The organism is Nostoc sp. TCL26-01 (assembly GCF_013393945.1).
GTDB lineage: Bacteria > Cyanobacteriota > Cyanobacteriia > Cyanobacteriales > Nostocaceae > Trichormus.
This window is the reverse complement of the sequence record NZ_CP040297.1, coordinates 173,015-230,685: the sequence shown is the minus strand read 5'-3', so window position 1 is coordinate 230,685 and position 57,671 is coordinate 173,015. Positions and strand designations below refer to the sequence as shown.

Sequence of the window (57,671 nt, the reverse complement as noted above, 5' to 3'; positions counted from 1 at the left end):
ATCAGCCAAAATTTCTGAGAATTTGGGTAAAGGTGCTACTCGCCGCTAAGGTATACAAGGTTTTTTGAGAAAAGCTTTATATAATATATAAGAATAAACCGAAAAACTAATGTTTGATAGATAACAAATCGTCATTTCTTTAAAATTACTCACAGTGGTCTTTTTTACTACCATCAATTTTTAATATAAGAACATAGCTGATAACTCACAAATTCCAATTCCGTCGCCAATGGAAGAAACCTTCTAGCCAATCTTGCAAAGCTGGGTTGCTATTGAGCTTTTGTTGGCTCCATTCTCGTGCTGTCTGTTCTAAAATTTCTGAAAAACTGGGATAGACAGTGGATAAGTTGGCTAATTGCTTGACAGGGATTTTTTGAGCCATAGCTAAAGCAATGATATTAATTAACTCTCTAGCTTCTGCACCCAATATAGTAGCGCCTAAAATCTCTCCGTTGTTGAGGACAACTAGTTGACAAATACCTGTAGTTGCATTCCTTAATTGAGCTGCGGCGACTGATTTGTAATAATGCTGTAGAACAAAAATTTCTTTTCTGGCAAATCTACGTCTTGCTTGTGCTTGTGTCAAACCAACTTGGGCGAGATTGGGGTAAGATAAGATTGCCCAAGGAAGGCATCGGTAATCGACTGAAAACTGCGGCACAAATAGAGCATTTTTTAAGGCAATTCTGGCTTCGTAATGGGCAATGTGCAGGAAGTCATAACCACCAATCACATCACCACAAGCGTAAATACGGCGATTAGTGGTTTGTAGCTTGTTATTGACTATTAAACGATGCTGATGCCATTTCACTCCAGCTTCTGCCAAATTCAGCACTTCTAGATTTGGTTGCTGTCCTATCGCTATTAATATTTCATCTACTTCTATGGCTCTATCTCCCGCCTGCACCCATTTTTTATGCTCAATTCGCTTGACTTGAGTGACTACTGTTTGCGTGAGGACACGGATACCATCAACTTCTAACTGTGCTTGAAGTAACTGGGCAATTTCTGGATCTATATGAGGTAGAAGATCAGGAGATTGAATTACTAAGGTGACATTGCAACCCAGTCTGACTAATGTTTGTGCTATCTCAATACTCTGGGGAATACCACCAATAATTAACCAATCTTGAGGTGGTGAAGAAATTAGAGAACCTTGCTTGTATAGAGATTGCCAAATATTTGCTAAGGTGCGGTAGCCAGTGGCAGACAATCCTTCTATTGCGGGAATTTTGGGACGAGAACCAGTGGCAAGTAAATAAGTCCGCCCCCGTAGTAGGCGCTGATTAATTGCAAATGATAGATGAGGGGAAGTTTGAAATTGACCATTACCAAAAATGAAATCGATTCCTTGGGCTGCTAAATTGGCAATAGAGTTAGATTCTTGAATATTAGAGACAACGCCTTGAGCATAAAGCATTACTTCTGGCGATGCCAAAGATATCTGACATTGTTCAGCAGTATTCGACTGTATGGTGTTGATACCAAAATCAGCCAGATAACTGAAATTGTGGGTTCGATGAGCGATTTCATTGAAGGCTTGGTGAAAAATCAAACCATTATTAACTTGAGATTCTACTAAAGCAACTTTAGCTTTTAGTTGAGTAGCAGCTAAGGCAGCATAACGTCCGGCTGGACTGCCACCGATAATTACGACATCGTAGTCAATAGTCATTGGTCATTGGTCATTAGTCAATGGTCATTAGTCAATAGTCATTGGTCAATAGGCAATAGGCAATAGGCAATAGTCATTAATCACTACTCAGCACTCCCTCACTCCCTCACTCCTTTACTCAGCATTCATTACTAACTTTAGTGCTGTTAATAGGCGTTGGTTGTCGGATTGAGAACGGACGGCGATGCGGAAAAAGCGATCGCCTAATTCTTGAAAGCTGAGACAATCACGAATTAAAATCTGGTGTTGTTGGAGTAATTTTTGTTGCAATTGCACACTGGATACTTGGGTTTTCACTAGTAAAAAGTTGGCAGCGCTGGGTTGGGGTTCTAATCCAGCGATTGTGGATAAATCCTGATATAGTTGCTGGCGTGTGGGTGGTAGCCATTGCCAAGTTTGTGTTTGATATTCTTGATCTTGGACGGCTGCTATTGCCGCAGCTGCTGCTAAGGTGTTGACAGGCCAGGGATCACGCCACGATCGCCATTTTTGCAAGCGGTCAGGGTGAGCGATCGCATATCCTAATCTCAGTCCAGGTAGACTGTAAAATTTTGTCAGCGATCGCAATATTACTAAGTTGGGATATTCCTGCACCATTGGAATCAGGCTTTGTTCCTCTGCGGGAGGGACAAAATCCATAAACGCTTCATCCACCACTACCAAAGCATACTTTGCCAATAAGGGCAAAATAGCCTCTCGTGTAAAGAGTTTACCTGTTGGGTTGTGGGGATTATTTAACAACAATCCACTATTGTCCGAGAAATAAGAGCAAAGATGGGGAGAAATTTCTTCCCCTTGTCCCCCTCTCCCCTTGTCCCCTTGTCCCCTTGTTAAAGACAGGGGAAACTCCAGCACTTTAGCACCGTAAGCAGCTAGAGTGCGGTAGTAATCGCCAAAGGCTGGAGTTATTAAACTTGTTGCGGCTAATTCTGCTAATTCTCTACCTGCTAAGGTAAGTAACTCTGCCGAGCCATTGCCAGGCAGAATACACGCTGATGGTAATTGATGGAAGTGACCTAGAGCGAGTCTGAGGTCACTGTAATCTGGGTCTGGATAATGCCTGAGATTACCAATTTGTGACTGAATAGCAGCGATCGCACTTTTTGGTGGCCCCAATGGGCTAATGCTAGCAGAGAAATCCACGATAGCATCAGCAGGACAGCCAGCGATCGCTGCTGCCCAAGCTAAATTTCCTCCGTGAGATGGTTGCTGCATCCAATCAATGTTCCTAATAGCAGAAACTAGGATTTTGGGGGCGCAACTTTTTCTCTGAATAACTTACCAGCAGAGAACGCAGGAACTCTAGTCGCGGGAATTTCCATCTTTTCGTTGGTTTTGGGGTTACGACCTTCACGAGCTTTACGTTCCCGTGATTCAAATGAACCAAATCCCACTAGCGTGACTTTATCGCCAGAAGAGACAGCTTCAATAATCGTTTCCAAAGCAGCAGTTAAAACGGCATCTGCTTGCTTTTTAGTCACACTAGCCTTTTCCGCTACGGCATCAACCAATTCACCTTTGTTCATTTGAAACTCCTTGTGTTTAATTGAGATTTTTGACAAATGTACGATGTCGCATTTTTACCAAAATCTCTGTTGAAACAGATACAAAAGTCGCCCTTTGGGAGTATTTATACCTAAAATGGCTGCAAATCCCATCGGCTCTACTTTTCAATGAATCATTCTAAAGCGTTGTAGCCTGAAGTGGATAGATGAAAGCATTAATTTATATGGATTTCGGCATTTTTTTTATTTTTGGGGTCATTGTTACCCTCAAAACCACTAAAAAAGTAGGAAAAAATACCTAGTGAATACCCTAGTTGCTGATAAAACAGAGAATAAAACAAACAAAAGTTAAGATTTTAGGAAGTTATGTAATTAAGATACGTAAATTCTCATTAAGGGGTCAATGGTCAATAGTCAATAGTCAATAGTCATTAGTCCCCAATCCCCATTACCCCTTATCCCCAGAGGGGGCCCCGAGTTCCCCAATCCCCTATTCTTCTGTACCCAGGTACGGAATGCGCGAGTTGTGGCAACTTCACCGTGATTTTTGGCGGTGGCGATAAACTGGGGAATCTCGGTTACGGGTATGGGGGTAAAGGTGGGGCTAATTTGCACTTCTGAATATTGCCCACCAGCAAGGGTATAAATTTTTAATGTAGTGCCGTTATAACGCCAAAATTCCGGAACTCCCATTGCTGCGTACAGTTTCAGCTTATCTATGGCAGATCGGGAATATTCCACTTCTAGAACTAAGTCTGGTGGTGGATCAGTTGCTAGGTCAATATTTTCTTTATTTCTTACTAAAGCTTCATTTTGGATATAGTAGCTACTATCAGGCTCGGCTCCTCGTTCTAAATCATCCCGCGTTAATGTCAAGGAACCAGAACGTTTAACTTCTAAACCTAATTCTTCGCAGAGTACTCCAACAAAACCTTCTATCAGACGGTTGGAATTTTCGTGAGACATTTGTGCGGTAATAATTTCTACTATTTCATTTTCATAAGCTAATCGGGTGTTGCGTTCTGTACCCATTTCAGCCAGCATAGTTTTAAATGTCTGCCAACTGATATTTTGGAGTAGAATTCTTGTTTCTGCTGGTTGTGCGATCGCTACCATAGTTGATGTCTCTCAAGGGTATTTAGTTGATAAAAATGCAAAATTGTGCCTGACTCCTTACCCCTATAATTTTATGAGGTTTAAGAATCACACAGTTGTCAGATGTTATTAATTACGGACTATTGAATGCGGCAGAATTTGCGATCGCCATCATGTTCTGGGTATTGCCAAGAATAGGCGAAATGGCTCACACCTGGGATTTTGTCAGAAAATTGGCGTAGAGCTTGCATTTGTGCTTCTAGGGGTGGACGATTGCTCACTGACTCTCCCCAAGTTCCTGCTAAGGCTGGAATTATTTGTGTACCTGGTTTTGCCATACTCAAAACTCGTTGCACTTGCTCGACAATACAACTGACTTTACCGCAAGTCCCATAAGACATGGGATGCCATTGCAAGGTACTCGGAAATCTATCCCAAGGTTGTAGGCGCGAATCGTAACCTTCGCCTAGTGTTTGGTTGCCTTCTGGGAAGAAGACAACCCCAGAAGTAATACCTAGTTCTTTGGCTGGCTGGGTAGCTAAAGAGACAAAATCGAGAATACCTTGCATGGCGTGAGCAACTGATAAAAGCCACAATTCCGTTTGCAAGATTGGTTGTCTGGCGCTGGGTGAAGGTAATGCTTTTTGCTGTGGTGGGATAATTCGACCTTGCCAGAGAGGCTCACTTTCTTGGGGATAAAGTTTGTCTATATCACTGATATCGCCGGCGGTAATGTATCCCTTACTTAAGAAGCGGCGAATTAGTTCTAATCCTTTGTTATTTTGAGCGCGACGAAATAAAGCTTGTTGAGTTGCTTGGGTAAATAACCACAAATCTGTTACTTTAGTGGCGATGGAATCACTACCAGCCTGACGGGGATAGCGCACGTAGTCAAATAACAAGCCATCAGGCCGACGGCGCAGTATTTCTTGTACCATACGGTAATAGTCGCGTTTGGCTTGTTCGTTGTAGGGGTCAATAAATACTTGAGAACCATTATCTACGACGTATAAACTGGTTTGACCTTTACCATTACGAGCGATCGCCTCTTCTCGGTCTTTCCTTTTAGCGTAGGTGTAACCGAAGTTAATAGTATACATCCAGCCATAGACTTTTAAACCGCGTTGCCGCCCTTTTTGAATTGCTGTAGCGAGTAAATCGATTTTTTCGGCTCTGGGGGTGCGGATGACAGAAGGCCAAACCGTCGGGTTAGCGGCTGCGGGTAAAAGTACTTGCCCATCGTAGAATACTTCCACATAAACTTGGTTATAGCCTCGGTTCACCATCCTATCCATAATTTGCTCTATGGCTCCCGGTGCAACATCACAAGGATACAGCCGTAACCAAATGGCTTGGATTTTCGGCCAGGTGCGGCTACGACATTGTTTTAATTCCTCGGCGTGTTTTTTGACTAACTGTTGGTAGCGTTGTTGCGCGTCCTGATTCCCCTTAATAGATAATAAGCGTAAATTTTCTTTCGTTTTTGCTACTTGTGGAGATAGCTGACAATACTCTGTTGCTTGTGCTTGAGCTGGGTTACTCTCAAACCAAGGGATTAATAGGCTACTGCTCAAAATGGCAGTCAATAGACGTTGCCAAGGTAATTTTGATTTTAGGGGATTCAAGGGACGGTTACGCATACCTGATAAAAACATTTCACTAAATGAATGATACAAATAATTTCTCCTCTGCCCCTCTGCCCCTGTTGGTGAGAGGAGTCGTTCGCGGAGCGTCTCGAAGAGAACCACTGCTCCCCTGCTTGCCTAAATGTATCAACCTTAAAGTGAAACTATCTGACTTCTGTTGTGCTAGGGATAGCTACGTTAGAATCCAATTTTCGAGCTTGATTAAATTTAGCATCAGCACTCTTGATATCTCCATCAAACTGTGCTAATGCTTGACCTTGCTTAACCAGAAATTGAGCTTTTTCGGTGTTGCTCCAGTTAGCATAGTCTAGACAGGTTTGTGCTGCGGTTTTCGCTTCCTCAGTTTTAGCTTGCACAAGGATGGGATGCTCGTGTAACCTATCGCACCCCACTTTTAGCCAATCTTGCCAATTACCACCAAGCCACAACCGTAGGGTGTTGTCTTCACTGCCACTGACAATGTACTGACCATCGGGACTGAACGCCAGCGCCCAGACACCACCTGTATGACCGTTGAGGGTGTGGAGCAACTTGCCGTTTGTATCCCACAACCGTAGCGTCTTGTCATCACTGCCACTGACAATATACTTGCCATCGGGACTGAACGCCAGCGCCGTGACAGAACTTGTATGACCGTTGAGGGTGTGGAACAACTTGCCGTTTGTATCCCACAACCGTAGCGTGTTGTCTGAACTGCCACTGACAATATACTGACCATCAGGACTGAACGCCACTGCCTTGACAAAACTTGTATGACCGTTGAGAGTGTGGAGCAACTTGCCTTTTGTATCCCACAACCGTAGCGTCTGGTCATCACTGCCACTGAGAATATACTTGCCATCGGGACTGAACGCCAGCGCCGTGACAAACCTTGTATGACCGTTGAGGGTGTGGAGCAACTTGCCGTTTGTATCCCACAACTGTAGCGTGTTGTATGCACTGCCACTGACAATATACTTGCCATCGGGACTGAACGCCAGCGAATTGACAGAACTTGTATGACCGTTGAGGGTGTGGAGCAACTTGCCGTTTGTATTCCACATCCGTAGCGTGTTGTCTGCACTCCCACTGAGAATAGACTTGCCATCGGGACTGAACGCCAGCGCATCGACAAAACTTGTATGACCGTTGAGGGTGTGGAGCAACTTGCCGTTTGTATCCCACATCCGTAGCGTGTTGTCTGCACTGCCACTGAGAATAGACTTGCCATCGGGACTGAACGCCAGCGCCGTGACAGGTTTTGTATGACCGTTGAGGGTGTGGAGCAACTTGCCGTTTGTATCCCACATCCGTAGCGTGCTGTCTCCACTGCCACTGAGAATAGACTTGCCATCGGGACTGAACGCCAGCGCCGTGACAGAACTTGTATGACCGTTGAGGGTGTGGAGTAACTTGCCGTTTGTATCCCACAACCGTAGCGTGCTGTCTCCACCGCCACTGAGAATAGACTTGCCATCGGGACTGAACGCCAGCGCATCGACAAAACTTGTATGACCGTTGAGGGTGTGGAGTAACTTGCCGTTTGTATCCCACAACCGTAGCGTCTTGTCTTCACTGCCACTGAGAATATACTGACCATCGGGACTGAACGCCAGCGAATTGACAGATTCTGTATGACCGTTGAGGGTGTGGAGCAACTTGCCGTTTGTATCCCACAACCGTAGCGTCTTGTCTTCACTGCCACTGACAATATACTGACCATCAGGACTGAACGCCAGCGCTCTGACAGGTTTTGTATGACCGTTGAGGGTGTGGAGCGACTTGCCGTTTGTATCCCACAACCGTAGCGTCTTGTCAGCACTGCCACTGACAATATACTTGCCATCGGGACTGAACGCCAGCGCCCTGACATAACTTGTATGACCGTTGAGGGTGTGGAGCAACTTGCCGTTTGTATCCCACATCCGTAGTGTGTTGTCTGCACTGCTACTGACAATATACTTGCCATCAGGACTGAACGCCAGCGCATTGACAATATTGGTATGACCGTTGAGAGTGTGGAGCAACTTGCCGTTTGCATCCCACAACCGTAGCGTGTTGTCTTCACTGCCACTGACAATATACTTGCCATCGGGACTGAACGCCAGCGCCCTGACAGAACTTGTATGACCCTTGAAAGTGTGGAGTAACTTGCCTTTTGTATCCCACAACCGTAGCGTCTTGTCTTCACTGCCACTGACAATATACTTACCATCAGGGCTAAACGCCAGCGCATTGACATAACTTGTATGACCGGAGAAAATATTGCGCTCATGAACAGCTTCTATTGCTTCCGATAAACTAGATTGAACTTCACTCAAAGCTTCCCCCAGTTGTGACTGACTTTCACCAGTTGCCGCAATTGCTGAAATTAATTGCTCTACATTTGGCTGTATTGGCAGTAAATATTTGATATTTGTACCTTTTTCTCGCAGATTGGCCATAGTTGCTTGTTTGCGAGACTCTAATCCAAAAATTGTCGAAGCAACTGCACCTATAGCTACCACGCCTACAAAAGCCGCAACTACGCCAAACCTAACCCATTTACTTGTGTTACGTTGCTGGATACTTTTCTGGACAAATTCAGATGCTAAATGCGACAGCAAACCGAGATCCCGATACTCTTGTAAGTAATTCTCTGCCTCTGCCAATTTTGACCCGGTAAACAGATAATCTTTGGACTTGTTTTTACTTTCCCACTCCTCTGATGCTGCTTCAATCTTACGCTCAATGCGGATAGCGGCTCGGTTTTCACTCACCCAAGAACGCAATCTTGGCCAATGGCGAATCAGTGCTTCATGAGCTACATCCACCACTGTCACCGTCTTTTCACTCTCTCCCCGTGCTTGCAGTTCCGATGTCACCACTAATCTGGCATCTGTCAACTTCATTAGCACTTGTTCCACAACTTGAGCCGATTGCTGGGAGTTGACTAAATCTGTTTTAAACACCTGTCTGCGGGTGTCTTCTGTTCCTTCTCCCAACTGGGTTAACTCAATGAATATCCGTTTAGCAGTCAGTTGTTCTTCTTTCGAGTCGAGGGCATCATAAACTTCATCAGCCCGTTTTTGTAGCGTGCCTTTGACTCCACCAAGTCTGCTATATTCTGCCAGAGTTAAGCGATTCACTTCTCGCTTGCGCCACAATTCCGTTAGGGTATATTGTAACAAAGGTAAACTACCAGGGCCTTCGACATCGGCTAGCATTTGTTCTACTAGTTCCCGTTGCACTTCTAACCCGACTTGATAGGCTGGTTGGGTAATCGCTTGGGTCAACTCCTTTTTATTCATTGGGGTGACAGTAATCAGATTCTCTTGAATTTTCTGTGCTAATCCTGCATATTCCTGTTCTGCACATTTTCCAAAGAAATCTGCCCGCATCGTCATTACCACCGTCAACCCAGAACCATTTAATGCCCCTAGCAAACACTCAAAAAACTGCTGTCGCTCGTTTTCATCTTGACAGAGAGTAAAAACTTCTTCAAATTGGTCGATGACGAGGATAAGGCGATGGTAAACTGGGGTTTGTAAAGAGAGAGTGTTTGTATCAGGCTCTAGCTCATGCGGTATCCCTAATGATTGCAATGTGGCTTGGACTAATTGGGTTAATGCGATCGCACCCTTGTTGAGTAATTCTTCTGTCTTTTCTAATTCAGATTTTGGTTTATCTGTCTGTAATACTCTAGCTAAACTTTTGAGGGGATGTTCTCCGGGGCGAAAAATCTTGATTACCCATTGCTCACTTCCTCCCAATCTTTTGCCTAACTTCAGTTGATGCAGTAAACCTGCCTTGACTACACTAGACTTACCACTTCCAGAAGCTCCGACAACCGCTAAAAAATTCCCTTGCCTGATATTCTCCAAAAGCGAATCAGTTAAAGCGGTGCGTCCATAGAAATATTTCGGGTCTGATTCGTTAAAATCAAAAGCTGCTAAACCCTTGTAAGGACAGAACTCTGCCATTAAAACAGCACGGTCAATTTTTTCTTTTTGTCCCGTGAGGATAATTTCTGTGCCAGTGTTGTGAAAAATGGGACGCTGACGGGCGGTTTTTAGCTGCTGCTTGATTAAGTCAACCAGGGAGTAGTTTGTCACCCAGCCTTCAGCATGACTTTCAGGTTTAAGTGCTTCAACTAATGCACCACTCAAAATCCCATGATTACCACTCAACTCTTCGTATGCGACTTCAAATCCACGAGAAGCGGTAATTAAACATCTATCCTTTGTCTCAAAACTGCCAGGATCGGCATCATGGAAACTCAATAACTCACCGCTATAACAACAATCTAACCAAACAATTTGCTGACGAACCGGGGAAGATTGTAAGAGTTTGCGTAACCAGTCTAGAGAAAGTCCCCACTGTCCAATCACAGGACAAGTATCGCTGGCAGCTAAAAAGCTTTCTGTGACTCCACCGATATCTTTGCGTAAACCATGCCCCGCAAAAAAGAGCAAGGCTGTATCAGGAATGCTGCGTCCAGGGGGGTTGAAAAGTTGGACAATTGCTGTTTCTAACTCTTTGAGTGTTAGCTGCTGCTGAGGATCGACAAAGCAAGATCCATTCTGATTATAAGCTGCTGGTAGACGCTCAACATGGAATTTACCATAAGTTTCTAAAATTTGAGCTATGGCTTGGGCATCAGTGGCTGGGGCTTTGAGATGCGGGGGGCGATCGCTAGATTTTTCTATCAGCGTCGGATAGCGATTAATCCCGATCACGAGTGCTTCTCTTTCCATAACCACAAATTAATTTAAGTATTTAAGCTAGGCTAATTAATCATGTAACCAAAAAAACCTAGTAATTTTCCTTATGGAAACTACCAATCTTAACAATACGTTATTAGCTCTGTTACTAGCCCTGAAAGATTTAGAAACTCCTCTGAGTGATAGGGAACAATCTGATTTATCCCAAGTTGCTGAACAACTGTCTGTCAACCCAAAAGCTTGGGAGGTACTCATCGAACCCCGCTTGTTAGCGATGCTTGAAGCTAACGAACCTTTAAATCAACGCTTTCAAGCCGCTAAATCTCAATTAGATAATTTAGGTGATACAACACCCCTCAATTTACTACCTAGCGAGGCTGAACTAGAACAAGTTGCACCAAAGCAGAAACTTCAACCGATAACCCGTGCTATTCCACAAGTTAGCTCATCAGACTTGAGAAGTAATGAAATTACCAACATGGCTATCAGGGTTATGGCAACTCCCAATCCTTCTGAAACTGCTAAAAAATTAAGTCGCTTTGAGCAATTTCAACAATTTTTAAACCAAAACCTTGCACAAAAATAACGAGACATCGACCGAATTTAATTCTGCGTTGCCCGAAATCCTTGTAGAGACGTTGCACTGCAACGTCTCTACATTTATTTTCTTAACCCCTCTTATTCAAAGGTGGGGTTAGTTCATACTTTCCCTTGCGTAATTATCAATAGACTACTAAACTAATGGCAAAACATATCATCATGGGTTAAAACTATGACTCATAATCTGTTTCAATAAATTTGAGTTATCAGGCAATCAATTTATTTGTTAGCTGACTAACTAACAAGATAATAGCCTTGTGTTTTAACAGATAAAAAATTTATTTATCTGTGTTTATCATCCAGAATCCAAAATATAAATTATTTCTTGGAATGACTGACATCATCTATCCCACTATCGACCTCTTTCTCTATGACTTGAAGTATAGTTTAGGCGATACTCCAGAAGAGATTAACCTGAATCAACAATCTTTTTACAATAAAATTCCTGAATATATTCGTCCATTATTATTAGAAAATGGGCAGGATTTGCAAAGCGAATACATTCATCTTCTCAAAGATGTATATGCACAGACAAAACATCATAATGAACAATACGAAGGCTATTTCTATCCTGTGCTACTCGGTGATAGTTATGGCTTACTTGTAGAGTGTGCTTTCAAAAATAAAACTAATGCTCAATCAGCTAAATGCTTTGCAGATATCAAAGCTGAAATTGAGCGAGTCTTGAAGAGTCAAACAGCCACTATTGGGCAAACCTGGATGCTCTCAGGCTGGCTACCTCCTTCTCAAAGTAAGAGCCAGGAAGATATTGCTCAAGCTTGTTATCAGGCATTAATGCCCGGTTTAGATTGGGAAGGAGATTTACAAGGTCAAGGACACTTTCTCGGAGCAAATATTTTTGAACTCACCCAAAATAATCAGCATTTTATTATAGTAATATATCCTGACGAAGCTACTTCCAACCAATCTGGTAAATTTTATTCTGATTGGATACGTTTATTTTATTATCGGCACAAAATAGTTTGGGCTTATAGTCAAAGTCGTTTATTAAAACATTCTCTACAAACTTATTTTACTAAAATTAAAGTTGGAAGTGATGCTATTGAACAAGCTAGAAATAAGGGAGGTGAGTTAAATACATTACATAAAACATTAGTGGATGTGCAAAATACACTCAATGAGTATACAAGAGAGTTAACTATACTTGATTTTCAAGGTGGGACGATTGATATTAATTTAAGTAATTATGAAAAACGTTTAGGGAGAATTAAACAAAAGTCTCACAAAATACAATCAAATCAAGAAACAGAAGTTAAGTTTTTAACAGAGTTTAGTAAATTAGTTAAAGATAAATATCGCCTACAGATAACTAAAGACTCAGAAAACCTGGAGAGAGGTTTAAAATTATTATCAGATACCATTAATGCCGTTCGCAGTCGAGTTGAAGTAGAAAAAGCTGAACGCGATCGCAATTTTCAAACTTTCGTTAGTCTTCTAGCTGCGGGATGGACTTTTGGCTCATTTGTTTCTGCTTTACCAGGACTAGATAAAGAAAATGACAACCCTGTAAGATCGTACCTGATCAAAACATTCAAGGTTCAAGTAACCCCAGAAAAGGCAACAAGTACACCACAGATAAAAGCGACGCAGCCAGCAACAAGTACACAACAGATAACCCCAAAAGAACCTTGGTGGGTAATCCCAGCGACTAAGGGAATATACACTTTTAGTGGATTTATTATCGCTATCTTAGTGCTTTTGCTTTGGCGGCGCTTATGGAGGCGATACCGTTAACTCTCAACTTGCACATTATTTTAAATAAAGGAAACGCTGGCGGTATACGAATTACGAATTCCGCCTAGCGTAATTGATTCTTGACTGGGAAATATGAAGTAAGGAGAGTTAAGCACCTCGATTCAGGGCTGTTTCTACTTGTTTAAACTCTTGCTCTAAGCGAGTCTTGAGCTTTTCTGGTACAGGACGATTAGGGTAAGAGCTATAGTGTCCAGCTAGGGAGTTGAGGGCTGTTCGCATAGTTGTAAAGGAGCTAAGGCCAGAAACAGAGTTTGCCCGTTGGTAGCGCGCAGAAAAATCATTAATTTTTTGTCTGGCTTCTGCTTGAAGGGCTGCTCTTTCTGGGGAATCTTGTGATACTTCTAGAGCTTGTCTCAAGGTACTGACGACAGCTAAAGTATCTTGGCGATAATCTCCTGTTAAACTATCTGGACTACCACACCCTACTAAACCGATGGCTACAACTAAGATTAGGGCAAGCAGACGCGACCAATAGCGCTTCATAAGCATTATGTAAAAGAATACGTAAATCAACGTCCATCGTATCTTGGATTGGTATCTAGGGATCAAGGGAGTGCTGAGTGATGAGTGCTGAGTGCTGAGTGCTGAGTGAGAGAGTGAAGGAGTTTTGAGTGTAGATAGGGAAAGGTAAAGAATTATTTTTGAGTGGGAATTTTTCTTTCGACTTCTATTTTTTGGTAGAGGGTATCTCTTTGTTGGTAAGGTCTATCTAAGGAAGCGATCGCATTTTGTAATGTTGCCACTTCCATACAAGTACCGCCTACAGCACCTGCCATTGTGGTGATATGTTCTTCCATCAAGGTTCCGCCAATATCGTTACAACCCCAAACTAAAGCTTCTGTAGCTCCGGCTAGTCCTAATTTCACCCAGCTTGGTTGATGGTTGGGGATGCAGTTACCTAAATAAATCCGTGCTACTGCACCTAGTAATAAAGCATCGGCTAAAACTGGTTGATCTCTGCCTACACGACGGCGGAGCGATTTAGGTGCTTCTTGACCGACAAAAGGTAATAAGATAAATTCGGTAATCCGGGCTGGATAATTTTGATTGATGGCTGTTTGTTGCAGCGATCGCAATTTTTCTAAATGCTCAATTTGTTGGGTTGGGGTTTCGATATGTCCCGATAGCATGGTGCTGGTGGTGTGTAAGCCTAATTTGTGGGCTGTACTGACAATTTCTAACCAAGTGGCTGTATTAATTTTCTCCGGACACAGTACCCGCCGCACTTCATCGTTTAATACCTCAGCTGCGGTTCCCGGTAGCGAATTCACCCCAGCATCCCGCAAAGCCGCAATCACATCAGCATATTCCAGTCCGTCAATTCTGGCGATAAACTGTACTTCTTGGGGGGAAAAGGCGTGTAAGTGAATGTGGGGAAATGCTTGCTTGATAGTTTTGACGAGTTGCAGGTAATAAGTCAGAGATTTACCGTTAATTTGGGCTTGGGGGTTTAATCCTCCTTGCATACAGATTTCTGTTGCCCCTCGTTTTACCGCATCTTGAGATTTTTCGAGAATTTGCCCCCAATCTAACCAATAAGCGCCCTCATCTCCATCATCACGTCTGAATGCACAAAAGCTACAGTGTTGCTCACAAATATTAGTAAAGTTAATATTACGGTTAATTACGTAGGTAACAGTATCACCAGCTTGCAGATGACGGAGTTTGTCGGCTGTAGTACGAATCGCGGCGATCGCTTCTGGTTCAGTTTGTGTTAGTAAGAGTACTCCCTCTGCTGGGGATAGGTCATACCCTAACAGCGCATGATCTAAAATTGCATCAATAGTTTTATGTGGCACGATTAATTTTTACAGCTATCTACTAAGTTTTTCTTTAATCACACCAAAAAATTATACAACTTTCACACTTTGATGTTATAACGTAATTTGCTTCATGGTATTTTAAATTATACCAATCAAAGCTATAGCAGGAAACAGGAAACAGGAAACAGGGAACAGGGTTGAAAGTCTATTAGTGTATGAATTTTGTGGTCAATTCTGTATCTCATTCAAGTGAATACCGCTATATTAATTATGCTAATTAAATATGAAAGCACCAAAAATTCATCTACCTTTATTAATCATTTTAGCTGGAATAATTTTTTCCCTATATCTGTTATCACGCATTCCCGATGAAGTTTACTTTAGCGGTGATGCTGGATTGAAAGCACTTCTAGCCAGACAATTTAGTGATGGTAATCTCAGTTTTAATTTAGACCTGCCTGTACCTGCGTGGGTGCGAAATCTCTGGAATAATGGCTTGTACCCCTTTGAACCACCCTTTACTTATCAAATTTCTAATCGTTACTATATTACATTCCCTTTTACTTTTCCCTTAGTAACAGCACCTTTCTATAAAGCACTAGGTTTTAGAGGTTTATATATAGTGCCTTTAGTATCTACTTGGATAATTTGGTTTAATTTTTATCGGATTTGCCAGTTTTTTAAAATCAACGCACTCATCACATCTGTTGGTCTTGCTACTCTGATATTTGCTGCCCCATTATCTATTTATAGTGCTATGTATTGGGAGCATACACTGGCAGTTTGTTTAGCTTTTAGTGGACTAGGAATTATTTTAACTAAAGGTGATAAATCTTTTGATCCTAAAAATGCCATTTTGAGTGGTGTACTTATTGGTTTATCCGTTTGGTTTAGACCAGAGTTTCTTGTAATAGTAGCAATTTTGGTGATATTAGTTGCTATTTCTTATAGATTTAATCTTGGTGCAGCAACAATTATTAATCAACAGAAAACAATATTTCTGGTGAGCATAATTGTTTCTGTATTAATGTTTTTCATTATCAATAAATTAATTTATAATCATCCTTTAGGCGCTCATGCACTGCAAGTTGTTGAAGATTTTTCTCTAAGAAAAAGACTGATGGATGCTTATAAGTATTTCGGTACTTTGGGGATGAATCTACTCCAGCATTTTCCCATGCTTTATTTTGCGATCGCTATTATTGGACTATCATTATTTTTCAAAAATATCCAACTGACAGGTACAATCTGGAAAATTTTGCTCATATCAGCCCCTTTTATCTGTTTAGTACCGATACTTCTCCCTAGTGATGGTGGTAAACAATGGGGGCCTCGATTCTTATTAATCCTCATTCCCCTCATGACTTTGGCATCAATATTTGCCTTGCAAGCAACACTATCTATCAAAAAATTTGGTTGTCGATATATTAGTAGTGCAGTTTTTGCCACCCTATTTGTTTTAGGCTTTAACTTAAATACATTTGCCGGGACAATCAAATGCTATCCAGTAGGTAATACAGAAACTCTAGATATCCTCAATTTTTTACGCCAAGATAGTCATAAAATTGTTGCAGTTGCTCATCAATATGTCAGCCAAACCTTTGAATCTGTTTTTCATGAGAAAATATTTTTCCTCACAAAGAAACCAGATGAAGTTAGTAAATTAAGTTTAGGCATCAATGAGCAAGGTTATCAAAATTTCATTTATATCTGTCCTTTTTATGACTCATGCTTCTCTACACCAACAATACCCGATAAATTAGAACTGGCTGCAAAAGAAGCATCTTTCAAAATTCAACTCACAGAAATTAAGCGAAATAAAAAATATATCATCCAGGAAGCCGCAATTATTAAGACAGATAACAAAGGCTAGTAGTAAAAATCCCTTTGTGTCTCCTCATATCTTGCACCAGGCGACTAGAAGTCGCAGCTACACAGACAAAACCCGCCTACGCGGGTTAAAAGCTTGATTTTACTCTAGTCCGCGCAGGCGGACTTGGTTTGTGTAGCCGCGATTTCTAATCGCTAGGGCTAGGTGCAAGATGTGTGTCTCTGCGCCTCTGTGGTAGAGAATTAATTTAACCACAAAAGCACAGTATAAACTACTAATAAGCACTGCTTACTCACAGAAATCAAAGCCCATTTCTATAATATTTCTATAGCCTGCGGTGCTTGTCCAGAACTATAAATATCCCACATCGCCCGATAGGCTTGTTCTAAATGACGCACATAAAGTGGTGTGTCAAATAGGGGATAAGTCAAACGATTTTGGGCTAATTTTTGTTTGAGTTGGTGTAAGTTGGCTGGAGAATTGGCTAAATTTATAGCTAGTTGTGCGTATGCTTCTAAACTAGGAGTAATTAACTCAGGTAAACCCACTGCATTGAGTAAACTAGCAGCAACACGAGAAGCAAAAGTTTGTCCTGGATAAGTAATCAGAGGTACACCAGCCCACAAAGCATCACTAGCTGTAGTGTGGGCGTTGCAATATAAAGTATCGAGAAATAAATCTGCTAATTGCAGTCTGGCTAAATGTTGGGCTTTGGGTTGGTATTGGGCAAAAATTAAACGTTCTCCACTCACTCCCCTGGCTTGTGCTGCTGCTTTCAGATTATCTTCAACAATGGGAAATCGGGAAAATAGCCAAATTACACTTCCAGGAACAGAGGCTAAGATGCTCATCCAGATATCAAACATCACGGGTTCGATTTTATAGTTATTGTTGAAACAACAGAATACAAAACCTGATGCAGGTAAACCATGTTCTGCACGAGTCATCGGTTGAGAGGAAATCTCCTGTTGATAATCATTGACTTGATAGCTATGGGGTAAAACCACAAATTTTTCACTGAAGCTGTCAGCAAATTCTGGAGGGGTGAGAGTGGAATCTGTAATGATGTAGTCCATAAAATCTGCTCCCATTGTGCCGGGATAGCCCAGATAATTAACTTGTATTGGGGCTGGTTTGAGAGTGAATATGCCTGTACGAGAACCCGCAGTGTAACCATTGAGATCAACAAGAATGTCGATCTGATCATGAAAAATTAACTTAGCGCTATCTTCTACTGATAGTTGGGAAATATCTTGAAAATGTTCACAACTATTGATGATATGATGGCGATAATCACTCTGGTCATCTGCTCCAGAAGAATAGGCAAAAATTTCGTAGTTTGTGCGATCGTGTAAGCTAAATAAGCTCCTCATTAAATGACTAGTGGCATGGTTGCGAAAGTCGTTAGATATGTAGCCAATTTTTAAGCGTCCATTGTGGGAACGACTATGAGTAAAATTTAGAGTTTGCTTTGTTTGTTGTAATTGTTTGATTAAAGATTGACTATGGGTTTTTGCAACTTGCAATTGCAAATGTCTATCCCACGGTTTATATATAGTATCAAATGCACCAACACTAGTTGGTTCTCCAGTTTTTAATTCTGCTTGTGTAATTTGCCAAAGACGGTTTAAATCAGATTCTGAAGATTGCCAATCACAAATTAATGCTTTCAGGTGAGATAGGTGAGTGAAAGCCTCGGCAGAATCTGGTTGTAATGCTAAAACTTGCTCAAACACTTTTCTAGCTTCTGCTATTTCTGCGTTACTCGTGTCAGGTAGTGATATCAAAGCCGTGCCTAAACGATTGTAAGCTTTAATATAGTTTGGTTTGTAACGAATAGCAGCCCGAAAACAAGCGACAGCTTCTCCTTTTTGTTGCTGTGCTTCTAAAACAATTCCCAAGTTGAGATAAGCTTCTGCATACTCGATATTTTTCTGTAAAGCTTCACGAAATTTCCCGACGGCTGCTGTCAAGTTACCTTGCATTTGCCAAACTAAACCCAAATTATTATGAGCAAAAGCATAATCTGGGTTACTGTTAATTGCTGCTTGAAAACAACTAATTGCCCCAGCAAAATCTTGCTGTGCTACTCGCAATATGCCTAAATTGTTATAAGCTTCCGCATGATGGGGATTGATGCTTAATGTTTTTTGATATGCTAAGATTGCTTGTTCAGTTTGCTGCTGATTACCTAAAATTACTCCGATTTGATACCATGCTGGGGCATATTCAGGATATACAGTAATGATTTGCTCATATTGACTAATTGCTAATGCTAATTTTCCTTGTTGTTGCAAATCTAATGCTTGCTGATACAGAACATCTACTGTCACTTGAGAATTGTTATGCGTGTGGGTATTAACTAAAGGTGACAGAGGATCAAGACTAATTAAGCGGTGAATTTCTTCTGAACCGATTTCGGCAACTTGGGGATGATTAACTCCTGATAAAATCTGCACATCAAAAATATCTGTAATTTCTGCCGACAACTTCAACCAATGGAGAATTTCACCAGTTTTAATATTGATGATTAACAAACCACATTCAGGTGTATTACTAGTTAATTTCTCTGCTAACTTTAAATCTGCAATAATCTGTCCTGGAGGTTGAGATGAACCCACAATGGCATAGTCTCCGATAAATGCCAAACCCCGCAACCAACCGGGACAAAAAGTAATAGCCTCAAATGTGCCATGATTGGCATCAATATAACCAAATTCTCCTGTACCTGCATTCAACAGCCATAACTTACCTTGATAAAACCGTGGTGAATGCGGTAGAGATAATCCTGTAGCAATAATAGTGTCGGATAAAATATCGATGATGCAGCCACCGCTTTGTCTATGATGCCACCAACCATTGAAGACATCAGATTGACTGTAAGCTGTAACATAGCGTGCTTTACCATCGACGATCGCTAACCCACTTAAATGACAACGATCTTCATTGACAAGATGAGAGATAAAACTCGGTTTCCATAAAGGAATGCAACTATGGCGATCGCTCACCGTTGCTAAACAGTTTAACAGACTACTGACAAACACCACGCGCTGATTTTGAGCCTCAATCGCCACATCCTGAAGATTTAGATCACCCGTTGTATAACCAATGCGAGGGATAAATAGGCGATCGCAACTATCATAAAGCTGTCCTGGTTTTAAAACATTATCCAATTGCCAAAGCTGAGATTGACAACCCAAATAAATCCTCTCTGGAGTAGCATATAATCCCCTAGCTTGCTCAAACACCCGTTCACACCCAGTAATCTGTCCTTCAGTGTTTACACTTAACGCTATCAAGCGGGAACTTTGGTTACTTGTAACAACTAAACTCACCTGCTGGACTTGCCACCACTCGATTAGATTAGCAGATGTGATTATTTTGGCAAATGAATTATTTTTATCTCTAGATATTACCATCAGTATTAATGCGGATAGTATAAGTAAATATGCGATTCACATTACAACTGACAACAGCAATTTTGTCAAGCAACAACATATAAAATACATAACACCCGTACTGTCGCCCACTAGAGTATTAAACATCTCTAAAAATGAATGTAGAGACGTTGCACTGCAACGTCTGAATCAAGGATGACGAGTAACGCCGAATTTAATTTCTATCAGATGTCTATTGACATTGGCAATGTACTGGCTAACATTGCCAATGTATCGGTTGACATTGTGAATGTATCGGTTGACATTGTGAATGTATTAACTAACATTGCCAGTGTATCGGCTGACATTATTAATCTGTTGACTGACATTGCCAATGTATTGACTGACATTGCCAATATGGACTATTGACTACCCTCAGCAAGGTTTTTTGCTTCAGTGCGTAAGTCCTATGTATTTTCAATTGACGCTGCAATGTATCTAAGTTATAACCAATTATCAAGCATATACGTATAGATTTTATTCTGTATTACCACTAATACATAGAGTAATCATCAAGACATTCTGACTCCTGTTTACACAACACTCAGATCCCCGACTTCTTCAAGAAGTCGGGGATCTAATTCCTCATGAATATTTCAACTTCTACTAAATCTTGAGAACAACAAACATGACACTCACAAAAACACCCACAAATATTGAAACCTCACTCCAAAACACAACCCTGATTGTCATCGACGCAGGAGTGCCAGACTATCAATTACTACTAACAGGCATCGCACCCACAACACCAGTACTCATCCTCCACCCCCAGCAAGATGGCATCGAGCAAATTACCGCCCTGATTAGCCAGCAACAAATCCACAGCCTGCAAATCATCGCTCACGGTAGCCCAGGCAACTTGCAACTAGGCAACACCCAACTCAACCTAGATAACCTGCACCATTACCAACAGCAACTACAGCAGTGGCAAATCACAGATTTACTTATCTATAGCTGTGAACTAGCCCAAGGTGAAACAGGACAAGCCTTCATCAACCAACTACACCAACTGACAGAAGCAAATATTGCCGCCGCTACAAATAAAGTCGGCAATAGCCAACAAGGAGGCAGTTGGGAACTAGAAGTAGTCAGAGGTGAGATATCCACCACCCTAGCCATCACCACAGCAGCCACAATTGCCTACCCTGGAATATTACCGTCATTCGGCACTGCCTCTCCTTACACCGCAGGCTCACGTCCTTCGTCAGTAGCAGTAGCAGACTTCAACGGCGACGGCAAGCTCGACTTGGTCAGTGCCGACGGCGGCAGCGACAACCTGACATTGCTGTTAGGGCAAAGCAATGGCAGCTTTGGCCCAGGCCCCACCTACACCGTCGGCTCAAATTCCATTTCGGTGAAAGTAGCAGACTTCAACGGCGACGGCAAGCTTGACTTAGTCAATACCAACAGCAACAGCAACAACCTAACAGTATTGTTAGGGCAAAGCAATGGCAGCTTTGGCTCACCCTCCACCTACACCGTCGGCTCAAATCCCATTTCAGTAGCAGTAGCAGACTTCAACGGCGACGGCAAGCTCGACTTAGTCAGTGCCAACTTCTCCAGCCGCAACCTAACAGTACTGTTAGGGCAAAGCAATGGCAGCTTTGGTTCTGTTTCCACCTACACCGTCGGCTCAAATCCCTGGTCAGTAGCAGTAGCAGACTTCAACGGCGACGGCAAGCTCGACTTAGTCAGTGCCAACGGCGGCAGAGACAACTTGACAGTTCTGTTAGGGCAAGGTAATGGTAGCTTCGGCTCTGCCTCCACCTACACCGTCGGCGCAAGTCCCTTTTCAGTAGCAGTAGGAGACTTCAACGGCGACGGCAAGCTCGACTTGGTTAGTGCCAACTACAACGACAACAACCTAACAGTACTGTTAGGGCAAAGCAATGGTAGCTTTGGCTCCGTCTCTACCTACACCGTCGGCACAAATCCCATTTCAGTAGCAGTAGGAGACTTCAACGGCGACGGCAAGCTCGACTTGGTCAGTGCCAACAACGGCAACGGCAACAACAACCTGACAGTGCTGTTAGGGCAAAGCAATGGCAGCTTCGGCTCACCCTCCACCTACACCGTCGGCTCATTTCCTCGGTCAGTGGCAGTAGGAGACTTCAACGGTGACGGCAAGCTTGACTTAGTCAGTGCTAACGAAGGCGCGTACGACCCGTTCACTGGCGATTTCATCGGCAGCAACCTAACAGTACTGCAAAACACCACACCCAAAGTCAGCATCAGTGCAGGCAGCAACGCCACTGAAGGCGTTACTAATGGTAGCTTCACCATTACCCTAGACACCCCAGCCCCCACAGGTGGGTTAGTCATCAACTTCAACACCACAGGCAGCACTGCCACCAGCAGCGACTACACCCTAGTTGCCGGCACAAATCTCACCAATCTCACCGCCAACACCTTCACCATCGCCGTAGGACAAACTACAGCCACCCTCACAGTCCAAGCCACCCTAGATGGTGTCATTGACCCCAACGAAACCGTCATCGTCAACCTCACATCAGGCTCCGACTACATCCTTGGCTCTAACACCACCGTTAACTTCACCCCCGCCACCACCCCCACCTACACCGTCGGCACAAATCCCTGGCCGGTAGCAGTAGGAGACTTCAACGGCGACGGCAAACTCGACTTAGTCAGTGCCAACTACAGCAGCCGCAACCTAACAGTACTGTTAGGGCAAGGTAATGGCAGCTTTGGCTCAACCTCCACCTACACCGTCGGCACAAATCCCACTTCAGTGGCAGTAGGAGACTTCAACGGCGACGGCAAGCTCGACTTGGTTAGTGCCAACTACTTCAGCAACAACCTGAGTGTGCTGTTAGGGCAAAGCAATGGCAGCTTTGGCTCAACCTCCACCTACAGCGTTGGCTCAAATCCCCGGTCAGTGGCAGTAGCAGACTTTAACAGCGACGGCAAGCTCGACTTAGTCAGTGCCAACTACGGCAGCCGCAACCTAACAGTGCTGTTAGGGCAAAGCAATGGCAGCTTCGGCTCAACCTCCACCTACACCGTCGGCTCAAATCCCACTTCAGTGGCAGTAGCAGACTTTAACGGCGACGGCAAGCTCGACTTAGTCAGTGCCAACGAAAGCAGCCATAACCTAAGTGTGCTGTTAGGGCAAAGCAATGGCAGCTTCGGCTCAACCTCCACCTACAGCGTCGGCTCAACCCCCACCTCAGTGGCAGTAGGAGACTTCAACGGCGACGGCAAGCTTGACTTGGTCAGTGCCAACTATGGCAACGGCAACAACAACCTGACAGTGCTGTTAGGGCAAAGTAATGGCAGCTTCGGCTCAACCTCCACCTACACCGTCGGCACAAATCCCTATTCAGTAGCAGTAAAAGACTTTAACAGCGACGGCAAACTTGACTTAGTCAGTGCTAACTACAACAGCAACAACCTAACAGTACTGTTAGGGCAAGGTAATGGTAGCTTCGGCTCCGCCTCCACCTACAGCGTTGGCTCAGGCCCTACCTTAGTGGCAGCAGGAGACTTCAACAGCGACGGCAAACTCGACTTGGTCAGTACCAACTACAACAGCAACAGCCTGAGTGTGCTGCTCAACTCCAATGCAGCCACTCTCACTATCAATGATCCTCCAGGTGTCACCATCACCCAAAGCGGTGGCAACACAAATATCACTGAAAGCGGAAGCACGGACACCTACACAGTCATCCTCATCAGCCAACCCACAAACAATGTCACCATCACTCTCAACCCTGGCACACAAACCACAACCAACCCAACCAGCTTAACTTTCACCACTGCCAACTGGAATACTGCCCAAACTGTGACAGTCACTGCCGTCAATGATAATGTCGCTGAAGGCAATCACACAAGCACCATCACTCACACAGCCACCAGCAACGATACCAATTACAACGGCATTAATATTGCCAACGTCACTGCCAACATCACTGACAACGACACCGCAGGCGTAACCATCACCCAAAGCGGCGGTAACACAAATGTCACCGAAGGTGGTGCAACTGACACTTACACAGTCATCCTCAACAGCCAACCCACAAACAATGTCACCATCACTCTCAACCCTGGCACACAAACCACAACCACCCCAACCAGCTTAACTTTCACCACCGCCAACTGGAATACTGCTCAAACTGTAACAGTGACAGCCGTCAATGATAATGTCGCTGAAGGCAATCACACAAGCACTATCACTCACACAGCCACCAGTACTGACAGCAATTACAACAACCTCACCATTGCCAACGTCACTGCCAACATCACCGACAACGACACCGCAGGCGTAACCATCACCCAAAGTGGCAGTAGCACTGATGTCACCGAAGGTGGTGCAACTGACACCTACACAGTCGTCCTCAACAGCCAACCCACAAACAATGTCACCATCAGTGTCAACCCTGGCACACAAACCACAACCAGTGCCAACACACTCACCTTCACTGCCGCCAACTGGAATACTGCCCAAACTGTAACAGTCACTGCTGTCGATGATGCTGTATTTGAAGGCAATCACACAAGCACCATCACTCACACAGCCACCAGCAACGATACCAATTACAACAACATCACTATTACCAGCGTCACTGCCAACATCACCGACAACGACACCGCAGGCGTAACCATCACCCAAACAGGAGGCAGCACTGATGTCACCGAAGGCGGAAGCACGGACACTTACACAGTCATCCTCACCAGCCAACCCACAAGTGATGTCACCATCAGTGTCAACCCTGGCACACAAACCACAACCAGTGCCAACACACTCACCTTCACTGCCGCCAACTGGAATACTGCCCAAACTGTAACAGTCACTGCTGTCGATGATGCTGTATTTGAAGGCAATCACACAAGCACCATCACTCACACAGCCACCAGCAGCGATACCAATTACAACAACATCACTATTACCAGCGTCACTGCCAACATCACCGACAACGACACCGCAGGCGTAACCATCACCCAAAGCGGTGGTAACACAAATGTCACCGAAGGTGGTGCAACTGACACCTACACAGTCATCCTCACCAGCCAACCCACAAACAATGTCACCATCACTCTCAACCCTGGCACACAAACCACAACCAGTGCCAACACACTCACCTTTACTGCCGCCAACTGGAATACTGCCCAAACTGTGACAGTGATAGCCGTTGATGATGCTGTATTTGAAGGCAATCACACAAGCACCATCACTCACACAGCTAGCAGCAGCGATACCAATTACAACGGTATCACCATTGCCAACGTCACTGCCAATATCACCGACAACGACACCGCAGGCGTAACCATTACCCAAACAGGAGGCAGCACTGATGTCACCGAAGGCGGAAGCACGGACACTTACACAGTCATCCTCACCAGCAAACCCACAAGCAATGTTACCATCAGTGTCAACCCTGGCACACAAACCACAGCCAACCCAACCAGCTTAACTTTCACCACTGCCAACTGGAATACTGCCCAAACTGTGACAGTGACAGCCGTTGATGATGCTGTCGCTGAAGGCGCACACACAAGCACCATCACTCACACAGCTAGCAGCAGCGATACCAATTACAACAACATCACCATTACCAGCGTCACTGCCAACATTATTGACAACGACACCGCAGGCGTAACCATCACCCAAACAGGAGGTAGCACTGATGTCACCGAAGGTAGTGCAACTGACACTTACACTCTCGTCCTCACCAGCCAACCCACAGCCGATGTCACCATTAGTATCAACCCCGGCACACAAACCACAACCAACCCAACAAGCTTAACTTTCACCACTGCCAACTGGAACACTGCTCAAACTGTCACTGTCACAGCCGTTGATGATGCTGTCGCTGAAGGTAATCACACAAGCACTATCACTCACACAGCTAGCAGCAGCGATACCAATTACAACGCCATCACTATTACCAGCGTTACTGCCAATATCACCGACAACGACACCGCAGGCGTAACCATCACCCAAAGCGGTGGTAACACAAATGTCACCGAAGGTGGTGCAACTGACACTTACACAGTCATCCTCAACAGCCAACCCACAAGTGATGTCACCATCAGTATCAACCCCGGCACACAAACCACAGCCACCCCAACAAGCTTAACTTTCACCACTGCCAACTGGAACACTGCTCAAACTGTCACTGTCACAGCCGTTGATGATGCTGTCGCTGAAGGTAATCACACAAGCACTATCACTCACACAGCCACCAGTAGCGATACCAATTACAACAACATCACCATTACCAGCGTCACTGCCAATATCACCGACAACGATTCTGCAACGCCACCCAGCACAGACGGCACACCAGGAAAAGACATTCTCTATGGCACAGCCGGAAATGACACCATCAACGGCTTAGAAGGCAACGACTACCTTATCGGCAATGCCGGCAACGACACCCTCAACTGTGGCACAGGCGACGACTATGGATTTGGTGGTGTAGGAGATGACACCATTAACGGTGAAGATGGCAATGATTTACTCTACGGTAATGAAGGTAACGACACCCTCAATGGTGGTGAAGGTAACGACAACCTCGACGGTGGCCCTGGTGATGACACCTTGACTGGTGGCAACGGCAATGACACCTACACTGTCGATAGCTTGAACGATACCATCACCGAAACTGCTGAAGGCGGCACTAGAGATAAAGTCAACTCTTCTATCACTTGGACATTAGGAGACAACCTAGAAAACCTCACCTTGATTGGTAACGCTGCTATCAACGGTACTGGTAATAGCCTCAATAACCAAATCTTCGGCAATAATGCCAGCAATACCCTCGATGGTGGTGATGGTGATGACTGGTTAGTTGGACAAGGTGGTAATGATACCCTGATTGGTGGTGCTGGTAACGATCGCCTTGATGGTGGTAGTGGTAATGATACTCTCAATGGTGGTACTGGCAATGATATCTATGAGATAGATAGTGTTAGTGATGTGATTACAGAAGCTGCCAATGAGGGTACAGATACTGTTATCTCTAGCGTGGAATTCACTCTGGCTACTAATTTTGAGAATTTAACTTTGGTGGGAAGTGGCAATCTCAATGGTACTGGGAATGATGCCAGTAATCGCTTGATTGGTAACAGTGGCAATAATACCCTGACTGGCTTGATTGGTAATGACTATCTCTCTGGTGAAACTGGCAATGATTTACTCATTGGTGGTTCAGGGAATGACACCCTTGTTGGTGGTAGTGGTGTGGATACTTTTGATTTGACTGGTGTTCTGAGTAGTGGCTTTGATACTATCTTAGATTTCCAAGTTGGTGAAGATATTGTCAGACTCTCTGGTCAAGAGTTTGGACTTCCTGGGGGAACACTCAATTCTAGTTTGTTTGTTTTAGGCACAAAGGCAAATACACAGAGCGATCGCTTCATTTACAATCAAGCTACAGGCGCACTGTTCTATGATGCTGATGGTAGTGGTAGCAATCAACAAGTACAAATTGCTCTGTTCTCTAATCGTGCAGCTTTGTCTAGCAATGACTTTACTGTTTTTTCTCCGCAGCCTCTCTAGCTAATCCACTATTTTAGCCTAGACACGCCACTACCTTAATATTTGCTAATTTTACTGTGATGGGAAATATCGTTACTTAATTTGACAACACCGTCAACTTAGCAATGATATTCTCATCCTATAATTTAGAAGTCTAAGGGAATTATTGAGTCCTATATCATCTGGCAAAATGTTAGGGGTGCTATGAGTGAATATCAATATTACGAGTTTTTAGCATTAGATCGACCCCTAACATCAGCCGAAAAGACTTATGTGCAGAGTCTTTCGAGTCGGGTACAACTAACATCTACGCAAGCCGTATTCGTTTACAATTATGGTGACTTCAGAGGTGATCCCAAACAAGTTTTAGAAAAATGTTTCGATGTCATGCTGTACATGGCAAATTGGGGTTCTCGACAATTAATGTTTCGATTACCAAAATCTTTAGTTGACCCGGCAGTTTTTGCACCTTACTGTCAGCTTGATGCTATTTCTATCTCAACTACTCGTGATTTTATCATTTTAGATATTGACATCAATGATGAAGAGATGGGCGAGTGGAGTGAGGGCGAGGGATGGTTATCAAGCTTAGTATCTTTACGAGATGATTTGTTGCGGGGTGATTTGCGGAGTTTATACTTAGCATGGCTTAAAGCCGCACCGATGGAATATAGCGAAGCAGATTTACTTGAACCACCAATACCTGCTAATTTACAAACCTTATCTTCAACCCTTCAAGCTTTTGTTGAGTTCTTTGGTATTGATCAAGATTTGATTACAGCCGCAGCAACAGCTAGCATTGCACAAGCACAAGATGAGCAACAATTAGAAGATTTGATACCATTATTGAGTGAGCAAGAATGTCATGATTTTTTGGTGAGAGTTGCTAGAGGTGAACCACAAGTAAGGATACAACTAAAGCATAGATTAAGAGAGTTATCTCATAAACCGAAAAATCATGTGAGTAATGATACTTCTAGAAGAACACTATCAGAATTACTAGAGTTGGCAGAACAAGAAAGCGATCGCCGCGAGAAAGAGCAACACAAAGAAGCCTATCGAATCAAGGTGCAAACCTGGGAAGCGCTAGCTAAGAAAGAAGCAAGTGTGTGGACGGAAGTTTTTCAGTTAATTGCCCTCAAACAAGCAAAACCCTATGATCAAGCTGTTGCTTATCTCAGAGAACTGCGTGATTTAGCAAAGTACAAAGGCAGATTGGCGGATTTCCAATCACGCATTCGGCAAATCCAACAAGATTACAGCAATCGTCCTGGGCTGATCTCGCGGTTACATCAGGCAAAATTGTTGTGAATTACATCAATATAATAGTGGTTCCCACTCTGATGGGGTACAAAATTATATTGCAGGGTGTAGGAGCAATTCATGTAGCCGAAGGCTTCCGCAGGGTATTGCCCCTACAGGTGTACCTCACGTGAACGAGAACCGCTATAGCAATAACTGAGTTATGAATTTACTAGCAAATACTCTACGCGATCGCCGACAAAAATTAGCCACCCTGATCGATTTTCCCACAATCCTTTGGTCAGGTGGCAGCAGTCCTCGCAACTTCCCCGCTAATGGCTTTCCCTTTCGCGCTAGCAGTCACTTTCTCTATTTTGCCGGTTTGCCCCTACCTAACGCCGCAATTCGCCTAGAAGCAGGCAAACTAGAACTATTCATGGATGATCCTGCACCCAGTAGCGCCCTTTGGCATGGAGAAATGCCCAAGCGTGAGGAAATAGCCCAAACAATTGGAGCTGATGCAGCTCAACCCATATCAGAATTAGCATCTAGGGTAGAAGGTGCAGCCACTATTGCTGTCCAGAATGCTATAACTTGGACACAGCAAACCCAGCTCATGAGTAGATGGGTTTTGCCACAAAGTCAACCTGAAGGTATTGATTTAGAGTTAGCCAAAGCCATTGTCAGTTTACGCCTCACCCACGATGCCGCAGCATTAGCAGAATTACGTCAGGCAGCTAATGTGAGTGTAGCAGCACACAAAGCAGGCATGGCAGCAACCGCCAGCGCTAACATCGCAGCCGAAGTCAGAGCAGCGATGGAGAGTGTTCTAATCGCTCACAATATGACTACCGCTTACAACAGTATTGTCACTGTTCACGGTGAGGTGTTACATAACGAACATTATCATCATCCCATCCAACCGGGAGACTTACTACTAGCCGATGTTGGTGGTGAAACTACGACAGGATGGGCAGCAGATATCACCCGTACTTGGCCTGTTTCTGGTAAGTTTTCCTCAACGCAACGCGATATTTATGATGTCGTCCTAGCAGCCCATGATGCTTGCATAGATCAGATGCGCCCTGGTGTGGAATATAGCGAAATTCATCTGTTAGCCGCGACAGTCATCGCCGAGGGTTTAGTGAATTTAGGCATTTTGCAAGGCAATCCGCAAGATTTAGTCGCAATTGATGCCCACGCCTTATTTTTCCCTCACGGGATCGGTCATTTGCTCGGTTTGGATGTGCATGACATGGAAGACTTGGGAGATTTAGCCGGATATGAAAAAGGACGGACGAGAAGCGATCGCTTTGGTTTAGGTTACCTGCGCTTAAATCGTCCCCTACGCCCAGGAATGTTAGTCACAATTGAACCAGGATTTTATCAAGTTCCAGCCATTTTAAACGATGCCAAAAATCGCTCAAAATATCACGATGTCGTCAATTGGAAACGCCTATCTCAATTTGCCGATGTCCGAGGAATACGCATCGAAGATGATGTTTTAGTTACAGATACAGGTAGTGAAGTTCTCACCGCCGCTTTACCGAATGATGCCGAAAGTGTAGAAAATTTATCTAGAGGCTAGAGGCTAGAGGCTAGAGGTTAGAGCGTACCTCATATAACTGGGGACTTATTACCAATTACCCATTACCCATTACCTACCTATACAAATCAATTCATTAATCAAAGCAAATTCCTATATGAGTCTTTTTTGTCTAGTTCATGGAGCCTTCCAAGGCATTTGGTGTTGGGATTTGCTTATTCCCTACTTAGAAGCACAGGGTCACAAAACTATCGCAATGGATTTGCCCATTGAAAATGCCTCTACTACTCTGTCTCAATTTGCAGATACAGTAATTCAAGCACTACCAAAAAATGATGATGATATTGTACTAGTTGGTCACTCAATGGCTGGTACTATCATTCCCCTAGTTGCAGAAGCGGTAAAAGTGCGTCAACTAGTATTTGTCGCCGCGCTACTCCCGCATCCCGGAATCAGTACACTCGATCAGTTTTCTCATCGTCTTGATGCAGATACCCTCAAATCATTTAATTACCAACCAAAACACCCAAGTAAACTTGAACAGTTCTACGATGAGCCTGATATGTATGAACCAACTTCCGTAGGCCAAGATTATTCCGACAAAGCTGTATTAATGAATTTTTTCTTTCATGATTGTCAACCGGATATAGCACAATGGGCAATCTCGAAAAGTCGTTCGCAACAATCTATGGCATATATATTTGAAACGAATCCTTTAACAGCTTTGCCCAAGGTTGAGCGCAAATATATTGTTTGTACCAATGACCGAATCATATCTCCTACATGGTCACGCTACGCTGCACGCAAGCGCTTAGGAGTCGATGCTATTGAGCTAGCTTCCGGACATTGCCCTCATCTCTCTTGTCCTAAACTTCTAGCATCGGTATTAACTAGTGATTAAGATTTCCAGTAATCAGGCGATCGCTTGGGTAAGTTCTTGGTTCATAATTATCTCTAGTTGGAGTTTTTATCAGTCCTATTTTTGAAAAAAATTAGATCGTTCCGCTTCGCTACACTCAAAAAGGGTAAAGGAAAGAAGGGTAGAAGGCGAAAGAGTTAAAGTATAAAGGGCTACTGAAGAATCCTCCCGCCGACACACACAACCCGAAAACCGATACTGAATCTATCGAAGTCGCGCGTGCCGAGGTCGCGGTACGCAGAACGGCAGAGTACAGGATGGTTGAGCCAGGAACCACCCCGCAGTAGTCGATATTGATTATCATTATTAATCCATGCACTCCCATCACTAGGCGCTCCTGTATAGCTCTCATGCCAAGTATCTTGACACCACTCCCAGACATTCCCGTGCATATCGTATAATCCAAAGGCGTTGGGTGCGAAACTTCCTACATCTGTTGTTTCTTGACGATATTTGCCCTTTGGTGCAGAAGCGTAGGTGTAATTCCCATTGTAGTTAGCTAACTCAGTTGTAATCGTCTCGCCGAAGTGAAATGGTGTCGTTGTTCCTGCACGACAGGCATATTCCCACTCTGCTTCACTAGGTAGGCGATATTCACGCCCTGTCTTTTGGCTCAGTTTTTTGCAAAAGTCTACTGCATCATTCCAAGACACTTGCTCTACAGGACGTTTTGCTCCCTTGAAGTTCGACGGATTATTACCCACTATTTGCTGGTACTGTTCCTGAGTCACTTCAAACTTGCCGATAAAAAAAGCAGGCACATTCACAATTGGCTGTGGTTCTTCACTTTTGCTTCGACCATTTTCACCCGGTGGCGAACCCATCTTAAATGAACCAGCAGGAATCTCAACCATCTCCAAAGTTATGCCATTACCTAAGTCTTCCTTAAAGAACTTAGCTTGCTTGTTAGCATCTGGTTCAATTACCTGTCCCTTTTCATCTACTGTTACCGTTTCAAACTTAAAGGTTTCAAGCTTAACGGGAATATATTTGGGTAATTGAACCTTAAAAATTTCCCTACCTACTACTGCTGTCACCAAACCTACACCTCCCAAGCCAGCCCACTTCAAAAACTTTTGTCGGGTTATTCGCTCTTGAGGCGGTTGAGTTGGTTGAGCAGGGCTTGACGGCTGAATATACTGCTGTAATTTTTGTAGTTTTTCTGCATCTTCTCGTTGCCGTTGTTTCTCTACCTCCTGCTGCTTTAGTCGTAATGTTTCTTCAGCTTGTCGTTGTTTCTCTACCTCCTGTTGCTTTATTCGTACAGCTTCTTGTTGTAGTTGTTTTTCAGCCTCTTGCTGCTGTTTAATTCTCTCTTGCTCTTTCCGGTATTCTGCTTCTGAAGATGATTGAATAATCCTTGCTTCGATCGCAGCTGTTTCTTCATCATTTAATTCTAAAATTTGCTGAAATCGCCGTAGTTCTTCACGAGTGGCATTACTAAGAGGATATTCAAACTGCATCGACTCTCTAAACACCTCTTCATACTGTTGTAGCTTTTGCCGATGTTCCGCGATCGCAGTAATAATTGGAGTTTCAATTGCAGTCACATCCTCAGCAGTCAGATTCAAGGCTTGATGACGTTGGGTAAGTTGAGAGCGTTTGAAAGTACTAAGCGGATATTCTTGCTGAACAGCTGCTGTAAACTCCTGCTCATATTGCCGCAAGTTTGTTTGATACGTTTCAATCTCCCCATTAATCCGCCTCTCGATCGCTCTCACATCCCCTTCACTCAACCCCAAAGTCTGCCAGGTTTGCTGCAACTGCTTTTGCGTCAACTCATCTGGATAATGTTTACGCTGCGTCGCCTTGACAAACGCCTGCTCGTACTGCTGGAGTTTTTGATGATAGCTTTCAATTTGTGTTGTGATTTGCGCTTCGATTGGGGCAACATCTACAGCCGTCAGTCCCAAGCGCTGCTGCTGTTGAAGTAAGTCATTGCGGGTTGCCTCACTGAGGGGATATTCTTGCTGCATGGCAGTTACAAACAGCCGTTGGTAGTCCTGGAGTTTCTGGTGATATGCTGCTACCTCAGCCGTAATCTGAGCTTCTATGGCCGCAATATCTCTATCTGCAAGCTCTAATTGCTGCTGGGTTTGCCGTAGGCGATCGCGGCTTGCTAGACTCAGAGGAAACTCTTGTCGTAGTAATGTTGTAAACGCTTGCTGATAGGTTTGCAGGTTTTGCTGATATGTCTTAAACCTTGCAGTCACCTGTGCCTCAATGGGCATCGTGTCCTCATTCCGCAAGCCCAAAATTTGCTGGAGATTTTGCAAGTCGTGGCGATCGCCATCGGTAATCGTTTCGTCTCGCTCTAGTAGCTCTGTGAACACCTGCTGATACTGCTGGAGCTTTTCGCGGAAATCGTTGCGATATGGTTCTAAAACCTCATCTTCGATCGCTCTCGCCTCAGTTGTCTCCAATCCCAAGCGAGTCCCCAGTACATCTAATGTGCGACGACCAACAAAGGAAATTTCACCTCGATGAATAAATCGCCCTACCTCTTTACGATATCGCTGTCTGGGATCACCCGGAGCCACCTTTGCCAGTCGAATCTTAAAGCCTTCTCGAATGGCATATATTTCCGGCTTCATCGCCGGCTGAAGTTCTCGCACCTTTTGACTGGCGTACTCATGAAGTTCATCAATTGAGATAAACTCATCCTGATCGCGATCGGCTTCTCCCGACTTGATCCCCTCAATCAAAAAACGAGTGTAAATTGATAAATCTTGCCCTTCTTCCTCAAAGGAATATTGTGTGGAAGTAGAAGAGGTCAACACAACTCGTCCTTCACCGCCTAACTGCTCCCTGATGTCAATCATGCCGTCATCTTTGGCAGAAAGTCCTTCAGCAAACGCCCCACTAAAACAGCTATCTAGGATCACTACTTGCCGCCGGGAACGACTAAGACTCATACACTGTTGGATAAATCGCGCTGCAACAGCAGTAGAACGAACTAATTCACCTTTGCTATTCTTGCGTGTTTTGCGCGTTGCCAAGTAAAGCTGCCCTAGATCATCTTTGATGCCATGTCCGGAAAAGTAAAGCAACACCAAGTCATCCTTTGGCCTATAGGTAAATAGACGCTCGATCGCTTCTTCTACATCTTGTCGCTCAGGATTCTTGAGCAGGATAATGTCCATCTCTACAAATCCGCCCATATCTGGATGCAGTAGCACTTCTCGCAATGCTTCCACATCCTTAACTGCACTAGGCAAAGGATTCAGCCCTGGCTCATACTCACTCACCCCAATCAGCAATGCAACTTTTGCCACTTCTACCTACCTATACTGCGACAAAATCTTGATTTTGCTCGGCTTGCTACTCAGGCGATCGCTCAAACCAGGGTCATTAAAATCAATCGTCAGTTTAATGCTGGAAGTAAGAGTCATGATTGCGTATCTTGGGGTTGATTCGGAAATTCCATGTACTCACTTCTCGCATTGATCTGCGGTTAATACTGCTATTATCCCATTGACAAAACAATTTTCTGTATAAATCTTCACAAAAGCTTTAACGAGAAGATTACATACAGACAAGATTCTGCGGGATGCCTGTAAGCGGATTGGAGTAGAGGGAGTCAGCACCCATTTGTTTAGGCTAACTGCTCTGACGCAGATGTCAAGCGCCGGGATACCTCCCTTGAACTATTCACAAGAAATCTCTGGTCACAGTGACCTGGGGACGTTGCAGCGTTATCTTGAGGTCACGCCAGAGCAGAAACGAAAGGCGGTTTCGGTGATTGGGTTTTAGATTTAGTAAGGTAGGATGTATATACTCAAGTAAGGAATCCTTACATTTGATAGCAAAGGCTAGGAGGCAAGTCATGCTCGCCAAGTTAACTTCTAAGAATCAACTAACGCTACCTAAAAGTATTACCCGTGAAATCGGGGAGGCTGAGTATTTTGAGGTAAAGGTGGAGGGTGGGCAAATTATTCTGACTCCTGTAAAAATTCATCGGGCTGATGCGGTTCGATCTAAGCTGGCGGATTTAGGACTGAGTGAGCAGGATGTGGCTGATGCAGTGGCTTGGGCGCGTCAGTCTTAATGGTTTGCCCACGGGTGGTAATTGATACGAATATCATCATCTCGGCGCTGATATTTGCGGGCAGAGTATCTAGGCTTCGTTTGGCATGGCAGGACGATCTCTTCACTCCCCTGGTTTCTAAAGCGACAACGACTGAGTTAATCCGAGTGTTGGCTTATCCAAAGTTTAAGCTCACGCCAACTGAGCAAGAAGATTTACTAGCGGATTACATACTCTTTTGTGAAGCTGTAACGATACCCGATCGCTTGCCTGTAATTCCTGAATGTCGTGACCCGTTTGATCTGCCTTTTTTACTTTTGGCTGTGGTCAGTGAGGCGGATTATCTCGTGACGGGCGATCGCGATTTACTCAGTCTAAAAGATAATTTTTCTTGCTCAATTATCACGGCTGAAGATTTTCTAAATGTTATTGATGGTCAGTTGCCCTAATTTTTCCGGTGATGCCTAAATGAGGTATAATAACAACCCCAAAAGGGGGTAGTATTTCTCAGTATGCGTGGCGTGACTGAGCGTTTAACTTGTGTCTTATATCCACTCAAGTTGGGGGAAAAACTACTAAGCTGGTAGATAGTACATTAAAAATAGATAATTGCTGAATCGCACTTGTTGGTGGTTCGGACATCCCCATTGGCTCAATAACTGTAACTAAGATATGTTTGACGCATTAGCTGACCGTTTAGAATCCGCCTGGAAGAAACTACGCGGGCAAGATAAAATTTCCGAATCTAACATTCAAGATGCTTTGCGGGAAGTGCGCCGCGCTTTGTTGGAAGCAGATGTTAACCTCCAGGTAGTCAAAGATTTTATTAGTGGAGTTGAAGCCAAAGCCCAGGGAGCCGAAGTTGTCAAAGGCGTGCGACCTGACCAGCAGTTCATCAAGATTGTCTATGATGAGCTGGTGCAGGTGATGGGGGAAGAAAATGTTCCCCTGGCGGAGGTGGAAGAGAAGCCGACAATTGTGTTGATGGCTGGGTTGCAAGGGACTGGTAAAACCACTGCTACTGCCAAATTAGCTTTACATTTACGGAAAATAGATCGTAGTTGTTTGTTGGTGGCAACAGACGTATATCGTCCAGCCGCAATCGATCAGTTGATTACATTGGGTAAACAAATTGACGTACCAGTGTTTGAATTGGGAAGCGATGCAGACCCGGTAGAAATTGCCCGTCAAGGGGTAGAACGTGCTAGAGCCGAAGGTGTGAACACAGTCATCATCGATACGGCTGGTCGTCTGCAAATTGACGAGGATATGATGGCAGAATTAGCCAGGATTAAAGCAACTGTCCAACCCCACGAAACCCTGTTGGTAGTGGATTCTATGACGGGGCAAGAAGCAGCAAACCTGACTCGCACTTTTCATGAGCAAATCGGCATTACGGGGGCAATTCTCACCAAGATGGATGGTGATAGCCGGGGTGGTGCGGCGTTGTCTGTGCGGCAAATTTCCGGTGCGCCGATTAAATTTGTTGGTGTTGGGGAAAAAGTCGAAGCCCTACAACCCTTTTACCCCGATCGCATGGCTTCGCGGATTCTGGGCATGGGTGATGTCCTCACCTTGGTAGAAAAGGCTCAGGAAGAGTTTGACTTAGCTGATGCTGAGAAAATGCAGGAGAAAATCCTGTCAGCAAAGTTTGACTTTACCGACTTTGTGAAGCAGCTGCGGTTGTTGAAAAATATGGGATCACTGGGGGGTATCCTCAAGATGATTCCAGGGATGGGCAAACTTTCCGATGATCAGCTAAAGCAGGGGGAAACCCAGCTTAAACGCTGTGAGGCGATGATTAACTCCATGACCACCCAAGAACGCCGCGACCCAGATTTACTAGCCAGTTCACCCAGCCGCCGCAAACGCATCGCGTCCGGTTCCGGCTACAAAGAAGCAGATGTGAATAAACTAGTGGCTGATTTTCAAAAAATGCGATCGCTCATGCAGCAAATGGGTCAAGGTAATTTCCCCGGAATGCCAGGAATGTTTGGTGGTGGCGGTAACGCTTTTGCTGGTGCAGGCAACCGTCCTGCCCCCGGTTGGCGCGGTTACAATAGTGGTGCTGGCACAAAGAAGAAAAAGCCCAAGGATAAGAAGAAAAAAGGCTTTGGCAATCTTTAGCCAAATATCGAGTTTTGGACCATTGACCAATGACCAATAGCACAAAACCCTGAGCAAGTGTTAAAATTAGCATTTCAGCATGGGAAGTGCTGCATCTAGACAGTTACTTCCTCAATTACCAACAAACAGGAGAATGATTCTTCAACCATGATCAAACTGCGCTTGAAGCGATACGGTAAAAAGCGGGAAGCGAGTTACCGCATTGTCGTGATGAATAGCCTCTCTCGCCGCGATGGTCGCCCCCTAGAAGAACTGGGATTTTATAACCCCAGAACCGATGAAGTGCGATTGGATGTTCCCGGAATCGTCAAGCGATTACAGCAAGGCGCTCAACCCACTGACACCGTCCGTCGCATCTTACAAAAAGCCAATGTCTTTGAACAGGTCAGTGCCACAGCCCCATCCGCATCATAGTCTTACTGCTAATTCACTAACCATTAGCCCTAATTTCGTTGGGCTAGTGCGGTTTTTGATGCAGCCATTTTTAGAATCTCCAGAGTCTTTAAGCGTCGATTGTGAAATCTCTCAGACCCTAAACAAGGTTTGGGTTCGCATCGCTTTTGACAGTACAGATAAAGGGAAAGTATTTGGTCGTGGAGGACGCAACATTCAGGCGATTCGGACAGTAATTGCTGCTGCGGCAGAACTTGCTGGACAGTCGGTTTACTTGGATATCTACGGTAGCACTACTCCCGGCAGGGAGGGAATGTCTTTTGAGGAAGATCAACAAGAACGTACACCTCCCCCCAGATCACCAGAAAGACGTGGAAACGCACCCAGTAGACCTGTTGTTAAACCACGCACCCGCTAGGTTAAACATAGCCAAGAAGCCTGGGCGGTTGTGGTTACCTCCGTCCAGAACCTTCAACACATAATCTCAAGCGGTAAAAAGATGATTCAGTCTTTTTGCAGCCATGACAACAATTTCTGTGTTAAAGACAATTAAATGATAGTTATGCACAACTCTGATAATCTCTGTAAGGGGGTGAAAACAGGGAGTGGCTGAAGTCCGTTTAGGAGAAAATGAGTCAATAGACTCGGCAATCAGACGTTTTAAAAAGAAAATTCAAAAAGCCGGGATTTTATCAGAAGTTAAACGTCGGGAAAGATACGAAAAACCCAGTTTGCGACGCAAGCGCAAAGCCGAAGCTGCACGCAGAGGTGGACGCTAATAAATCAAAGCTAAATCTTTGATTAATTGATTCAAATTAGGGTTTGTAGTTATTTTTGGCTCAAACCCTAATAAATTAAATCAGCGATCGCCTCTGTAACTACTAAATATTTAGCAATAAATTATCGAAAGAATAATTAGTAAAATCAGGAAAAACATTGAGAAAATCTAGGATTAATCAGGTTTTTATTATAAAATAGTATTAAGATAAACTGCATCCAAAATCAGATAAGAAAATCATCAACTACTCAAACTTAGTAAAAATTAAACTTCATAAAGTTAAAAATATCTATGGCAGATGCCTACATAATTCAGCTGCCTAACGTTCCCAGTGCGATCGCTCTAGCAGGTGATAGAGAAGAAAACCTGAAAATATTGTCCCGGCAAACAGGGGCTAATTTAGTATTGCGGGGGCAAGAAATACATATATACGGCACAGACGCAGAAAAAGAATTGGCTGTAAAATTAGTGCGATCGCTAGAAAATATCTGGATTCAAGGCAACACTATCTCTAGTGCCGACATACTAACAGCTCGTCACGCTATAGATACTCACCAAGAAACCGAACTCCAAGAATTACAGCGAGATGTTCTAGCCAGAACTCGTCGAGGCGATGAAGTCCGTGCTAAAACCTTCAGACAACGCCAATATATCGAAGCCATCCGGAAACGCGATCTCACCTTCTGCATCGGGCCAGCCGGGACTGGTAAAACATATCTCGCCGTTGTTGTTGCTATCCAAGCACTCCTCGCCAATCAAGTAGAAAAGCTGATTTTGACACGTCCCGCCGTAGAAGCTGGTGAAAGACTAGGGTTTTTGCCTGGAGATTTGCAACAAAAAATTAATCCCTATCTCCGCCCGCTTTACGATGCCATGTATGAATTCATTGATCAAGAAAAAGTCCCCAGTTTGATGGAACGTGGCATCATTGAAGTTGCACCACTAGCCTATATGCGTGGACGCACCCTCAACCATGCGTTTGTCATTGTTGATGAAGCCCAAAATACCACACCTGCCCAAATGAAAATGGTTCTCACTCGCTTGGGTTTCCGTTCCCGGATGGTAATTACCGGCGACACCACACAAACTGACTTACCCATGAACCAACAATCAGGGTTAACAGTAGCATTGCAAATTTTGAAGCACGTAGAAGGCATTGCTTTTTGCGAATTCACCCAAAAAGACGTTGTGCGTCATCCGCTAGTTCAGCGCATAGTTAGTGCTTACGAACAGTATGAGAAGTAGTCATTAGTCATTACTAAAAATCCAGAACTAACCAATAACAGAGGAAAATTATTTATGGATGCCGATTTAAAAGAATTTCTAGAAGCTTGTGAAACCTTGGGAACCTTGCGTTTAATTGTCACTAGTAGTGCTGCTGTATTAGAAGCACGCGGTAAAATAGAAAAGCTATTTTATGCAGAATTACTCAAGGGTAAATATGCAAATATGCACACAGAAGGCTTTGAATTTCACTTGAACATGGACAAAATTACACAGGTGAAATTTGAAACTGGTGAGGCTAAAAGAGGTAATTTTCCCACTTACGCTATTCGGTTTTTAGATGAGAAACAAGAACCTGCTTTAAGCTTGTTTTTACAATGGGGTAAACCAGGAGAATATGAACCAGGACAAGTAGAAGCTTGGCAAAGTTTAAAAGAAAAGTATGGTGAAGTTTGGCAGCCTTTACCAATAGTACTTTAATCGAAGAATTAAGAGGATGTTTGAAAAGTATTAGGCGAATAGAATTTGCTACTACACACTGTTTTGTATATTTTCCCCTCGTTGTAGTTTTCATCTATTAGTCTATCTTGGCTATCAGATGTTGGGTCAAAAGTTAGGACACTTTTTATTTAAGTATGATGACGTTCATAAACAAGCATCTATCCTCAGTGGTGGTGAGTTAGCCAGATTAGCGATCGCTATAATTAGTATCTCAGAAATTGACTTTTTCATCTATTAGTCTCCAACTCTTGACACAGTTGCAAAAGCCGTTTATTTGTCGGTATTTTTGCTAGTATTTTTTGACAATGTTCTAGAGCTTCTTTTCTCCTACCACGACTTACAAATTTCCTTAATACTTTACTCAAAATAGTCATGAATTTGTCTAATGATATTTTTTTATCTAATTGTTCTCTAATCTCAGCACTACGATGAAGATATTTCATCGCTTCACCTATATCTCCTTGCTTATACTTCACTTCACTTAAACTGTTTAGTCCCATTGTTAAACCTGGTTTATCACCTATCTCTTCTTTGATAGTTAAACTTGCTTCTAAACATTCAACTGCATCTTGATAATTTCTCATCTGACTATGGACTGTACCAAAACTATTCAGGACAATTGCTTCACCTTTTCGAGTACCACCATTTTTTTCAAGAGCAAGAGCGTCTGTTAATAATAGAATCGCCTCTTCATAGTACGCGCGCCCCTTCTGGCTTAGGACAGCAGCCAATTTAGTCATAGCAATGGCTGTGTCTTTTGCTTCTCCTATCTTTTTTTCTATTTCCAGGCAATATCTTAATATATCTATAGCCTTATCATAGAGACCTTGCTTTTCCAGGATTCCAGCTTGAGTAATGAGTACCTTAGACAAGTTGCCAAGTTCTCCTATTTCTTGTTCTATAGGAATAGTGCGTTCGATATGATATGTAGCTTCATTAAATCGACCTAATTCTAGTAAAACTACAGCAAGTGTATTTCTCCAATGAGCTTCACAACGCAAACGTTCTTCATCTTGATAAATACTATTTAGTAAACTTTCAATAGGAAGCAGCACTTCATAAGCTTGTGAAGCATCTCCTGACTTAGATAAATACTTTGCTTGCTGAATGCGTAAATGAATAGCTTGCTCCCAATTACAAAATTCTTCTGCGATAGGAATAAAACCTGCGATCATCTCTACTGCTTTTTGCCAATACCCATTATCGCCAAGAAAGGGTATAAGTTTACGAATAAAATCAAAATCATCTATTTTTTCAAGCTGCATCCATTGCACAACCTGTATAATTTGATTTAATTCTCTTAATGTTATTGAGGCGATATAACTATTTTTTAGATTCTTGTATTTAACTAAGTTTTGATGGAATAAAGCAAATCTTGCCTTGATTTTTTGCTGTTCTTCCAAAGGTTTTTCTGCTAATTCCTCTTGAGCAAAAATATAGATAAGAGGATGAAATACATATTCATATTCATTCCTCTGGTTGAGTAGAGAAAACCGATACAAGTATGCTAATTCATCCTCGACTAGTTTTAAGTTATCAAACTTACTGGCTGCTTTAGCGGCATACTTAGTAAATCCATTTTTATGACAAATACTTAGATATGAGAAAAAGTCTATTGTTTCTAATCTGTTATCTTTTTTAAACTGTTCCAAACTCAAATTAAAGCAAGCTCTGACATTAAGATCATCATATTTGAGATACTCTAAGCGTTCTCTTTCATTACGCAATTCTAAAGCATATTTTTGTAGCGATCGCATAGGATTTACTTGTAAATTTATCCCAATAATTCTCAATGCTAATGGTAACTTACCCACTAAATGAATTATCTCTTCAGCCGCTTGTTTTTTTAGTTCTGAAAGTTGTTCATCTAATAATGTTTCCATGAAAGTTAGAGCTTCATTATTAGAAAATGGATATAGATACATCTGTCCTTTCATTGGTATGCCAATCAAAGGAAATAAACCACGATCTCGTGCTGTAATAATTACACAGTACTTATCATTAAAACCAGGACAGAGTTCTTTAATATCTCTATTTTCAGCATTATCGAAAATCAGCAAGGCACGTCGATTCCCAAATACTTTTTTCATGATATGAGACGCACCTCTACGCTCATCTTCAGGTCTAATTCTTTCTTGGTAATAACTTGCGAATTCTTTAGCAATGTCTATTAATTTTTTATTATCAACTCGCTGATAAATCACACCATCAGGGAAATCTTGCTGATGTAATCTTCCGAAATGACAGGCTAGCGCTGACTTACCAACACCACCAGTCCCCGACAAGCCAACAATATTGCACCTTTGTTGTCCTTGGGATTTAATCAGCAAGTTTGCTAACACGCTTAATTGGTCTTCTCTACCAGTAAAAGTCCAGTCATCTAAAAGCGGCACATCAAATACTATCTCTGATGCTATATTTGATGACTCAGCAGATAAATTAGGTGATACCTTAGCTTGTTTACCACCGCCTAATTCCACCCAGCTTGATGATTTGACTGCTGGATTTTGGCAAATTATTGGCAACCAACTAATCCCCGGATATTTACTATTCCAAATATCTTCTATATGTCCTCTTGCTTCTCTGACTGATAGATAAAAAGATTGATTTTGTGAAAACGATTTGAGGAAAGATTGTAAAAAATCTTTTGCCACATCATCAGGTATTGATCTTCTCATCACAATACTTTGAGGTAAATTCAACTTAGCTAATTGATTGGCTAACCCTAAACCATCACAAGAATTAAATATAGCTATTTGCAATCCTCTCCCAATGGCTGTTCTCAAGGTATTTTTAAATTCTTTAATTTCTAATGTTTCATCTTGATTAATTTGCAAACAGCCAATCTCACCATCTTCGTCGCTGCTACTATGACCAGCAAAAAAGAAAATATGCCAGCCTTGCTCATCTTTTATTTGCTCAATTAAGTCACGTTTTGTAGGTTGCTCTAGAAATTGAATTTTCGCTCCCCTTTCTTTGATAGCATCTAACTCCTGCCGATCAAATTTGGTATCAATGTTATCACTTTTGCCTAATACTGCTAATATTCTGACTTCTTTACCAGGACGAAAATTACTATCTGGATATTCATATTCTGTAGGACTCAAAGCTATCTCTGCTTTTGTGTAGCTTTCCTTAAATAAATTCCACTCCTGCCAAGGTAGCTGTCGTAATTGACTATTTTGAGTTTCAATAATTACTTCAATTGCATCGTCTTTGCTCAACTTTTGTTGTAAAAAGTTTACAATTTCACGCCATTCTTTATAATTGACTTCTAACCATGAAGTGATTGCGTTTGTTAATTGTCTAGCTGAGTTGTTAATATTAAATTCATTATTTTGGCGAGGTATAATGCGATGTTGTGAATCACCGTCTCTAATTTCTACTGCATTTCTAACCTTCTGATCAAAGTCTTGTTGCCATTCTGCTAATAAGATAGCAATTTCTGATGTTCCAGGTAGTTTACCTAAAATTTGAGATGGACTATTTTGATTATTTTCGCTGTCAAAAACTCGAACAACTGCATCAAACCCGTTTTTCAAACTTCCAGATGAAAACGTGATATTAACTCTTTTTTTCATTTTTGATTTACGTCAATAGCTGAAACTATCAAGAAACAATATTTTCGATAACTTGAATGTTGCCCATTTTCAAAATAACGCTGAATTTTTCTTGTGGTGCAACAGCAAACTCCTGTTCGATTGCATCGGTTGTATCTCTAGAGATATTTTCAAAAATTGTTTCGCCTGATTCATCAATTAAAATGACTTGCAGTCCTGCTGGTAGATGAAGCACATCTCTAATTGGTTTCACAAAAATAATAACGCCTAATATCTCATCAGATTCTTGAGTTATTTTGATAATCAATGCTACAGATACTCCTTCCGATAAAGCAATCACTTTACCTCGCTGAATGCTGATTTCTGTAGATGGTATTTCTCGTATTTCTCTCGCTGGTATAAGTTGTGGTTCTAGCCAATCTCCTGTAAATAGGTTATTGAACCATTGCCTTAAGTTACTGAAGATATCACTAGCTTCAATATCGACAACTTGAGCATCCTGAGATATCGACTCTACAAATTCTACAGGCACACCCAATCTGGCTGCTAATTCTCCTGATTGGAATAATCTCTGTAGTCGGTCTAAACCAGCTTGAGAACTTTCAAAAAAGAGTATGATACTGCCTTTTTTACTGGTAATAAATTCGAGGGTGGTATCCTCTGATAGTTGTTGAATTAAGGTAATAATATTTTGCAGGTTGTCTGGGGATAAATTATCTACAGGAATCTTAATTTGGATAATTGGGCGAGAATTAAACTGTCTATCTTGGTTAACTTGTTCTAAGTTGTTCAGTTTTTCTACTAACTGTGGGATTTCTTGCGCTAAATTCTGTAATGATTTCTCTAAATCGTCAATTCTGAGATAGGTTTCTATCTGCAATTGCGTTTGTAAGACATCTCGGACAGCTTGATTATTTTTGATTTCAAAGATAAAGTATGCAGATATTCGTTCTAATAGGCTATTTTCTAATTTATCTCGATAGTAAGGCAAATCGATATCTTGAAGCGCCTCAGCTAAAAGTTGTTCTTTAATATATTTTTGTGCCAAGCTTTCTGTCTGAGTCAATAAAAATCCTACATCACTCAAAGAGGAAATTGGTGTAGTGTTTTCTTTTAATTCCTTGACTTGATTTAACTCTTGTTGAATTTGGGATAATTTCTTTTCTAGTAACCGAATATCATCATAGTGTTCTAATGTGCCAATACGAGAAGACCCCCGGTATACATAACGGGAAGACGCTACTAATTCTTGGCGACACTCAGAAACAATACTACGCTGTGCTAGCAGAAAAGAATTTCTCAGCGCTTTTTCTAAGTCATGATTGACAAACTTACCTTGATATTTAATGAACTCCAAATATTTTTCTTTAAATACTGGTTCAGCAACGCCTTTAGCTACGCCTTGAACAAGACCTGATACAACAGTCCATAATATTTTTCCTAGAGTTAAATCTTCAACACCAAACATCCCCTATCTACCCCATATTTTTTTATACATTAAAACATTGTGATAGATGAGTTTTCCGTAGATCAAGATAAGTTATTAATTCGTTATTGCTTTTCAACCGTTTTTGTTTGATGATTTCATTGTTGTGCGATCGCTCTCAATCTACAGCATCATGTACTTTTATATACTTGTACTCATATATTACTTAAGCACTACATCGGGTGATGCTGCGCTCAATTTCACCCACAATTTTCTGGCTGAACAAATAATCACTAAATCTCTAACTCCATAACAGAAGCCGCAAAGCATACAGGCAAGTTATAATCTTCTTGCAGACAAACGTAACAAAAATTTATGAGTAACCCATTAGTACAAGCCTTTTTTGTCGGTCGAGCTGTAGCAGAAGTCATAAACGAACGTCTAGAAGTCGCTTTTACAGATGCTTTGAGTGAAATAGGTAAATTTGATGCGGAAGCCAGAGAACAGCTACGCCAATTTACCGAAGAAGTTGCAGAACGAGCAAACCGAGCTGCCACAGCAGCCGAAGCAGGTCAAACTACTACAGGTGTGGGAACAACTCCTGCTGAGTCAGTGGATTTACAAGCCACAATTGACGAACTACGAGCAGAAATCGCTCTCTTGAGAAATGAGTTACAACGTTATCGCAGCAGTTCTGTCTAAATTTGGTCGGTACAGACGTTGTCTGCAACGTCTGTACAGTATAGAAAATAGTATAGGAATCAGTGTGTCTTTTCTTCCAGTCGATTCAGTAATAACCCAACGGTAAGTGCAAGATATGGAAACAAGTTATTCAAATAAAGCATACCGTTGGAATCGGGAAAACTATTCTAGCAAGCGGCGCTTTGTAGACATTTGGTCTTTTGTCTTGACCTTAATGTTCAAGCTTTGGCGGTACAACAAATCTTGGAGTTATCCTGGGGGTGTCACAGAAGCTAAACAAGCTGCACGGCGTAAAGCTCAAGCCGTGTGGATTCGCAATACCTTGCTAGACTTGGGGCCGACATTTATTAAAGTTGGGCAGTTATTTTCTACCCGCGCTGACATATTTCCTGGTGAGTATGTTGAGGAATTAGCAAAACTGCAAGACAAAGTACCTGCATTTGGCTATGAGCAAGTAGAAAAGACTATCGAACAAGAATTAGGTAAAAAAATTCCCGAACTTTTTCACAGTTTTGAACCAATTCCTTTAGCTGCGGCTAGTTTGGGGCAAGTACACAAAGCTGTGTTACATAGTGGAGAATCTGTTGTTGTCAAAGTACAGCGACCTGGATTAAAAAAATTATTTGAAATCGATTTACAAATTCTCAAAGGCATTGCTCGCTACTTTCAAAGTCATCCTAAATGGGGACGGGGAAGAGATTGGATTGGTATTTACGAGGAGTGTTGCCGAATTCTTTGGGAAGAAATTGATTATCTGAATGAAGGCCGGAATGCAGATACTTTCCGGCGGAATTTTCGCGGTTATGATTGGGTAAAAGTACCAAAGGTTTATTGGCGTTATGCTTCGCCACGAGTGCTAACGTTGGAATACCTGCCAGGTATTAAAATTAGCCAATATGAAGCTCTGGAAGCCGCAGGTTTAGATCGGAAAGTGCTAGCTCGTCAAGGCGCGCAAGCTTATCTGATGCAATTGCTCAACAGTGGCTTTTTCCATGCCGATCCCCACCCTGGCAATATTGCGGTGAGTGCTGATGGGGCGCTAATTTTCTACGATTTTGGCATGATGGGTCAGATTAAATCTAACATCCGGGAAGGACTAATGCAAACGCTGTTTGGGATTGCCCAGAAAGATGGCGATCGCGTAGTCCAGTCTCTCATAGATTTGGGAGCGATCGCACCCGTAGATGACATGGGGCCAGTCCGGCGTTCTGTCCAATATATGCTGGACAATTTTATGGATAAGCCCTTTGAAAATCAATCTGTGGCCGCGATCAGTGATGATTTATACGAGATAGCATATAATCAACCATTTAGATTCCCTGCAACTTTCACTTTTGTGATGCGGGCTTTTTCCACTCTCGAAGGTGTGGGTAAAGGTCTAGATCCAGAATTTAATTTTATGGAAGTTGCTCAACCTTATGCAATGCAGCTTATGACCAACATGAATGGTTCAGATAGCAATAGCTTCCTCAATGAATTAAGTCGGCAAGCCGTCCAAGTTAGTACCACTGCTTTTGGCTTACCACGGAGATTAGAAGATACTTTAGAAAAATTAGAGCGCGGAGATATGCGCTTAAGAGTGCGTTCTATCGAATCAGAACGCCTCTTACGGAGACAAGGCAATATCCAGTTAGGCATAAGCTATGCCCTGATAATCAGTGGATTTACCCTTTCAGCCACTATTTTATTAGTGAATCATTATGTATGGTTAGCGTTGCTAGCAGGTTTAATTGCCGCCGCCGTCTCCGTAACCCTAATCCGACTGCTTCTCCGCCTTGACCGTTACGACCGTATGTATTAATTGTTGCAGTAAAAAGTTATGAAAGTGAACTTCACGGGTCTTAGCGATCCGGGGCTTATTCGTTCTAATAATCAAGATGATTACCATATCGACCCAGAAGGGCGATTTTTCATTGTTGCTGATGGGATGGGAGGTCACGCTGGGGGAGAAGAGGCCAGTCGCATTGCTACCAGAGAAATTCAGGCATATTTAGTAACTAATTGGCATTCTCCTGAACCATCGCCTAAGCTACTAGAGCAGGCTTTATGGCGTGCCAACGAGGCAATTTTACAAGACCAGCAAAATCATCCTGAACGAGCTGATATGGGGACAACGGCTGTCGTGGTCATCTTTCGTGATCAGCCTTGGTGTGGTCATGTCGGCGACTCCCGGCTGTACCGTCTGCGAGAGACACAACTAGAACAAGTTACAGAAGATCATACTTGGGTAGCTAGAGCCATCAAGATTGGTGACATCACCGCCGAAGAAGCACGAATTCATCCATTTCGTCATGTTTTATCTCGTTGCTTGGGTCGAGAAGATTTACACCAAGTTGATGTGCGACCATTAGATGTGACAATGGGCGATCGCTTACTTTTGTGTAGTGATGGTTTAACTGAAGAACTCGTTGATCAAACAATAGCCGATAACCTGCAAAATACTCATTTACTAGATAAAGCAGCTATCTCACTAGTAGAAGCCGCTAAAGAGCAAGGCGGACACGATAACATTACAGTTGTCATAGTCGCACTTGAGCAAAATAATTAATAGTCAATAGTCAATAGTCATTAGTCATTAGTCAATAGTCATTAGTCAATAGTCATTAGTCAATGGTCATTAGTCAGTACTCATCACTCTCTCACTCAGCACTCATATCTAGCTTCTAGATATCTCACTACAACGAGAAACTTTACAGTCAACGGTCAAAAATCTGCAACTAATGACCAATGACCATTAACCATTGACCATTGACTAATGACTTTTTTAGTAAATATACTCAGCAATTTGTTCAATCTGAGCATTTTTCCTATTTGCAACTTGATACAAATACTTTTAGTCAACAAAATTATTTCGTTGACAATCCAGTTCATATAATTTAGTTGGTTGACATCTTGCACATAATGATGTAGAGAGCATATAATGCGATCTTATTACCTTTAATTTATTAACCAGCCATTAACCTCCCCTAGCTAGAGACGTTTTCCGGCTTGACAAAGTAAATTAAGGTATACAACTTAACCTACAACAATTCATCTAACAGTGAATTTGACCGAAAACTGCCTTAGCAGACTTGGGTTATATATCAGTAGGTTTAACCGCAAAACAAGGAAGCAAAAACTATACCTATTAAGGTTATGGGCAATCTGTCAAATAGTTGTTATCTTTCTTAATACAGAGGAACAATCAAGGACAGGTACTACCACAAATCCTATACCCACAGGACTTGTGTAACCAACATCACTTTTACTCGCGTTGTCTTTTAGGAGTCTATTATGAACCAACCCATTCAACTATCATTGGAACAGCAATTCAGCATTCGCTCCTTTGCTACTCAAGTACAAAACATGAGCCACGACCAGGCCAAAGACTTTTTAGTCAAGCTTTACGAGCAAATGGTTGTGCGTGAGGCTACTTATCAGGAGTTGCTCAAGCATCAGTGGGGCTTAGATTCTGGCTCCACTACGGCATAGATTTTTTTATGTCGCTGTGGGCGACCTCCTTCTCTTGCTCAGTTCCAGGGAGGAAAAGAGCTGGGGATGCTGGGGCGTCAACTTCCGACAAAATCAACTCGCTAACTTAAAGTTGATAATTCTGACTCTAACTACAGGTTTTATCTAGCGATTAAGCTTGATTTGCCACAAGTATACTTAGGGTTGCCTTTTAACCAGTAGGTAGTGTAATTAAGATTAGCCTAAGCATTAAATTTTAGTTACCCTAAACTCGCGTACATCCGCTTCTTAAGATGACACAATTATTACTAACACTCTGTTTAAGTGTCTCACGCAGGGATTTTTGTCGTTTAGCACTGATGATTATTATATTTATATCCAATAAGGCTTACAACTAGTTATATATATTCTTTATAAAAGTTTACATTTTTAGGCTAATAGCTACAAGAATTACAAGCAGAGGATCTGAGCAGCAGAACCATTGATTAACGACTAAATCAGCCAGATATATCAATTGGCGTATCTGTTGCCATAGCTTCTAGTTTGGCTAAAATTTGCGGCTTAATTTTTTCATATTCCCTTTTAAGGAGATTTTTACTCAGTTGAGGATCAGCAGAGGAAACAAAAGTCTTAGCTATGACTATCCATTGTTGGAGTCGCTGACATTGAATAGGCGCAATACTAGCAGGTAAAACGTGAGAAGAGTGTTTTGGTGATTCTCTGGCAAAAAATAGTATTTGATAGTAACCTATTTTTACCAGTAGGTTAGCTATTTCTTGACCCATAGCAGTTTTGAGATCAAGGTAATAAGGTAACCATTTAGCACCATGTTGCCGATTGTAGATCACGGTAATCCACAAAAGCATGGGGTGAGGAGATGTGATAAACAGAAATTGATTATAACGACTACAAATAATCCGTTTAAAAATTTCTTGTTCTGGTAACATTACCCATAAAGCAGGTAAAACTTCTCCCTTAAGATTAATAGGTTGGGGAAAAACAATATCAGCGATGGGTTTATTTTGTGGCCAGGATGTATTGTAAGTAATTTCATTCTTGGGTAAAGATAATTGTGGCTCAACTTTTATCTTCTGCTCAGGAATAGTGTTAATTGCTATCGTGCTAGTAACTTGATGATTATGATGATTTTCTGTCCGAATCAAGTTTTTGCTATGACCTTGTTCAACAGATTCTAAAACTTGTAAGATTTCATTAATACTTTGGGGACGATCTCTAGCTGCTTTAGCTAAACATCTCATCACTAAATTTTCTATTTCTTGCGGAATGAGCAACCCAGGGTTAACTTCAGCAAAAGTACGTGGTGATTGTTGATGGTGAGTTTTATACCATGCGCCAAAAGATTGAGTAGGGGCGACTAGTGGCATTTTGCTTGTAAGCATTTCAAACATCATCACACCCAGACTATAAATATCAGCACAATTATTAAGTTCCTTGCCCTCCATTTGCTCAGGAGAGGAATAGGCTAAAGTTCCTAAGTAAAATTTTGTCTGATCGCCATTTGACTGTAATAATTTAGCAATCCCAAAATCCAAAACCTTAACCAACTCTCCAAAGCTAGGGTCTTGGATGACGAGGATATTGCTAGGCTTGATATCACGATGAACAATTGAGTAGACTGAGCCATCAACCGGGATACCATCATGAGCGCACTGTAAACCCAGACAGATTTGACGTGTCATATTGATAAATCTGGGTAACGAAAGATTTTGCTTGCGGATAATCTGGTTTAAACTTTGTCCTTGCAGATATTCCATCACATAAAAAGGGACATTATTTTCATCTAGTCCATAGTCCATAACTCGAACAATATGGATACTTTTTTGTCCCAGCAATGCACAGGTTTTTGCTTCTCGCTCAAAACGTTCTTGCAATCGCATTTTGGTATTTTGTAACGATAAGGCAAGAAACTTAACCGCAACAGGTACACCACCCAACAAAACATCCTTAGCACGATAAACTCTGCCCATTGCTCCAGTGCCAATTAACTCCTGAAGCTGGTAGCGTTTACCCAGAAAACGACCTATGTTGGGGTCTGACATAGAAAATTCGACTCCAATATTCCGCAGTTGTAAACGACACCTACCCATCGTAGGTGTGCAGGACTGAGTTTAAAAAGTGCCATCAAAAAACCGGATGGTAGATTTATCCCGCTATTTTCCATGAGATAGATTTTTGATGTATTTATAGTTTGCCCAATTTTTAATAACTAGATAACTTCAGCTATGTCAAAAATTAGTCATTGGTCATTAGTCAATAGTCATTAGTCAATAGTCATTAGTCAAAATTATTTTCCCTTTATCTCTTTGTCCCCTTGTCCCCTTGTCCCCTTGTCCCCTTATCCCCTTGTCCCTCACTCCCTCACTCCCTTACTCCCTCACTCCCTCACTCAGCACGCGGCTCATCGCCCCGCTTCCGCTAACAGCACTCAGCACTCTTTACATTTCCGCAGACTGACGTTCTAGATTAGCTTCAATTGTGCTGGTTAAAAAATGACCTGTTATCACACCACTACTGAGGTGGTATGTATTTTTAGATATATAGTGTATGGTTTCAAAACCACTACGACGTTGCCGATCGCTTATTGCCCAATAACGCTGAACAATTGTATCTACGCCAATCCAGCCCTCGCCTTCGACCTGTCCTAATAGACTATGTTGTAGTAAAAAAGTATACTGACGTTCTCCATGATGCAAACGCCCCTTATATTGTAGAGAGATTTCGGGGCGATCGCTACCTGGAAATATCAGCTTTGCTGCCATAGTAAACCAGTCATCTCGGTTCCAAGCAACCAAGATCATACCCTTGACACTAATAGGCAAGCCATTACGTTCTAACCAATTACCCTGTATTGTCCAGCGTCCTGGTTCTAGCAAAAAAGTGTGCATAGTCAATAGTCATTAGTCATTAGTCAATGGTCATTAGTCATTAGTCATTAGTTATTAGTCATTATTTTGAATTTTGAATTGATTTTTATCCCTCACTCCCTCACTCAGCACGCGGCTCATCGCCCCGCTTCCGCTAACAGCACTCATAACTCTCAGTTCACTTCTCCTAACAATACTTCGCGGGGCGCGCCTGTGACGGCGGGGAGGTTGCCGGGAATACCTAATTGTCGCCAGTAGGCGAGGACGGCGAAGGCGATCGCTTCTTTAAAGTCTGCGCTTAAGCCTGCGTCATCGGTAGTTAGGACTGGTATGGTTCCTAATAATGATTGTAATCTTTGTTTTAAGTATAAATTTTTACTACCTCCGCCACATAAGAATACACGTTCTGGCATTTTTGGTAAAAAGGTTTGGTAGCTGTGAACAATGGATTTGGCAGTGAGTTCTGTGAGTGTGGCTAGGATATCGGCGGAAGTGAGTTGATATGGTTCTGCATCTTGTAAACATTGATGTAGGTAATCTACACCAAATAATTCTCGACCTGTAGATTTAGGTGGTGGTAGATGAAAGTATTCTTGTCTTAGCCATGTTTCTACTAGGGGATGGCAAGGGGTTCCGGTAGCTGCCCAGTTCCCGCTTTCATCGTAGGTTTGCTCACCATTAGTCAGATGTGTGACTGCCAAATCTAACAAGCTATTACCAGGGCCAGTATCCCAACCGCACATTTGCGTTAGCCAGTGATCATGGTGGGGGGGAATATAAGCGACATTACCAATACCGCCGATATTTTGAATACAACGTGCCTCCTGAGGATGACTGAGCAAAAAAGCATCGACTCTGGGAACCAGGGGTGCGCCGTGTCCACCAAGGGCAATATCCGCGACACGGAAATTACTGACGGTAGTCATTCCTGTCAGATGAGCAATCAAAGCACCACGCCCTAGTTGGAGAGTGTAGCCAAGAGATTTGGTATTAGGAAAAATCTTACCGAGTCCCCAGTTCCCAATCCCCAGTCCCTGCTCACTAGGAGGTCTATGATACACAGTTTGACCGTGGGAACCGATTAAAGTTGCTGGCTGGTGTCCTATTTGAATGTTTTGGGCAGCTTGGGCAAAAGCTAGGGCGATCGCATCATCTATTTGCGCTAGTTCTGGTACTGAAATTGCTTCTCCGGCGCACACTGATAAGATGCGTTCTCGCAAATCTTTGGGGTAGGGGTAAGTTTCTCCTGCCAGCAATTCGACTTTTAGATCCAAATCTGTACCAGTAATTTCTACTAAGGCAGCATCTATACCATCTACAGATGTGCCACTGATTAAACCGATAACGCGGGTAGGAGAGGTAGATGCTTGAGTCATAAGGGAATAGCGGGATGGAAATTTAAAGTGAGGAAATCAGTTAAAAATCAAAGTAAATATAAGGAAGACTGCCTTCGGGGGCAAATAACCAGACAGCGTAGAGGCATAAAGGTACAAAAACCAGCTTAATAGGCCAGTTTAACTCTAATTTCAGCTTTCCTTTGAATGTGTAGGTGATGCCCATGCAAACAGCTATAGTGAGTAAAATGCTGGTAATTTGTGATGGGCTGGTGTTTAGGGCTTCTATATAGACTTTTTGGGCAAATTGTGCATCGGCAGCATGACCCCAGAGACGCTGGATAACTAGAGCAGATTCTTGGATATTGGGTAGACGGAACCAAATCCACGATGTAAACACCATCAGTTGAGTGATTAACCAAGCGACAACTACCCCTAAAGGATTTTGCCAGAACAACTCTAATTTTTCATAGCGATCGCTCATCACATCTGTAAGGCGATGAACGACTAAAGCTAAACCGTGATAAACACCCCAAACCACAAAACCCCAGGCGGAACCATGCCAAATTCCGGCGATTAACATCACAATGAATAAATTTAAACAGGTGCGAATCAAGCCACGACGAGAACCACCCAAAGGAAAGTAAACATAATTCCGCAACCAATCTCCCAAGGTTATGTGCCAACGTCGCCAAAATTCGGCAATACTGGTAGTGAAATAGGGAAAATCAAAATTTTCTGGTAGCACTAAGCCAAATAGCAAGGCTGTACCACGAGCAATATCTACATAACCATTAAAATCTAAATACAGCTGCAAACCATAGGCAAATGTCGCTAGCCACAAGTCATGACTTCCAGCTCGTTGCAGATTGCCAAAACATAAATCGACAAAAATACCTAAGTGATCTGCCAAAATACCTTTTTTAACAGCACCTCTAGCAATTAACCATAATGCCTCAGCTATTCTATCAGTGGTGGGAAATTCTAATGTATTAAACTGATTAGCGAAGTTGTGGTAGCGCGTAATTGGGCCAGAAATTAATTTGGCGAAGAATAGTTTATAAGTGACAAATTTCAGAAAATTATCTGTAGCAGGCGCACCGCGATAAACATCTACTAAATAAGCAATACACTCAAATGTAAAAAATGAAATCCCTAATGGGGCAGCGATTTTCCAAATAGTTTCCGAGTTGTTTGGGGAATTAAATAAGAATAATACGCTATTTATATACTTAAAACCTAATAATATCAAAACATTTACAACCACACCCAACCATAATAACTTGAGCTGGCGGCGACTCCAATCTGCTTGGGCAAACTGCCATTCTTCGTTAGAAATTTTCGGGTCAAGATTATGTTTTCCAGGTGAAGTATTCTTCCCGATTTCTTTACCCAAGCGATAGTTAATAAATGTCAGCGTTAAGAGTAGTGTGATGTATTGAGCATTCAAAGACGCATAAAATACCAGGCTAGCAATTAATAAAATCCATAGCCGCACTTTCTGATCTCTAATAGACCAATAAATCCCCAACACACTTAAGAGAAAAGTTGCATACAGAATAGATATAAAGTTCATAAGTTAGTCAATGGTCAATAGTCATTAGTCATTAGTCATTCTTCCCAATCACCAATCACCAATCCCCAATCCCCAATCCCCAATCCCCAATCCTACTTCGTCGGCCAGGAAATCATCGGGTCGTTGGCTAGTTTTTTTGAGACTTCGTAAGCGCCGAAACGGTTGAGGTGACTGGGGTCGGAGAAATAGTCGTTGGCTTTGGGCCAGAGTTGGCTTAAGTCGCGGTAGATGAAATTGGGATTTGTGGCTAGGCGTAGCATATATTGTTGAAATTCTTGCTCATATTTTTTGCGTACTGGGTCTAAATATTCGGCGGTGAGGGGCATATTGACAAAGACTAAAGAAATGTTTTGTGATTGGGTAAATTGTAAAACGTCTTGGAAGGCAGCGTCTTGTTGACCTCCTACTTGAAAATATTTATAGTCGTTGTCGTAATTGCCTGTAACTCTGGAGTGTTTTTGATAGTATCTTGCAGGATTAAACCGGATTGATAAGGGTAGGAATCCATCAAAATCTACTGCTTGCAAATTACTACTGTCATCGGCACTATCTATGGATGATAGTGTTGATGATGTGGCAATTTTGTTTTCATTCAATATTGGTAAAGATTCTAGTTGTTTTTGCAATAATGTTTTAACTTGTTCACGGTTTTGATAGGTAGTGGAAAGTGTCGCTAGGGCGTTATTTAGAGATTGATTCAGCATTTGATAGCTGTTCATCTCTGGTTTGGGTGCTGTTTTGGTTTCTGGTGGTGAACTGGTAGGGGTTTTTGGTTGTTCAGTGGTATTGGCTATTGTTTGGTCTTTTTGTAAGATGTTTTGATAGCCGGCAGAAGAAGCGATCGCTTTAAATGTTAAGTCTTCTCGTCCACTGTTAAACGCACGGGAACCATCTGCCCAGATAATGATTTTGGGTAGTTCTGATGGTTGTAACACTTGGCGAACAACAAAGTCTACAACTTGGGCTGTTGCACCGTTAATACCAAAGTTAAAGACATCAACGTTGGGGTAGCCTTGGAGTGCTAAAGCTTTGGATAAGGCGACTGGGTCAACTCCTCTTAAGGCGCGGGAGGAACCGATAATCAATACATCCGCAGGTTTCCCGTTTCTGGCAAGGCGTTGTCTATATAAAGCTAGTTGCTCATCTAATTGCCTAACATTAAAACTGGGCATTTGCGATCGCGCGGCTAATAAAATGGCGGCGGCGTTGGCTTTTTCTTTTAATGGTGCGGCTATTAAACTTCTGGGTTCGTTATCTTCTGCTTGGGTGAAGCCGGAGGCGTTAAAGGCTGCACTTTTCTGGGAATTGCTGGTGAAGAATGCTGTTCTTTCTGGCTTATCTTGATATTCAGGAGATAGGGCGATCGTTTTTACTTGTGATGCAGTTCGCATTGTGCGGGTGACGATTTGCCCTAAAACCCAATCGGTTTGTAACGTCACTAATAAACCGAGAGTACCCCAAACTAAAGCAATTTTGATTCCTTGATGATCAGGAATTTGGTTGACAGATTGACCACTTTCTGCAAATAACTGGGTGTTAAGTAGCCATTTCTGGACTTTGGCTGTTGTCGTTGTTATCCAATCTCGTGCTACATCTGCAACAAAATTATGGACATCCTCTGTAGTTAAATCGGGACGTAAAATCGGTTCGTCGTCTTCTTTGGTAACTAAATCATTGACATATTCAGAAGTAGCCGCAAATTCTGGGGTAGCTTCTGGAACTAAGCGTAGGCGTTGAGCTAAGTCTACACCATAATGCCAGAAGGGGTCTTTATTCCCAGCCCGGCGACCATAAATTCTGATGCCAGCAATACCCGCTAGGTTGAGTTGACGCAAAAATTGGGCAACTTTCGTAGCGACTTGTTTGCGGCTGGGACATACGGGTGCATCACACATGATGTGGAGTAAATCACCTTTGCGTAACAAAAGTACCCGCAACCCACCTGTTTTTAACCGCTTATCTAAGTCGGGGTTGAGTAGACGTTCTAGTAAGAAAGTAATGGCTGGTTCATCACCAGTATTTGCTAAATCTAAGATAGGTGTGGCTAAGGCAGGATGGACGCTAGCGGGTAAAGTTAACCAATCAACCCACTCTGGCTGCTTGTCATTGGTTTTTTGTCCGTAAATAGTAGCCGCTAGTATACCTTGGGGAGCGATCGCTTCGAGTTGGGAGGAAATTGCGTCAACACACTGGGCTTTCTCTGGTGCGGGGGAATTTTCTAGAGGATCAGACGCTGGTTGACAAAAAACGTGTAAGGTGCTGTCTTGGAGAGAAACTTGCACAGCAATCAAAGATGCTGACAATGTAGCTGTGAGTAAACGAGCGATCGCTTGCACATCTCCCCACCGCGCCCATTCTTTGAGCATTACCTCGGTGGGGGTCAAGTCTATCCGCAACAACCAGTCAGGGCTTGTCTCACCACTCACTTGAGCCGCAATCACTGCATCCCGATAACCTGTTATTTTGAGTTGGC

39 protein-coding genes (1 of these 39 cut by a window edge) are annotated in these 57,671 nt (G+C 42.7%); 22 read left to right on the top strand and 17 right to left on the bottom strand.

Annotated elements, in window-relative coordinates; genetic code table 11:
* Positions 1-205: 205 nt before the first annotated feature.
* From FD725_RS00925 to FD725_RS00900, 6 genes are all read right to left on the bottom strand, one after another.
* Positions 206-1,675, bottom strand: a complete 1,470-nt coding sequence (locus FD725_RS00925; protein ID WP_179046394.1) for an NAD(P)/FAD-dependent oxidoreductase — start codon at positions 1,673-1,675, stop codon at positions 206-208.
* A gap of 114 nt (positions 1,676-1,789) precedes the next feature.
* Positions 1,790-2,890, bottom strand: a complete 1,101-nt coding sequence (cobD, locus tag FD725_RS00920) for a threonine-phosphate decarboxylase CobD (protein WP_179046393.1) — start codon at positions 2,888-2,890, stop codon at positions 1,790-1,792.
* A 26-nt stretch (positions 2,891-2,916) separates the two neighbouring features.
* Positions 2,917-3,201: an HU family DNA-binding protein gene (locus tag FD725_RS00915; protein WP_103137906.1), complete on the bottom strand. Its 285-nt coding sequence runs from the start codon at positions 3,199-3,201 to the stop codon at positions 2,917-2,919.
* Positions 3,202-3,594: 393 nt separating this feature from the next.
* Positions 3,595-4,296, bottom strand: coding sequence for a Uma2 family endonuclease (locus FD725_RS00910; RefSeq protein ID WP_179046392.1), 702 nt, complete (start codon positions 4,294-4,296; stop codon positions 3,595-3,597).
* A 119-nt stretch (positions 4,297-4,415) separates the two neighbouring features.
* Positions 4,416-5,915: a family 10 glycosylhydrolase gene (locus tag FD725_RS00905; RefSeq protein ID WP_179051373.1), complete on the bottom strand. Its 1,500-nt coding sequence runs from the start codon at positions 5,913-5,915 to the stop codon at positions 4,416-4,418.
* Positions 5,916-6,064: 149 nt separating this feature from the next.
* Positions 6,065-10,636 carry a caspase family protein gene (locus FD725_RS00900; protein ID WP_179046391.1) on the bottom strand — a complete coding sequence of 1,524 codons (4,572 nt, stop codon included), beginning with the start codon at positions 10,634-10,636 and terminating at the stop codon, positions 6,065-6,067.
* A gap of 73 nt (positions 10,637-10,709) precedes the next feature.
* Between FD725_RS00900 and FD725_RS00895 the strand changes: the two genes are divergently transcribed.
* Positions 10,710-11,189, top strand: a complete 480-nt coding sequence (locus FD725_RS00895; protein ID WP_179046390.1) for a hypothetical protein — start codon at positions 10,710-10,712, stop codon at positions 11,187-11,189.
* Positions 11,190-11,533: 344 nt separating this feature from the next.
* On the top strand, positions 11,534-12,958 hold the full coding sequence (locus FD725_RS00890; protein ID WP_179046389.1) for a hypothetical protein: 1,425 nt from the start codon (positions 11,534-11,536) through the stop codon (positions 12,956-12,958).
* Between the two features lie 108 nt (positions 12,959-13,066).
* Here the strand turns inward: FD725_RS00890 and psb27 are convergent, their stop codons facing one another.
* Both psb27 and cofH read right to left on the bottom strand, forming a co-directional pair.
* Entirely contained in the window at positions 13,067-13,462 is a 396-nt protein-coding gene (gene psb27, locus FD725_RS00885) for a photosystem II protein Psb27 (protein ID WP_179046388.1), read from the bottom strand.
* Positions 13,463-13,614: 152 nt separating this feature from the next.
* Positions 13,615-14,778, bottom strand: coding sequence for a 7,8-didemethyl-8-hydroxy-5-deazariboflavin synthase subunit CofH (gene cofH / locus FD725_RS00880; protein ID WP_179046387.1), 1,164 nt, complete (start codon positions 14,776-14,778; stop codon positions 13,615-13,617).
* A 247-nt stretch (positions 14,779-15,025) separates the two neighbouring features.
* Between cofH and FD725_RS00875 the strand changes: the two genes are divergently transcribed.
* A complete protein-coding gene (locus tag FD725_RS00875; protein WP_179046386.1) occupies positions 15,026-16,615 on the top strand; it encodes an LA_3751/LA_3752 family putative glycosyltransferase in 1,590 nt (529 codons plus the stop codon).
* Positions 16,616-16,887: 272 nt separating this feature from the next.
* On the opposite strand, the gene FD725_RS00870 is transcribed toward FD725_RS00875, so the two are convergent.
* Entirely contained in the window at positions 16,888-19,992 is a 3,105-nt protein-coding gene (locus FD725_RS00870; RefSeq protein WP_179046385.1) for a TIGR03032 family protein, read from the bottom strand.
* A gap of 207 nt (positions 19,993-20,199) precedes the next feature.
* Between FD725_RS00870 and FD725_RS00865 the strand changes: the two genes are divergently transcribed.
* From FD725_RS00865 to FD725_RS00845, 5 genes are all read left to right on the top strand, one after another.
* The gene (locus FD725_RS00865) at positions 20,200-20,379 is read left to right on the top strand and encodes a hypothetical protein (RefSeq protein ID WP_179046384.1); all 180 of its coding nucleotides are present in this window, start codon (positions 20,200-20,202) and stop codon (positions 20,377-20,379) included.
* A gap of 259 nt (positions 20,380-20,638) precedes the next feature.
* Positions 20,639-27,529 (top strand): FG-GAP-like repeat-containing protein, encoded by a 6,891-nt coding sequence (locus FD725_RS00860; protein ID WP_179046383.1) that lies wholly within the window; start codon positions 20,639-20,641, stop codon positions 27,527-27,529.
* A 183-nt stretch (positions 27,530-27,712) separates the two neighbouring features.
* Entirely contained in the window at positions 27,713-28,819 is a 1,107-nt protein-coding gene (locus FD725_RS00855) for a hypothetical protein (RefSeq protein WP_179046382.1), read from the top strand.
* 154 nt (positions 28,820-28,973) lie between these two features.
* Positions 28,974-30,338, top strand: coding sequence for an aminopeptidase P family protein (locus FD725_RS00850; RefSeq protein WP_179046381.1), 1,365 nt, complete (start codon positions 28,974-28,976; stop codon positions 30,336-30,338).
* Positions 30,339-30,453: 115 nt separating this feature from the next.
* A complete protein-coding gene (locus tag FD725_RS00845; protein WP_179046380.1) occupies positions 30,454-31,197 on the top strand; it encodes an alpha/beta fold hydrolase in 744 nt (247 codons plus the stop codon).
* 170 nt (positions 31,198-31,367) lie between these two features.
* Here the strand turns inward: FD725_RS00845 and FD725_RS33040 are convergent, their stop codons facing one another.
* Positions 31,368-34,490: an SUMF1/EgtB/PvdO family nonheme iron enzyme gene (locus tag FD725_RS33040; protein WP_218653147.1), complete on the bottom strand. Its 3,123-nt coding sequence runs from the start codon at positions 34,488-34,490 to the stop codon at positions 31,368-31,370.
* A 316-nt stretch (positions 34,491-34,806) separates the two neighbouring features.
* Between FD725_RS33040 and FD725_RS33035 the strand changes: the two genes are divergently transcribed.
* From FD725_RS33035 to FD725_RS00785, 10 genes are all read left to right on the top strand, one after another.
* Positions 34,807-34,968: a hypothetical protein gene (locus FD725_RS33035; RefSeq protein ID WP_372726701.1), complete on the top strand. Its 162-nt coding sequence runs from the start codon at positions 34,807-34,809 to the stop codon at positions 34,966-34,968.
* A gap of 73 nt (positions 34,969-35,041) precedes the next feature.
* The gene (locus FD725_RS00825) at positions 35,042-35,263 is read left to right on the top strand and encodes an AbrB/MazE/SpoVT family DNA-binding domain-containing protein (RefSeq protein WP_094327679.1); all 222 of its coding nucleotides are present in this window, start codon (positions 35,042-35,044) and stop codon (positions 35,261-35,263) included.
* 14 nt (positions 35,264-35,277) lie between these two features.
* On the top strand, positions 35,278-35,691 hold the full coding sequence (locus FD725_RS00820; RefSeq protein ID WP_218653146.1) for a putative toxin-antitoxin system toxin component, PIN family: 414 nt from the start codon (positions 35,278-35,280) through the stop codon (positions 35,689-35,691).
* A gap of 223 nt (positions 35,692-35,914) precedes the next feature.
* Complete coding sequence (gene ffh, locus FD725_RS00815) at positions 35,915-37,369, top strand: signal recognition particle protein (protein WP_179046378.1); 1,455 nt, start codon at positions 35,915-35,917, stop codon at positions 37,367-37,369.
* A gap of 147 nt (positions 37,370-37,516) precedes the next feature.
* Entirely contained in the window at positions 37,517-37,783 is a 267-nt protein-coding gene (gene rpsP, locus FD725_RS00810; protein ID WP_179046377.1) for a 30S ribosomal protein S16, read from the top strand.
* Entirely contained in the window at positions 37,740-38,180 is a 441-nt protein-coding gene (locus FD725_RS00805; RefSeq protein ID WP_179046376.1) for a KH domain-containing protein, read from the top strand. The genes rpsP and FD725_RS00805 overlap by 44 nt, the downstream gene beginning before the upstream one ends.
* A gap of 187 nt (positions 38,181-38,367) precedes the next feature.
* The gene (gene rpsU, locus FD725_RS00800) at positions 38,368-38,541 is read left to right on the top strand and encodes a 30S ribosomal protein S21 (protein WP_179046375.1); all 174 of its coding nucleotides are present in this window, start codon (positions 38,368-38,370) and stop codon (positions 38,539-38,541) included.
* Between the two features lie 290 nt (positions 38,542-38,831).
* The gene (locus tag FD725_RS00795) at positions 38,832-39,785 is read left to right on the top strand and encodes a PhoH family protein (RefSeq protein ID WP_179046374.1); all 954 of its coding nucleotides are present in this window, start codon (positions 38,832-38,834) and stop codon (positions 39,783-39,785) included.
* 54 nt (positions 39,786-39,839) lie between these two features.
* Positions 39,840-40,244, top strand: coding sequence for a ChuX/HutX family heme-like substrate-binding protein (locus FD725_RS00790; RefSeq protein WP_179046373.1), 405 nt, complete (start codon positions 39,840-39,842; stop codon positions 40,242-40,244).
* Positions 40,245-40,362: 118 nt separating this feature from the next.
* A complete protein-coding gene (locus FD725_RS00785) occupies positions 40,363-40,503 on the top strand; it encodes a hypothetical protein (protein WP_256871821.1) in 141 nt (46 codons plus the stop codon).
* Here FD725_RS00785 and FD725_RS00780 read toward each other — a convergent pair.
* Both FD725_RS00780 and FD725_RS00775 read right to left on the bottom strand, forming a co-directional pair.
* Positions 40,493-43,846, bottom strand: a complete 3,354-nt coding sequence (locus FD725_RS00780) for a tetratricopeptide repeat protein (RefSeq protein ID WP_179046372.1) — start codon at positions 43,844-43,846, stop codon at positions 40,493-40,495. The two genes, FD725_RS00785 and FD725_RS00780, sit on opposite strands and share 11 nt — an antisense overlap.
* A gap of 28 nt (positions 43,847-43,874) precedes the next feature.
* Entirely contained in the window at positions 43,875-45,293 is a 1,419-nt protein-coding gene (locus tag FD725_RS00775; RefSeq protein WP_179046371.1) for a DUF1822 family protein, read from the bottom strand.
* A 333-nt stretch (positions 45,294-45,626) separates the two neighbouring features.
* Between FD725_RS00775 and FD725_RS00770 the strand changes: the two genes are divergently transcribed.
* The 4 genes from FD725_RS00770 (at position 45,627) to FD725_RS00755 (ending at position 49,424) form a co-directional block, all read left to right on the top strand.
* Positions 45,627-45,953: a DUF6825 family protein gene (locus FD725_RS00770; protein WP_179046370.1), complete on the top strand. Its 327-nt coding sequence runs from the start codon at positions 45,627-45,629 to the stop codon at positions 45,951-45,953.
* Positions 45,954-46,068: 115 nt separating this feature from the next.
* Positions 46,069-47,754 (top strand): AarF/ABC1/UbiB kinase family protein, encoded by a 1,686-nt coding sequence (locus FD725_RS00765; RefSeq protein WP_179046369.1) that lies wholly within the window; start codon positions 46,069-46,071, stop codon positions 47,752-47,754.
* A gap of 18 nt (positions 47,755-47,772) precedes the next feature.
* A complete protein-coding gene (locus FD725_RS00760) occupies positions 47,773-48,501 on the top strand; it encodes a PP2C family serine/threonine-protein phosphatase (RefSeq protein ID WP_179046368.1) in 729 nt (242 codons plus the stop codon).
* Positions 48,502-49,226: 725 nt separating this feature from the next.
* Positions 49,227-49,424: an NblA/ycf18 family protein gene (locus FD725_RS00755; protein ID WP_179046367.1), complete on the top strand. Its 198-nt coding sequence runs from the start codon at positions 49,227-49,229 to the stop codon at positions 49,422-49,424.
* Positions 49,425-49,900: 476 nt separating this feature from the next.
* On the opposite strand, the gene FD725_RS00750 is transcribed toward FD725_RS00755, so the two are convergent.
* The 5 genes from FD725_RS00750 to FD725_RS00730 all read right to left on the bottom strand — a co-directional run.
* Positions 49,901-51,463 (bottom strand): serine/threonine-protein kinase, encoded by a 1,563-nt coding sequence (locus FD725_RS00750; RefSeq protein WP_179046366.1) that lies wholly within the window; start codon positions 51,461-51,463, stop codon positions 49,901-49,903.
* A 396-nt stretch (positions 51,464-51,859) separates the two neighbouring features.
* A complete protein-coding gene (locus FD725_RS00745; RefSeq protein ID WP_179051371.1) occupies positions 51,860-52,309 on the bottom strand; it encodes a hypothetical protein in 450 nt (149 codons plus the stop codon).
* Positions 52,310-52,461: 152 nt separating this feature from the next.
* Positions 52,462-53,664: an anhydro-N-acetylmuramic acid kinase gene (locus FD725_RS00740; protein WP_179046365.1), complete on the bottom strand. Its 1,203-nt coding sequence runs from the start codon at positions 53,662-53,664 to the stop codon at positions 52,462-52,464.
* Positions 53,665-53,704: 40 nt separating this feature from the next.
* Positions 53,705-55,198, bottom strand: coding sequence for an MBOAT family protein (locus FD725_RS00735; RefSeq protein ID WP_179046364.1), 1,494 nt, complete (start codon positions 55,196-55,198; stop codon positions 53,705-53,707).
* 92 nt (positions 55,199-55,290) lie between these two features.
* Positions 55,291-57,671 carry the 3' portion of a DUF1574 family protein gene (locus FD725_RS00730; RefSeq protein ID WP_179046363.1) on the bottom strand. It continues 595 nt past the right edge of the window, so only the last 2,381 of its 2,976 coding nucleotides appear in the window; its start codon lies off the right edge, out of view — the gene reads right to left on this strand; the stop codon is at positions 55,291-55,293.

What these genes read in the sequence shown, in the direction of transcription:
- FD725_RS00875 (WP_179046386.1), top strand. Translation starts at nt 15,026, where the DNA reads ATGAAAGCACCAAAAATTCATCTACCTTTATTAATCATTTTAGCTGGA.
- FD725_RS00890 (WP_179046389.1), top strand. Translation starts at nt 11,534, where the DNA reads ATGACTGACATCATCTATCCCACTATCGACCTCTTTCTCTATGACTTG.
- psb27 (WP_179046388.1), bottom strand. Translation starts at nt 13,462, where the DNA reads ATGAAGCGCTATTGGTCGCGTCTGCTTGCCCTAATCTTAGTTGTAGCC.
- FD725_RS00785 (WP_256871821.1), top strand. Translation starts at nt 40,363, where the DNA reads ATGTTGGGTCAAAAGTTAGGACACTTTTTATTTAAGTATGATGACGTT.
- FD725_RS00780 (WP_179046372.1), bottom strand. Translation starts at nt 43,846, where the DNA reads ATGAAAAAAAGAGTTAATATCACGTTTTCATCTGGAAGTTTGAAAAAC.
- rpsP (WP_179046377.1), top strand. Translation starts at nt 37,517, where the DNA reads ATGATCAAACTGCGCTTGAAGCGATACGGTAAAAAGCGGGAAGCGAGT.
- FD725_RS00865 (WP_179046384.1), top strand. Translation starts at nt 20,200, where the DNA reads ATGTCTATTGACATTGGCAATGTACTGGCTAACATTGCCAATGTATCG.
- FD725_RS00795 (WP_179046374.1), top strand. Translation starts at nt 38,832, where the DNA reads ATGGCAGATGCCTACATAATTCAGCTGCCTAACGTTCCCAGTGCGATC.
- FD725_RS00825 (WP_094327679.1), top strand. Translation starts at nt 35,042, where the DNA reads ATGCTCGCCAAGTTAACTTCTAAGAATCAACTAACGCTACCTAAAAGT.
- ffh (WP_179046378.1), top strand. Translation starts at nt 35,915, where the DNA reads ATGTTTGACGCATTAGCTGACCGTTTAGAATCCGCCTGGAAGAAACTA.
- FD725_RS00740 (WP_179046365.1), bottom strand. Translation starts at nt 53,664, where the DNA reads ATGACTCAAGCATCTACCTCTCCTACCCGCGTTATCGGTTTAATCAGT.
- FD725_RS00895 (WP_179046390.1), top strand. Translation starts at nt 10,710, where the DNA reads ATGGAAACTACCAATCTTAACAATACGTTATTAGCTCTGTTACTAGCC.
- FD725_RS00870 (WP_179046385.1), bottom strand. Translation starts at nt 19,992, where the DNA reads ATGGTAATATCTAGAGATAAAAATAATTCATTTGCCAAAATAATCACA.
- FD725_RS00860 (WP_179046383.1), top strand. Translation starts at nt 20,639, where the DNA reads ATGACACTCACAAAAACACCCACAAATATTGAAACCTCACTCCAAAAC.
- FD725_RS00915 (WP_103137906.1), bottom strand. Translation starts at nt 3,201, where the DNA reads ATGAACAAAGGTGAATTGGTTGATGCCGTAGCGGAAAAGGCTAGTGTG.
- FD725_RS00850 (WP_179046381.1), top strand. Translation starts at nt 28,974, where the DNA reads ATGAATTTACTAGCAAATACTCTACGCGATCGCCGACAAAAATTAGCC.
- FD725_RS00910 (WP_179046392.1), bottom strand. Translation starts at nt 4,296, where the DNA reads ATGGTAGCGATCGCACAACCAGCAGAAACAAGAATTCTACTCCAAAAT.
- FD725_RS00745 (WP_179051371.1), bottom strand. Translation starts at nt 52,309, where the DNA reads ATGCACACTTTTTTGCTAGAACCAGGACGCTGGACAATACAGGGTAAT.
- FD725_RS00775 (WP_179046371.1), bottom strand. Translation starts at nt 45,293, where the DNA reads ATGTTTGGTGTTGAAGATTTAACTCTAGGAAAAATATTATGGACTGTT.
- cobD (WP_179046393.1), bottom strand. Translation starts at nt 2,890, where the DNA reads ATGCAGCAACCATCTCACGGAGGAAATTTAGCTTGGGCAGCAGCGATC.
- FD725_RS00790 (WP_179046373.1), top strand. Translation starts at nt 39,840, where the DNA reads ATGGATGCCGATTTAAAAGAATTTCTAGAAGCTTGTGAAACCTTGGGA.
- FD725_RS00765 (WP_179046369.1), top strand. Translation starts at nt 46,069, where the DNA reads ATGGAAACAAGTTATTCAAATAAAGCATACCGTTGGAATCGGGAAAAC.
- FD725_RS00805 (WP_179046376.1), top strand. Translation starts at nt 37,740, where the DNA reads ATGTCTTTGAACAGGTCAGTGCCACAGCCCCATCCGCATCATAGTCTT.
- FD725_RS00760 (WP_179046368.1), top strand. Translation starts at nt 47,773, where the DNA reads ATGAAAGTGAACTTCACGGGTCTTAGCGATCCGGGGCTTATTCGTTCT.
- FD725_RS00905 (WP_179051373.1), bottom strand. Translation starts at nt 5,915, where the DNA reads ATGCGTAACCGTCCCTTGAATCCCCTAAAATCAAAATTACCTTGGCAA.
- FD725_RS00900 (WP_179046391.1), bottom strand. Translation starts at nt 10,636, where the DNA reads ATGGAAAGAGAAGCACTCGTGATCGGGATTAATCGCTATCCGACGCTG.
- FD725_RS00770 (WP_179046370.1), top strand. Translation starts at nt 45,627, where the DNA reads ATGAGTAACCCATTAGTACAAGCCTTTTTTGTCGGTCGAGCTGTAGCA.
- FD725_RS00925 (WP_179046394.1), bottom strand. Translation starts at nt 1,675, where the DNA reads ATGACTATTGACTACGATGTCGTAATTATCGGTGGCAGTCCAGCCGGA.
- FD725_RS00855 (WP_179046382.1), top strand. Translation starts at nt 27,713, where the DNA reads ATGAGTGAATATCAATATTACGAGTTTTTAGCATTAGATCGACCCCTA.
- FD725_RS00750 (WP_179046366.1), bottom strand. Translation starts at nt 51,463, where the DNA reads ATGTCAGACCCCAACATAGGTCGTTTTCTGGGTAAACGCTACCAGCTT.
- FD725_RS00755 (WP_179046367.1), top strand. Translation starts at nt 49,227, where the DNA reads ATGAACCAACCCATTCAACTATCATTGGAACAGCAATTCAGCATTCGC.
- FD725_RS00845 (WP_179046380.1), top strand. Translation starts at nt 30,454, where the DNA reads ATGAGTCTTTTTTGTCTAGTTCATGGAGCCTTCCAAGGCATTTGGTGT.
- FD725_RS00735 (WP_179046364.1), bottom strand. Translation starts at nt 55,198, where the DNA reads ATGAACTTTATATCTATTCTGTATGCAACTTTTCTCTTAAGTGTGTTG.